The sequence below is a fragment of the Agrobacterium sp. CG674 genome (assembly GCF_053521645.1).
The window spans coordinates 230687-287334 of the sequence record NZ_JBNWDZ010000006.1 but is presented as its reverse complement, the minus strand read 5'-3'; the positions used below and the strand labels follow the sequence as shown (position 1 = coordinate 287334).

The following is a 56648-nucleotide window of genomic DNA, read 5'->3' as shown; positions in this document are numbered from 1 at the left end:
CCAGGATTTCCACTCTCCATCCCGCACAAGCGATTGCCTGACATCGCTGTTGCGACCGCAGAGTGCATCGACTGTGGTTCCGAGCTGATGAGCGACCGCATGGAGTGCGGCAAATGAAAGACCGGTTGATGTGCGTTCGAAGGTGGAGAGTTGAGATGTCGGCAAACCAGTCGCCTGGCCCAGGACTTCCAGTGTTATGCCCTGATCCGTGCGGAGCCTGCGGATCTTGAGGCCAACGGATAGCGGCCCCGCCACCCCTGCGTTTTTTTCATCCCCCGCCTCTTCGTCTACTTCCTTTAGCAAGGTTTCACGAATGGCGGCGGGGTTTAATCCGCGCTCGCTTCTCAACCACCTAATGCGCTGCAACAGATCGATCATGGTCTGGTCGAAAAGTCGTTGACCCGATGCGGTCCTGATTGGCTCGATGAGGCCCTGAGCTTCCCATAACCGAAGGGTCGAGGCGGAGACGCCTGCCATGCGTGCCGCATCGGCGATCTTGAATGTGCTGTCGTCCATTGCTGAGTGTTTCACATTGGCCATTTATGCCTTCTTAATACCGCGAAATCATATTGCAACACTACAGAAAATATGTAGAGATTGTGCTCTGTGGATGGCCGGTCGTCGGCAACTCTTTTACCTACTGGAGGACTATTTCATGTCGAATGCGGCCATTGCCTCTCGCCGTTCTGGCGCAATCTCACGCGGCGTCGGCGTCACCACGCAAGTTTATGTTGAGAAGGCTCTCAACGCTGAAATCTGGGATGTCGAAGGTCGACGTTTTATCGATTTTGCGGCGGGCATTGCCGTCGTCAACACCGGTCACCGACACCCGAAGGTGATCGCAGCGGTGAAGGACCAGTTGGACCACTTTACCCACACTTGCCATCAGGTCGTACCTTACGAGAACTATGTGCGACTGGCAGAACGCCTGAATGATCTGGTACCCGGTGATTTCAATAAGAAGACGATCTTCGTGACGACGGGCGCGGAAGCGGTCGAAAATGCTGTTAAAATTGCGCGTGCGGCAACCAAGCGTTCAGCCGTCATTGCCTTTACCGGTGGCTTCCACGGCCGCACATTTATGGGAATGGCGCTGACCGGAAAGGTCGTGCCCTACAAAAACGGCTTTGGGCCCATGATGCCGGACGTTTTTCACGTTCCATTCCCAGTCGAATTGCACGGCCAGACGGCAGAAGCCAGTTTTTCTGTTCTCGACAAGATGTTCAAGGCCGATATTGATCCAGGCTCCGTTGCAGCGTTTATTGTCGAGCCGGTTCAGGGCGAGGGCGGCTTTTATGAAGTGCCGCGCGCCTTCATGCAGAAACTGCGCGAAATTGCCGACAAGCATGGCATTTTGCTGATTGCCGATGAAGTGCAGACCGGCTTTGCCCGCACTGGTAAACTGTTTGCCATGGAGCATTACGGCGTAGCGGCCGACCTGACCACCATGGCAAAGGGGCTTGGCGGTGGCTTCCCGATTGCGGCCGTAACCGGCCGCGCAGAGATTATGGATGCGCCGGGACCAGGTGGTCTTGGTGGTACCTATGGGGGAAGCCCCATCGGCATTGCGGCTGGTAATGCCGTGCTCGACGTCATTGAAGAGGAAAACCTCAATGACCGTGCGGTCTCCCTCGGTAACCGCCTGAAGCAGAAATTGCAGTCGCTTCGCGATGCAGTGCCGCAGATCGCCGACATTCGCGGACCTGGCTTCATGAATGCTGTGGAATTCAATCTGCCCGGCACACATACTCCAGATGCAAACTTCACAAACAAGGTGCGCGAGCGGGCTCTGGAAAAAGGCCTGATACTGCTCACCTGCGGCGTCTATGGAAATGTGATCCGCTTCCTTGCTCCTATTACAATCGAAGATGACGTTTTCAACGAGGCGCTTGGAATTCTCGAAACAACATTGCGCGAATGCGCTGCGGAGGTTTGATCTATGGCTATATCGGACACACTCCTGTCAAAACTGAAAGACAAGTCGCTTGCGACCGACAAAGCTCTGATTGACGGAGAATGGATCCCCGCAGGGGACGCGGGTAAAACCTTCGATGTCACCAATCCATCCAATGGCGAAGTCATCGCGACGCTCCCTGATATGGGGCGTGAGGAGACCGCACGGGCTATCGACGCTGCTTACAAGGCGCAAAAGCTTTGGGCAGCAAAGACCGGCAAAGAGCGCGCCGCAGTGCTTCGCAAGCTCTACGATCTGCTGGTAGCCAACGCCGACGACCTTGCAACGATCCTGACCATGGAAATGGGCAAGCCATTGCCCGAGGCCAAAGGCGAGGTGTTGTACGGGGCATCATATGTCGAATGGTTCGGTGAAGAAGCCAAGCGCGTTTATGGGGATACCATTCCCGGCCATCAGCCGGACAAGCGCATCATCGTTATCAAACAGCCGGTCGGGGTTGTCGCATCTATTACGCCCTGGAATTTTCCCAATGCTATGTTGGCCCGCAAATTTGCGCCAGCCATCGCTGCCGGATGCGCAATGATCTCCAAACCGGCGGCGGAAACACCGCTTTCGGCATTGGCCCTTGCATTACTTGCCGAGCGCGCAGGCCTGCCCGCCGGCGTGTTCAACGTCATTCTTTCCAAGGATTCTTCGTCTATCGGCAAGGAATTCACGGAGAACGACAAGGTGCGCAAATTGACCTTCACGGGCTCCACCAATGTCGGCAAGATCCTGATGCGGCAGGGTGCAGACCAGATCATGAAGCTGGGCCTGGAGCTGGGCGGCAATGCACCGTTTATCGTGTTCGATGATGCTGATCTGGATGCGGCCGTTGATGGCGCGATGGTCTCCAAGTATCGCAATAATGGCCAGACCTGCGTTTGCGCCAACCGGCTCTACGTTCAATCGGGCGTTTACGACGCCTTTGCCAAAAAGCTGACCGATAAAGTTGCCGCCATGAAAGTGGGCGATGGCTTCGAAGCTGGTGTGAATGCTGGCCCGCTGATCACGGGCAAGGCTCTGGAAAAAGTGGAAGAGCACATCGCAGACGCTGTTTCCAAAGGAGCGAAAATCGCGCTCGGTGGCAAACCGGATGAGCGCGGAGGCCTGTTTTTCCAGCCCACAGTTTTGACAGACGTTACCACGGATATGAAAGTCGCCCGGGAAGAAACCTTCGGCCCTGTGGCCCCTCTCTTCAAGTTTGACACGGAAGAAGAGGTCATCGAAATGGCCAACGATACCGAATTCGGTCTCGCCTCGTATTTCTACTCGAAGGACATGTCGAAAATCTTCCGGGTGGCCGAGGCGCTTGAATACGGCATGGTCGGCATCAATACCGGCCTTATTTCCACGGAGGTCGCACCCTTTGGTGGCATTAAACAATCCGGTCAGGGCCGTGAGGGCTCCAAATACGGCATCGAGGATTATCTCGAGATCAAGTATCTCTGCCTGAGCATCTGATGAAACCGCTTCCCGTGTCGCCGCTGTTGTCATGGCGTCACGGGACGTATGGTTCCAGGCCTTCATCCCGAGAAAATCACCCCGTATTGTCGTTCAGCTTGATATAGGCAGACTTTTTGCGAGCTGGTTTTGCGGCGATCCAACATACGCGTTTTCGTCAATAGCTTCCTCGAAGGCGTGCCAATCAAGTTCATCAGCGTCCATCTCGTCGAAGCTTCGGTTGTGCAGGATCGTCGAGGCCTAGCCACGACCCTGCACAAGGCGCATATCGAAGATGATGCTGACTGTTCACCCTCTCGATAGAAGCGCTTACATTTCCATCTATTTCAGGGCGATTGGCTATCCGTGATTGATCATGATGTGACGTACGGTCGTATAATCTTCGCATACACCGAAAGGTCCTTGCCATAGCCCGACTGTTTCATGCCCCTGTGCCACGTCCGAGATGGAGATGATATCGGCCGAGGCGAGCCGGTGGCCGGGCAACCCCACTCCCGGCGTTATCCGAAGGGTTAAGCTGCCACGGCGGCGAAGGCCCGCCTCATACTCCTCATAGTTCGCAACATTGGACTTCATCTTGCCGATGTGGTGACGTCGGGCGAGGTTGTATTTGTGCGGCATGCTCGATCAATCAAGCTATTTTCGATCCTCTCCGCATCGATCCAAATCGTTGAAATGTGGTCTGTGCACCAATTCCCGCGGAGATCGCACGTGCAAGGACAGGTGCGAAAATCAAGGCGTTTCTGACATCTCGTTGAGCATCCCAAGCCCTGGCCTGTCTGGCTCCTTCCTATGCGAATAGTCACAAGGGCGGGGTCCTGGGTGGTGGGGTCCGGCGCTGTCCGGTCGCCTCGAAGGCTGATGCGAACGTCAGAAGAGCCGTATCGTCATAGGCACGGCCGGCGAATGTCAGGCCGACCGGCATGTGGATGTCGACCATGGTGCCCATTGGCACGGTGACGGTCGGAATACCAAGATGGCGAATGGCCAGATTGCCGTTGGCAACCCAGACGCCGTTGCGCCAGCCAAGATCGGCACTGACTGGATTGACGTCCATGTCAGAGGGGCCAACATCGGCGACAGCCGGGAAGATGACGGCGTCGAGGCAAAGCCCCTCCATCCACTGCTCCAGATCGATCCGGCGCGTTTCTTCAAGCCCAAGCACACCTTCTGTCATGTGCGGAATCTCTGTGATGCCACCATAGGGGTTGGCCCTCACCTTGGCCGGGTAATCGGGCAGATAGTCTATGAAGCCTGTATACCTGTCTGGCAGAGCGCCCTCTGGATGCGGAAAGATGCGCTCGCCGTCGACATCCACCAGCGTAGAAAGCGCGGGATCGCCGTTGGCGGCCAGGAAATCGTCCCACGCCCAGGCTGAAAGATCGAGGATTTCCCGGTGAAGAAACGCGGGGCTGACGAGGCCGCGAGTGATAATCGACGGCGCACCGGGGCGATCGGCCTCGTAATTGGTGACAACCGGGAAATCGACCTCGACGACGGTTGCGCCAGCCGCTTCCAGATCACGGCGAGCCTGCTGCCAGAGGGCGATGATCGAAGCGCGGGTCTTCAGCGGTTTGCCCGTCGCGCCACCGATGCCGCCTTCGGGGTTGGAGCCCGCAAGGGGATCCTCATTGATATACATGAGGGGCACACCAAAGCGCTTGCCTTCGAGTGCTCGTTGGGCGGCGAACAGGTCCGCGGGTGCGAGCGCGCAATAGGCGGAGGGCCTCAATTCGGACGCAGCTGGAAGGGTGACCCACGGCTGGGCGCGCCAGAAATCGCCGCGTGTCTCCGGGTCGTCGGCCACGATAACATCAAGCAGTTCCAGCATGTCGGCCATGCTACGGGTATGCGGCACCACGACATCCATGGTCGGCACGAGTGGCCAGTTGCCGCGGACCGAGATGATGCCGCGCGACGACGTATAGGCGCAAAGCGCATTGTTCGACGCAGGCGCCCTTCCACTCGACCACGTTTCCTCGCCCAGACCGAAGGCGGCGAAAGACGCGGCGGTCGCCGTGCCCGAGCCGTTGGACGAGCCGGACCCGAAGGCGCTGGTCAGCCAATCAGCGTTGTAAGGGCTTTCGGCACGCCCATAGACACCCCGCTGCATGCCGCCATTCGCCATCGGCGGCATGTTGGTGAGGCCGAGGCAGATCGCGCCAGCACCACGCAGCCGCTCAATCGTGAAAGCATCCCGTTGCGCCACGAGATGCTCGAAAGCGCGGCTACCTGCAGCAGCTGTTAGCCCTCGCACAAGATAGCTGTCCTTCGCAGTGTAGGGGATCCCATCGAGCGGCGAGCGGAGCACGCCGCGCTTGCGCCTGTCATCGGATGTGTCTGCCTCAGCAAGTGCCTGCGGGTTCATGACAACCATGGCGTTGAGCGATGTCGCAGTGCCAGGCGCGTCATAGGCGGCAATTCGATCCAGATACGCCCGGACAAGCTCACGGCTAGTGACCTCACCCGACTCGAGGGCCAGCCGGAGCCCAGCAATCGACTTTTCGACAACATCGAAGCCGCTCATGATGTCAGGCCTTCAGCGACGGCTGCTGCTGGGTAATACAATGGATGCCCCCGCCGCGGGCGAAGAGGGCGCGAGAATCGACGGTCACCACGCGGCGGCCGGGATAGGCCTCTTCCAGGACGGCACGCGCGGCGGCGTCCGCCTTGTCGTCGCCGAAGCCGCAGGCCACGACGCCGTTGTTGACGACGAGATGGTTGACGTAGCTGTAGTCGACAAAGCCATCCTCATCTCGGATCTCATGCGGCGCGTCGAGGTCAAGGATCGTCCACGTTCGACCTGCGGCATCCGTCGTGTCGGCGAGATAGGCGCGCAATTCGCGCATCACCTGGTGATCGGGGTGCTCGGGGTTGGTCTGGCGATGAACGAGCAGCACGCCCGGCGCCGCGATGGTGGCGACGATGTCGACATGGCCCGATGTGCCGAAAGGTTCATAGTCGCGCGTCAGGCCCCGCGGCAACCAGATTGCCTTGGTGGCACCAATTGTGCGGGCAAGCTCGGCCTCGACGCGGGCCTTGTCGGAATAGGGATTGCGGCGAGGGTCGAGCTGAACCGTGTCGGTGACGAGCACGGTACCCTCGCCATCAACATGAATGCCGCCGCCCTCGTTGACCAGCAGGCTGGACACGAGTTCCGCCCCGCAATGGGCCGCGATCAGGCGCGCGATCTCTGCCGACTGCTTCCACTGTGCCCAGCCGTGATCGCCCCACCCGTTGAAGATCCAGTCGACCGCGCCAAGTACGGTCGGCCGTTCGTCATCAAGCACGAAGGTCGGACCGAAATCACGCATCCAGAACTCATCGAGTGGCATTTCTATCTGTTCAATGTGCGTTCCGAGCATCCGGCGGGCGCGGTCTCGCTCGGACGGATCAACGACCATCGTGACGGGCTCGAATTCGGCAACACTGTGGGCGACTGCGGTCCACGCCTCGTAGCCGGTCTGTTTCCAGTTGTCGCCCTCACCGAGGGTGGTACCTGCGCGGGGAAATGCCATCCAGGTCCGGTCATGGCGTGCGGTTTCAGAAGGCATGCGCCAGGTCATCAGTGTCAATCTCCTACATAGCAGCTGATATGAGCCGTACGGACGTCAATGTGGCGCTGCGAATACCCGGACTGGATCAACACCAGCCCGGTATTTTGTGGCCTATTTTGTCAGGTCCGTCCAGATTCGAGTATAGATCTGCTGGACGTCCGCTGGGCAGCTCACCAGAAAGTGGGCGGCGGTCTTGGATCCTGCCGGAATGTTCATCTCAGGCGCGTTGGGCAGGTCCTTTTCCATGAACTTCTCAGATCCTGAAATCGCATTTCCATAGCGCGTATAATTGGAAATAAGGGCGGCGTTTTCGGGCTCCATGATGAAGTTCAGAAACAGCTTGGCATTGTCGACATTTTTGGCATCCGCCAGGATGGCGACATTGTCTTGCCACAGCGAAAAGCCTTCCTTTGGATAGCCATAGGCGAAGCCCGGATTCTCAGCGCGAATGCGCATGGCAGCGCCACTCCAGAACACCGTGGCGTTGAGGTCCTCTTTGATAAACTTTTCAAAGCTCGGATAGTCGATAGAGGCCCAGTGCGGTTTCGCGGCCATCAATTTGTCGCGCGCCGCCTTGAGGATCGCCTTGTCGGTGGTGCAGGGCTGGCCGCCGACATAGCCAATCGCCATGTCGATGACCTCATTCATCGCCGGTACGATGTTGACCTTGCCCTTGAGCTCTTCCGGCGGGTCGAAAATGACGGCAGAGGTATTGATGTCGCCCTTGTAGACCTTGGTATTGACCATAACGCCGGTGGTGCCCCACACCCACGGTACAGTATAGTGCCGTCCGGAGTCCCAGGAGACATCCACCCATTCGGGGTTGACGTTTTTGAAGTTCGACATCTGCGACGGCTCGCTCTTCAACAGCAAGCCCTTTTCAATATAGGTCGGCACCACATAGGCCGCAGGCACGACGATATCGAAGCCGTGGCCGCCAGCCTCGATCTTGGCCATTGCGGTCTCGTTGGAATCATATTCGGTCACCGTGACCTTCACGTCATAGGCCGCTTCAAATTTCTTGATCAGATCCGGCGGGGTGTAAAGGCCGGCGTTGAAGATGTTGAGCTGGCCTTCCGCGAGCGCCGGAAGGGCTGCGGTCATCAGTAAGGAGGTAGTGATTGCTAAGCGGGATGAGCGTTTCATTGCGTTCTCCTCTGAGAGTTTAGTTTTTCTTTCTTGTTGCCACCCATGACCCCGCGACGATCAGCACGCTGATCAGAAGTAGAAGCGAAGAAATGGCGTAGATTTCTGATGTCAGGTTGCGGCGAAGCTCACCCATCAGGTAAGTTGGCAGCGTTTCCTGACCGGGCGACTTGAGGAAGTCGCTCATGATGAGATCGTCGAGCGACACCACGAAGGCCAGCATGAAGCCGGCCATCATGCCCGGAGCCAACAGCGGCAATGTCACCCGCCGGAAAGCGTAGAAGCGGCTGGCATAGAGATCGGATGCTGCCGTCTCGAGGGTGAGATCCATACCCTCCAGTCGTGCCCGGATCGGCAGATAGGCGAAGGGAATGCAGAAGGTGGTGTGAGCCGCTATCAGAAAGCCGAGCCCGGTATAGCCCGTTGCCTGCTTGATCTGACCGATGATGATCAGAAGTGCGATCGCCAGCACGATTTCCGGCACCATCAGTGGCTGGTTGAGAATGACATGAATGGTGCTTTCCCCACGAAAACCGGCTGTGCGGGTGGTTGCGATGGCCGCCATCGTCGCCATCAGTGTTGCCAATACGGACGCAGACGTCGCCAAAACCAACGAGTTCACAGCGGCATCAATGAAGGCCTGATTGCTGAGAGCGGCGCTGTACCACCGCAAAGAGAACCCCTCCCAGTTGCCGATCACCCGGCCCGAGTTGAAGGAATAGGCGACCAGAATGGCCATGGGGATGTAGAGGATGACAAAGCAGGTCACCGCAAGCATTGCAGCACCTGGCAGCCGTTTGACGTTGAAACCGCGCTCAGCCATGGTTGCGCTCCTGCCGGCCAGACGTGAGGCGCGTATACCAGACAAGAGCCAGAAGCACCAAAATGGTGAGCGTCATGGCAAGAGCAGCACCCAGGGGCCAGTTGCGGCCCTGACCGAACTGCATCTCGATGAGATTGCCCAGCATCATGGACTTGCCGCCACCCATGATGCGCGGCGTGACATAGGCGCCGAGTGCCGGCACGAAGACGAGGATTGAACCCGCGATGATCCCCGGGCGTACGAGGGGCAAAATCACGCGCCGCAGGCAGTAGAAGCGGGAGGCATAGAGATCGTAGCTTGCTTCGGCCAGCCGGAAATCGAACTTCTCGATGGCGGCGTATACCGGCAGCACCATCAGCGGCAGGAAAACATAGGCCATACCAAGAAGCACTGCGAAATTGGTGAACATCATCTGCAGTGGCGCGTCGATCACGCCAAGCGCCAGCAGGATCCGGTTCACGACCCCCTCGGAGCGGATCATTTCCTGAACCGCGATCGTGCGCACCAGGAGATTTGTCCAGAAGGGGATGGTGATCAGGAACAGCCAGAAGCCGCGCTGATAAGCTGGCCGCGACGCAATGAACCAGGCCGTTGGCAGGCCGAAGATCAGCGTAATCAGCATGGTCGCAAATGAGAGGGCCACCGAGCGGAAAAGAATGGTCAGATGTGCGCCGGAAACCGTCAGAGTGTCATCGAAGATGTCGCGCTCAAAAAGGACCGAAAACCAGGCGTCTGTGGAAAAGATCCACCTGACATTGCCGAAGTCACCGGGCGTGAGGAATGAGTACCATAAGACGACGCCAAGCGGCAGGATCGAGAACAGCATGATGGTCACAATCGCCGGCATTGCCAGGGCCCAGCGACGGGAGGTGTCCGACAAGATCATGCACGCGCCTCCTCATCAACGATGATCCTGAGCGCTTCGGCCTGCAGCGCAACCGTAATGGTCTCCCCTTCACTAAAACGGCGTCCGCCGTGCAGAGAGTTCTGCACACGGGCCACCAGGGGCGTCCCATCGGACAGGAGCAGATGTACATGGCTGTCTGTGCCGAAGAACACAGACTGCATGACCGTGGCTGTCAGGTTCAGCGCGTTGGGCAGGCGGGCCGCCAGCGCCACGTGCTCCGGGCGGATCATGAGCGTGAGCGGACCATCAGACGCACCGGCCAAAGGAACGGTTTCGGATCCAACTTGCACGACACCGTCGATCGCACGGGCGGTCAGGAAATTTGATTCCCCGATAAAACCAGCGACGAAGCGATTGGACGGGTTGTCGTAAAGTTCCCGGGGGCTGGCGATCTGCTGGACATGGCCGCCACTCATCACAGCAATTCGGTCTGACATCGTCAGCGCCTCTTCCTGATCATGTGTGACAAAAATGAAGGTAAGGCCTGTCTCACGTTGCAGTCGCTTGAGTTCGATCTGCATTTCCTTGCGAAGCTTCATGTCCAGTGCGGACAAAGGTTCGTCGAGCAACAGAATGCGCGGTTTGGCGACCAGGGCGCGCGCCAGGGCGACACGTTGCTGTTGACCGCCGGAGAGTTCAGCGCTCTTGCGGTCCTTCAGATGCGTGAGTTGCACCAGCTTCAGCATCGCGTCTACAGCCGGCGCGATTTCTGACTGCGGCCTGCCAAGAGCCTCAAGGGCAAAGGCCACATTCTGACCCACCGTCATGTGTGGGAAGAGGGCGTAGTTCTGGAAGACCGTGTTCACCGGTCTGCGGTTTGGCGGCATCCCAGCGATGTCTTTGCCGTCCAGAATAAGAGCCCCACCACTGGGGCTGCTGAAACCTGCGATCATTCTCAACAGGGTTGTCTTGCCGCAGCCTGATGGGCCGAGAAGCGTAAAAAACTCCCCATCTGCAATGGAAAAACTGACTTCGTGTAAGGCGGTCACGGTTCCCTGGCCATACCGCTTGGATAGTTCCTTGATCTCGAGCATATGCCTCTTGTTCCCCAAAGGTCTTGCTATATGCGTATTGACAAAATATCTTTAGTCAATAAAATTTTTTATAGACACAAAATTGGTGCGAAATGCTTATATCCGACGACGTGCTTGAGGCGATGCAGGGCGAGCCCGGGCTGAGAAGCCGCAAGAAAGCGAAGAGGCGCGACGAGATCATCGCAGTGGCGAGGACGCTGTTCGCCCGGAATGGCATCGACGCGACAACCATGGCAGACATCGCTGCCGCCGCAGGCATATCTTCGCCAACAGTGTTCAACTACTTCGGCTCCAAGGACGGTATTCTCATTGCCCTGATCGGCGAAGGTACAAGTAAGGCGAGAGAGAACGATCGGCCCCTCCACTGGAAGGTGGGAGCGGATCTCGGGACGTTGATGGTCGGGCTTTTCCTGCGTGTTTCGCGCGGCACCCTGGAAATTGCCGACAAGAGGGTATGGCGCTATGCGGAAGCAGCGGCCATTCGCCACCCCGACACGGAACTCGCGTCACAATACAAGGGCGTATCGAGAGCCCTGATTAGTGTGGTGGCAGATTTTTTCGATATGCTCGAGATCCGCACGCGGTCTGGTGAGCAACCCAGTGCGTCGTTTCTAGCCCAGTTGTTTCACGACGTCTGGTTCCAGGCTTTCATCGATCTGATCACAAGCGAGCAGCAGACGCTGGTCGAGCATGAAAAGATCATCCGGATGCGCATTCTGCCGCTGGTCGAGCTCCTGTTTGACGATGCCAGCATCACCAACCCGCGTCGCAAGGGACTATCTTCATGACCGCCACTTTGATCTTCCGCAATGCCCGTGTCCTAACCATGGACGCGTCCAATCCGCATGCGCACGCGGTTGCCATAGAGGGCAATCGTATTCTGGCAGTCGGCGCTGAAGACAGCGTTCTCCTGCATGCCGGTCCCGACACCCGCATCATTGATGCGCATGGGAGCACCCTTATGCCCGGCTTCGTCGAAAGCCATCTGCATGTCTTCTCGGGCGCCTATGGTCAGACTTTGCTTCAATTGGGCGAAATCAAGGGATTTGAAGCGATGAAGGCGGCGGTAGCCGCCTTTTCGAGCTCCCGCCCAGACGAAGGCCTTCTATTCGCCCAAGGGGCGGATTACGAAATCCTGGGCAAGGGAACCCGTCTTGATCGCCACGCGCTCGATGCCATGTGCCCGGACCGTCCGCTGGCGGTGATGGCCTATGATTTCCACACATTGTTTGCCAACACAGCCGCACTGCAGAAAGCCGGCCTCTTGCATGGGCGCGACCTGCCGGCCGGCAATGAAGTCGTGATGGGTGACGATTGTCTGGCAACGGGCGAACTTCGAGAAAAGTTCGCGCTTCTTCCCGTGCTTGAACTTCGCACTTCCGGCGGACGCGAGATGCTGGGTATGTCAGGTATCGAGCCGCCTGTCCCGCCCACTGCAATCGAGTGGCGCGAGGATATGGACGTGCTGAAGGATGGCATGCGTTTTGTCGCCTCCAAGGGCATCACCTCGATCCACAACATGGATGGCAACAGGCACCTGTTGGAATTGCTCCGGGATGTCGAAAAGGAAGGTGGGCTTCTTGCGCGCACATCCGTACCATTCCACCTGACCCGGGGAATGCCCTTGTCGGAGCTCGAAAGAGCGTCCGCCATGACGCGGGATTTCACCGGTGAGACGCTTGCCTGTGGCCGGGTGAAAATCTTTGTCGATGGCGTGATCGAAAGCGGCACGGCGGCCATGCTAGGGGACTATGCTGACCGCCCCGGTCACGCAGGCGACCCGATCTTCGATGCTCCGAGCTTTGCGGAGGCCGCTATCGAGGCCGATCGGCGTGGCCTGCAGATCACCGTCCATGCGATTGGGGATGCGGCCGTGCGGATCGCTCTTGACGGTTATCAGGCGGCGCGCGCCGCCAACGGCCAGCGCGACAGCCGTCATCGCATTGAGCACATCGAGATGATCGATCCTGCCGATGTCCCCCGCTTTGCCGAACTCGGGGTGATCGCCTCATTCCAACCACTGCATGCGCCGGTGGGCGAAACCCCAACAACACGCTGCATCGGTATGGACCGCGCACCTCATGCCTATGCCTGGCGGACTTTGGCCGAAGCGAATGCGACCATCGCTTTCTCCTCCGATTGGCCGATCGTGCCGGTCGATCCGCTGCTTGGCATCCAGACCGCAATGACGCGCAAACCGCATCTCGAAGGGCTTCCCGACCAGCGTCTGCCACTTCTGCAAGTGCTCGAAGCCTTTACTTGCAACGGCGCCTATGCGGGCCACAGGGAGAATGACACCGGCATGCTTAAGCCCGGCATGCTGGCCGACCTCGTTATGCTCTCCGGCGACATCGAGGCGACTGCACCTGAAGAGATCGCATCGCTCGGTATCACCATGACGATTTGCGACGGACGGATCACCCATGAAGCAGCCTGACGGCCTTTCCATCGACATGATGACCCTGGGCGCGGGCCTCACCCTGGGCTCTCCCGCTCTCGTAAAGGCCTGCGTGATCAGGGCCGACCTTGGCCCGGCACTCGAATTTCGCACAACCGAGGGCACCGTGCGTGCGCTGTTCCCGATCATAGGCGGTGAGGCACGCGGAGCAGGCTGGGCCGGCCGCATCCTGCCCGGTGGCGCTGATTTCGCGCTGGCCCTTCCGGATGGTTCCTACGCCATTGAGGCGCGCTATTGCCTCGAGCTCGAGGATGGCACCCCTGTCATGGTGACCAATGCTGGCCGAATGGTTCCCAAGCCGGACGGCAGCTTTCAGGGACGGACACGCGCCACGCTGGAAGTGCCCGAAGGCCCCTACAGAGCCTTGGGCGACGCGGTGTACTTCGGAACCGCCCTGGCAGAGCCAGGCGACAACGATCACGTTTACATCGAGCTTTGGAAAGCGCCGATCTGATTGTGTCAGATGACACGGTTAGCGGCGTTGATCCATGCGGCCACATCGGTGACCGGAATGGCATGGCGCCGATTGAATGTTCCAGTTTTGCGCCACTCGACACCTCGCCCCTGGGCAGATGCGGCTTGATGTTTGCGCATCATGCTATGGGGATCGCGGGCCAGATAGCCGACTTCGTCACGCAGCGGATGGTGACACGGACGCTTCGGCAGCTGGAGCGTCATGGACTGGTTTGTCTTGTCCCGCTTTGGACTTGGATCGTTGGCCGATCAATGCGCCCCACGCCCCCGCCTATACGGTTTCGTCGTAACGCAGATGAATGAGTGTCATCCATGACGAGTTTGCACTGGAATATCCGTGTAGAAGAAGTATCGGGACGCAAAGATGTGCTTAAGTTGACTGACCATACCGTACGGCCTTGCCAAAACGGGAAAGTGAATATTCAGCGCGCCTTTAGAAACTTGATTATTTCCGCGTGTGTCGTTGTGCGTGATATCTCCGCGTCATCGGCAAGGATCGCTTTGCTCCTAACCGCATCGGGCAGGCTCTGGCCGCGGGTTGCGACAAGCCCTCGAATGAAATCTGCGGTGAATTCCGGATGGGCCTGATAGGTGAGGGCTGCAGCTCCATAACGCAGCACGGCATAGGGGCAAGCCGATGAGCCAGACACGATTTCGGCCTCACCGGGAAGCGTCAGGATCTGCTCCTTGTGCCATGCAAGGAGGGTTCGATCGTACACGCCCTCAGGTGTTCGATATTCGGCAGCGCCGGCAACCCAGCCACCAGGGTTTTCTCCCACCGCTCCGCCAAGCGCCTTGGCGATGGCCTGATGGCCGAAGCAGATGCCGACCATAGGTCGGCCCGAAGCCTTGATTTGGCAGATTAAAGCGATCAGCTTGCCAATCCAAGGATCGGGGTCATTGACCGAATAGCGCGACCCGGTGATCAGCCAGCCATCGGCGCTTTCAACGCTGTCGGGAAATATATCGTCGACCACCGGATAGGTGACGTATTCGAACGCCTCCTCTCCCAACAGCCGCCGAAAGAAGATGTCGTAATCGGCGAAATCCTGGCGAAGCTCGTCAGGCGAATGGCCTGTTTGGATTATACCCAAGCGCATTGTTTAAACCCCCAACCTGTCACGCAGCCCATACCACCACGCCCCCAGCGCCGTGAGCGGGACGCGGAAAGCGCGACCACCGGGGAATGGCAGGCTCGGCAGTGACGCCCATATGTCGAAGCGATCTGCGTGGCCGACCACCGCCTCGCCGAGAATCTTGCCGAGAAGATGTGTGGTGGTCACGCCATGCCCGCTGTCGCCATGCGAGAAATATACCGTATCAGACAGCTTGCCCACATGTGGGATGCGGGTCAGCGTCAGCGCAAAATTACCGCTCCAGGCGAAATCTATCGGGGTATTGGTCAACTCTGGAAACGTCTTGATCATGTTGGGGCGGATGATGCCCGTGAGATTGTTGGGGTCCTGGCCGCCATAGCCGATGCCGCCGCCATAGAGAAGGCGGTTGTCGCTGGTGCGTCTATAGTAATCGAGAACATAATTGGCGTCCTCGACGCAGTAATCCGCTGGCAGCATCCGGTCGAGCAGCGCCGGATCGAGTTTTTCAGTGACCATCACCTGACTGGATACCGGCATCATGCGCTCGGTAATCTTCGGCAGCAGGTTGCCGAGATAGGCGTTGCCGCAAACCAGCAGATAGCGGGATTTAACGCTGCCGCCAGCGGTGCTGACGATCGGCCGTTTGCCACTGATATCGATGCTTACGGCACGGGAATTCTCATAAATGCGCGCGCCGAAAGCCTCAGCAGCCCGGGCCTCGCCGAGCACGAGATTGAGCGGATGAATGTGGCCCCCGCGCTTGTCGATCATGCCGCCGGCATAGCGAGCGCTGCTGACATAGCGACCGACATCGTCCTTGCCGACCATTTCCATGCCGTCGATACCGTAGCTTTCGCAGCTCTTTTTGATGACTTCAAATTCGCGCAGCTGCTTGGTCGTGAAGGCCGCGAAGAATCCCCCGTCACGCAGGTCACAGTCGATACCATGCCTGGCCACGCGCGACCTGATGATATCGCCGCCTTCGCGCGACATGAGTGCCAGCTTGCGGGCGGTTTCGGGTCCAAAACGGCGTTCGATCGTATCGAAATCACGGCTGTAGCCATTGACGATCTGGCCCCCATTGCGCCCCGATGCGCCGAAGCCGATGCGTTCGGCTTCCAGAACCACGACGCTCATGCCCTTTTCGGCGAGTTCGAGTGCTGCCGAGATGCCGGTGAAGCCGGCGCCGATGATGCAGACGTCTGCCTCGACAGCGCCTATGAGAGGGGGGCGTATCTTCTTGTCATTGGCGGTAGCGGCATACCATGACGCGATGTGGCCGGGATTTTCCTGAGTTGCTGAAGCGCTCATTTCACGTTGTCCTGATGTAAGCGTCATATTCGACGTCGGTTACCCTGAGAGAGAATTCCTGCAGTTCCTGCCGTTTGGTGGCGGAGTAGAGCTTGCGGAATTCAGGGCCAAGTGCGGCGTAGGCAAAGGCTGAACGCGAGAATGCCTCCACTGCCGAGTGCCAGTTGCGCTGAAGCGGCTCGATATCAGGGGCATGAGCGTCACCGGTCACGGGGCCGCCGGGGTCTCTGCGTTCGATCATGCCCATATAGGCGGCCTGCAAGATCATCGCGAGCACGAGGTAGGGATTGGTATCGGCCCCGGCCACACGGTGTTCGATGCGGGTCGCTGACCGACCGGCTGTGATGACGCGCACGGCTGCCGAACGATTGTCGAGGCCCCACGAGGCATAGGTGGGCGCATGTTCGGTGGGCGTGAGCCGGCGGAATGAATTGGCGTGCGGCGCAAAGATCGCCGTGCTGTCGTGCATATGGCTGAGCAGCCCACCGACGGAGTGCATCAGTGCTTCTGACGGACCGTTCTCGTCGGCATAAATATTGTTTCCCGCGTCATCAATCATCGAAAAGTGCACATGCATGCCGCTACCGGCCTGTGTGCCATAGGGCTTGGCCATGAAGGTGGCGTCGAAACCGTTCTTGCGGGCAACCCCCTTGACGATGCGCTTGAGCAAAACTGCATTGTCGGCGGCACGCAGCGCATCGGGCAGGTGGTTTAAATTGATCTCATACTGCCCGGGACCGTTTTCCCGGAGCGTGGTGTCGGCTGGCACGAATTGTTCGCGGCAGACGGCAGCGATCTGGCTGAACACATCCTCGAAATCCTGCAATTCCGAAATCGACAGAACCTGCGTCTGGCCAGTGTGCCAGCGACCTTCGCGGGCGTTGGGCGGCCTCACCGGGTCGAGTGCCGAACGCACGGGATCGATGAGGTAGAATTCGAGTTCGGTCGCAACCACCGGCCTCAGCTTCATGCGCTCGAAGCGGGCGAGCACCGTCGCCAGCACCTGGCGGGGATCAGCATAAAACGGATCGCCAGCCGCATTCTGCATGCTCAGCATGACTTGGGCGGTCGGTCGTTTAAGCCAGCCGACACGGGCGAGTGTTCCGGGAATGGCGCGGCAGATCCCGTCGGGATCGCCGGTGCCTTCGGCCAGACCAGCTGCATTAACGTCTCTGCCCCAGATGTCGAGCGCATAGACCGAGCGCGGCATCGCCATGCCTTTGACCAGAATTTCGACTGCGCGTTCGCGCGGAATCCATTTGCCACGCGGCACACCGTTTACATCGATGACGAATGCTTCAAGCACCTCGATGTCGGGGTTGGCATTCAGAAAATCGCGCGCTTCCTGTTCATCTATCATATTCCACCGTCAATTCGGGCCACGACCGGCGGCACATAGATGCACCAGCCAGAAGACCACAGAATTCCTGTTTGTTGTCAGTTTTAGGCTGCGTTGAACGCAGCACCGGCATGTTCAGGGACGGACGATAGGTCCTTCATCGACTTTCATGAATACATGCATCTGAACCCCCGAGGTCAGGCCTTGTGGCCTTCTTGTATAATATGATCAAATTTATACGTGATATGATCATATGTCAAATAGGCCTGCAAAGCGGTTATTGTTATGCTATGGCGGGATTTGTCAGCGTCGCGGGACGTCTGAGGGCATGGGCAGAGGCATCAGGTACCGTTGACAGACAGCTTGAAGATTTCCGTTAGTAGCGAACCTAAGCTGAAGGGCGAACCGACCAAGAAATGGGTCTATCGTTCGCTCAGCCGCGCGATCATGAGCGGCCGCTTTCCACCGGGTCACCCGGTTACGATTTCGGGTCTTTCCGAGATCCTCGGCGTGAGCACAATGCCGGTACGCGGAGCGCTCGAACAACTGATTGCGGACGGTGCGCTGGAGTATCTCGACAACAGGCGTGTGCGGGTGCCTGATATAGGACCGGAGCGGTTCGACGAACTGATTGCTGCCCGCGTGGCGCTGGAGACAGTCGCGGCTGAAAGGGCCATGCACTTCATCGATTTTCTGCGTATCGACCGTCTGGTCGCCCTGGATAACATGATCGACGAGGCTTACGAGGCCGGCGACATCGAACTCGGCATAGAGCGCAACTTCGCTTTTCATCGCTGCATGTACGATGTGACGTCCTCCTTCGTTCTGATGCCGCTGATTGAATCCGTCTGGCTCCGGATGGGGCCGTTCATGCGCGAGGCAGTTGCCCATCTCGACCAAAGCTACCAGGTGGACAGGCATGTCGAAGCAATCGAGGCGATTAGGCGCCGGGATGCCGTTGCCCTGAAAGATGCAATAACGGCTGATATTCAGGATGGAGCCGGTCATGTCGGCCGCCAACGCCTGCGCGAGGTCGCGATCTCCGAAGCCGGACAGCGGCGCTAAAGCGCCTGCCAGGTGCCAGACCAGCCGCTCATTCGGTCGCGACCGCCCCAGCACTGCGCTGCGACAACATCGCCAGCGCGGTCAGTTGGATCAGGTGATAGAGCATCAGCGCCAGGATGATGAGCGCCACTTCAGCACGGTCAAACAGGATGCCTGCCATCGGTAGTCCTGTCGCGAGGCTCTTGGTGGAGCCGCAGTAGAGCAGCGCCAGACGGTCTTCACGTGCCAAGGCATTTGTGACGGTTTATGAAGCCCGAAAGCCAGGGCCGTGCGAGCCGTCCCAGCGCGAACGGAAGGAGGATCTGCAGTGCGATCTTCCAAATTGCTGCCAGCGGATCGCCCGCGCCGTTTCGCGGTCTCTATAAGCAGAAGAGTGATGACACCGGCATGTGACGCTGGACTGTGAATGGTTGGCTGGGGCCGCGCTGCTGTCTGCCCACGGGCTATAGTGCAGAAGGATAAGGCTCGTCAGCCGCGCCCCCGCTGAGAGGTGAATGAATTGCGGTTGGTCGCTCCTACGGTGTGTCCTTTCCAAGGGTCTGCTTTAACAGGTGGATCGCATCCAGAATGTCCGCCTTGATCGCCACACTTAAGGCTTCGGTATCTCCGCGGCGGATGGCTTCGAGTGTCATCTGGTGCTTGTCGACAATGCTTTTCGTTTCGGTCATTTCGTAGACGCTGCGCATGAACGGACCAAACTGCATCCAGATGCTCTCCAGCAAGGCAACGAGGATCTCAGACCCACCAGCGCGATACAATTCGAAGTGAAAGAGATAGTCTTCACGCATATAGGCGTCTGCGTCCTTGGCTCCGTAACTTTCGTTCATGCGCAGGTCGCAAGCTTCCATCAGAGTGATGGTTTCTGGCGTGACGTAGGGTAGAGCCCGGCTAGCGCAGAGGGGCTCAAGTTGTAGCCGGGCTTGCATGAGTTCCTCGAAACGCTGGCGCGTAAGCTCGGGTATGCAGACCCGACCATTGCGGCGGACTTCCAGCGCCCGCTCGCCACTGAGCCGCGTGATCGCTTCGCGCACCGGCATCAGGCCAACGCCCATGCTTTTGCTCAGGCCCCTGAGACTGACGCTCGTTCCCGGAGAAAAGCGGCCGGAAATCAGCTGCTCGCGCAAGGCCTGATACACCTGTTGCTGCTGGGTCGATAGTTCTCGCATTGCTTCATATGCCTTAATACGGTCGTCGCCGACGGCCTCGCCGCGGTCCCGTCAAGATTTGCAGCCACGCGTGCGTGCTGAACGGTGCGTCAGTAGATTTCCCGAAGTTCTAGCATAACGCGGTGATTGACAACCAGTGTTCCCAAACCGATCACCGGAAAGTCTTCCAGTGATCAGTTGACGGATTCTGGTCCCTGAGGTCAATCCGTGATGCCGCTGAGGGCCTTCACCTCCATGAAGTCCTCAATGCCAAAGTGGCCACCTTCTCTGCCAATGCCGGATTGCTTGTAGCCGCCAAACGGTGCACCGATTGCGTGGCTTGCCCCGTTTATCCGAACCATGCCCGCGCGCAATGCCCTGGACACGCGACGAATGCGCTCTTTGTCGCCAGACTGGATATAGGCGGCCAGCCCGTAGGCTGTGTCATTGGCGATCGCAATGGCTTCTTCCTCTGTGTCGAATGGAATGATCGACAAGACTGGTCCGAAGATTTCCTGCTGTGCAATAGCCATCTTGTTGTCAACGTCGGCAAAGACTGTTGGGCGCACATAATAGCCACGATCGAGACCGGACGGCCGGCCCACGCCACCCGCAACGAGACGGGCGCCCTCTTCGATCCCGCGTGCGATCATGCCCTGCACCTTGCCGAAGTGCCGCTCCGAGCTGACGGGACCGATATGGTCTCCATCAACTGACGGGTCGCCAACCTTCGTTGTCTCTGCAACTTCGGCTGCAATCGCCACGGCTTGCTCATAAACCGAGCGCTCGACGAGCATGCGCGAAGGCGCGTTGCAACTTTGACCAGTGTTTTCAAAAATGGCTTCAAGACCCTTGCGAACCGCCTGATTGATATCCGCATCTGCGAAAATCAGATTGGGCGATTTGCCGCCAAGCTCAAGCGCGACGCGCTTGACCGTGCCTGCCGCAGCTTTGGTCACGGCAATGCCTGCATCCGTCGATCCGGTGAATGACATCATGTCGATGTCGGGATGAGAAGACATCGCAGCTCCGGCCGTTGGTCCATCACCATTCACCAGATTGAAGACACCGGCCGGTAGTCCCGAAGCGTCTATGATGTCAGCGAAGATCATCGACGAGATGGGAGCCAGTTCCGAAGGCTTGAGAACAACGGTGCAGCCTGCGCTGACGGCAGCAACCACCTTCAGCACGACCTGATTCATCGGCCAGTTCCAGGGCGTGATCAAGCCGCAGACACCGATGGGTTCGTAGGCAATGATCGCCGTTGCGCCCCGCATCTCATGGTGACGCTCGAACTCGAACTCTTCCAATGCCTCGATGAAATTACGGATGTGGAAGGAACCGGATGCAGCCTGTTCATCAATCGCGAGCCGGATCGGCGCACCCATTTCGGCAGACATTGCCTTGGCGAGATCAACGGATCGACCCTCGTACTCGGCCAGCAAACGGTTGAGCCATGACAGCCGCGTCTCGCGGTCCGTTGCACTCCAAGCCCTGAACGCGCGTCGTGCCGCCAGCACAGCCCTGTCGACATCTTCAGCAGATCCGAGTGAAATGGTGGCGAAAGCCTGTTCCGTGGCAGGATTGATCACCGCGCAATCATTGGCTGCGACCGGTGCGACCCATCCGCCATTTATATAGAAATCGGTCTTGCGAAGCATGTTCTCTCTCATCAATTGGTTGCCTGTTCAGGCGAGTTGCACCTTGCGTTCCTGCAGGACATTGCCACCATCGACAACGAGCATGGCGCCGTTGACGTAGCTTGCTTCGGCAGAGGCCAGAAAGGCGACGGCCGCAGCGACTTCATCCGGTCTCCCGGCGCGTCCCAGAGGGGTGTGCCGAGCAGCGATCCGCTCATCCTCGGTAGAGGCGCCTGTCTCGATCCAACCCGGGGCGACCGAATTCACCGTTATGCCACAAGAGCCAACTTCGAGCGCAAGCGCATGGGTGAGCCCCACCATACCTGCCTTTGCCGCGGAGTAGGCGGCCTCGCCGGGGTTGGAAACCAACGGGCCACTCACAGAGGCGATATTCACGATACGCCCGCGCCTGTTTTCAATCATCGACGCGAGAAAGGCTCGCGTGACCAGGAAGGCCGTCTTGAGAGTGACGTCGATCCCAACGTCCCAATCGGCTTCGCTCAGGGCCAGGAATTCCCGTTGCACGGCAGGCACTGCCGTGGATCCCATACCTGCATTGTTGATCAGGACATCGACAGCCCCCACTCGCTCTCGTAAACGCACCACTTCCTGAGCATTGGTGAGATCTGCGACATGGGACGTTACGTCGTATCCCTGTGCCTGCAGTTCTTGAGCGCGCAAATGGATCCGCTCGCTGGCGCCGGTGATGAACACGGCGAGACCGTTTTGTGCAAGCTTGCGGGCAATGGCAAAGCCTATGCCATCAGGCCCGCCAGCCCCGGTCACCAGAGCTGAACGAAGTTGGCCTTCGTGGGCCTTCATATGACATCGCCATAATAGGCAAACTCTTCGTCTGTCACCTCACTGGAAAAGAAGCGGTGTTCCACTTGCTTCAGCGCAATGAAGACCGAGGCCATACGTGCACCGAGTGCTTCCTTTAGAAACTCGGATTGAGCGGCTTGTTCAATCGCTGCGCCCCAGTCGCGTGGCAAGGTCGTTGTGATATCATCGCTGTAGGTGGACGCCTCTGCATCTGGCTCGATCTGGTTTTCGATCCCTTGATACATTCCGGCAAGCACAGTTGCACCAACCAGATAAGGGTTGGCGTCGACACCGGCGGAGCGGTGTTCAAGGTGGCGATTGGCCGGGTTGCCTGCCGGCACCCTGATGGCAACGCTGCGGTTGTTGCGCCCCCAGGTCGGCGAGGTCGGTGCATAGCTGTTGCGTGCAAAACGGCGCCAGGAATTCAGATTGGGCGCAAACATCAGCATCGAGTCGGCCATGGTCTGCTGAAGACCGCCGATCGCGTGACGCAACATCGGCGCGAGATCATCCGCGACGTCAGCGAACAGGTTGCGACCCGACGGGTCCGCAAGGCTGGCGTGAAGATGCATGCCAGAGCCGACATGTTGGGCGAAGGGCTTGGCCATGAAGTTCGCGCGCATCCCATGCCGGAGCGCAAGGCCCCGAACGAGTCGCTTGAGCATCACCAGATCGTCCGCCGCGCGCAGGCCCTGGGCCTGGTGACGCAGCGTGAGTTCGTACTGGCCGGGCGCATATTCGGAGATCATCGTTTCAACCGGCAGGTTCTGGACGGCCGCGGCGCGGTACAGAGCATCGATAAACGGCTCGAACTGATCCAGCACGGCAACGCTGTAGACTTGGTTGCCCTTTGACGGCGCGCCGGAGAGGGGCAGGCGTGCTGCCTTCGGTTTTCCAAGAACATCCTTGTCGGCATCGAGCAGGTAGAATTCCAGCTCGAAGGCCAGGACGGGGAAGAGGTTTTTCGCTTCAAATCGCTCGATCTGGCGCAGAAGAGCCTGCCGGGGATCGGCACCCATGGGAGATCCATCCAGCTCGTAAAGCATGACGCGAACTTCGCCGCGTTCGGGCGACGTCCACGGCAGTGTTACCAGTGATCCGGCAATCGGCCATGCGATTCTGTCGGCGTCTCCGTCGTCCCAGGTCAAACCCGTCTCATCGACATCGGCGCCAGTGACGTCCAGTCCCAGAATGGAGCCGGGCAGATGCCGCCCGGAACGAAACAGTGTCAGAAGTTCATGGCGGCGAATGATCTTGCCGCGTGCGACACCGTTCGGATCGATCAGCACAAGGTCAAAGGCTGCGATCTCTGGATGTTTTTCCAGGAACGACTCGGCTTCCTCGATGGGTGCCGCATTGCGTGGACGCGTTCCGGTCATTTCATGCAGCCTTTGTCATACGATCAAGGATTTTCTCAAAGCTGGCGACAAGGCCAACGACATTCTCTTCGCTGGTGGTCGGCGCCACAAGAACCATATTGTGGAATGGGGTGACGAGATATCCCAGATTGAGGAATGCCGTATGCAACGCCTTCTGGATCGTCGGGTTGGCTGCATCGTGTGCTTCACTGGCGTTGCGCAGCGGATTGGGAGCAAACACGATCTCGAGCCGGGCACCGACGCGACCCACATGCCAAGGCAGATCATAGTGCTCTATGGCTGCGGAGAAGCCTCTTTCGACAATATCGGCAAGACGGTTCATTTTGTCGTGCGCTTCGACTGTCATTACCTCTTCAAGGCACGCCCTGAGGCAGGCGAGCTGCAGAGCGCTGCCCGCGAGCGTCGTGCCTATGCCTGAGTGGCCCGTGCCCGTGTTCGCCGCGCGCACAGCGGCAAACCTGCTCGCCACATCATCCGTCATGCCCCACAGAGCGACAGGAATACCACCGCCGACAGGCTTTCCGACGACGAAAATATCCGGCTCAAGACCGTGTACTTTCGTATATCCGCCAAATCCGGTGGAAATTGTATGCGTTTCATCGATGTGGAGCAGCGTCCCGGTGGCCCGCGTCAGATCTCGCAGGGCCTTATGAAACCCTGGAAGCGGAAGAATCATGCCGCAATTGGTCATGACGGGCTCCGCCACAACGACAGCGATGTCACAATCCTTCAGCGCAGCTTCCAGAGCTGGAATATCATTGAAGGGGATAGAGACCGTGAACTCGGCGAGATCCGCCGCCTGTCCAAGCAGGCCGTTGCGAGCGACTGTCTTCCCGTCTACGAGGTCCACCAGCGTTTCATCGACCGCGCCATGGTAGCAACCATCGAACACGAGGATTTTCTTGCGGCCCGTCACGGCACGAGCGACCCGAAAGGCGAAGCGGTTGGCGTCACTGGCGGTCGCCGTCACCTGCCACATGGGCATGCCGAATGTTTTGCGCAAAAGCTGGCCAACGGCATCCAGATCCTTGGACGGCAGCATGGTCGTCAGGCCCAATGTGGCGGCGCCGGCCATGGCATTCAAAATCGGTTGCGGTCCATGCCCAAACATTGCGCCGCTGTCTCCCAGACAGAAATCAATTGCGTGATTTCCATCGACGTCCCAAACCTCGCTCCCGGAAGCCTTGGCGACCACAACCGGGAACGGCATCGGCCAGTCGCGCATCCAGTATTGCGGCACCTGGTTGAAAAAACCAGATGATGGCGCGGTGAAAATCTCCTTGCTGCGCGGTCGCTGGCTCGCGAAGAGCGCTGTTTCGTCGGTAAGAATCCGTTCTGCAGCTGCGAGAAGCGCTTCGGATTTCATTTGGCCAATGGGTTGGGTGAATGCCACGGGGTGAGCCCTTAAAAAACTATCAATGTGATCACGTTTACGGAGGGCGGATTTTGAGTCAACAACAATATGCACTGATTAGCAGTTTTCTAGCGATTTATTGATGTATCTCGTCGTTTTTGGTGTCAGAAAACTTCTTCGAAGAAAATTTGTGATCACGATTGTGTTTGCGAGATTGCCTCGAAGCTCGATTTGGGAGACGCGGTACACGTTCTGTCGGCTGCACTGCACCGATTTCGCCGGCGCGATTTTCGTATTCGGCGGCAAGTTTACCTGACCAATACGGATGATACGTGTCCAAATATTCCATGAAATCTCTCCTTTTGGAGAGGATCGTGGGGCCTCGCGCAAACTACAAAAAGGAAATATTTAAAAGCATGATAATATATATAAATCAATAACTTAGACTATTTTGAATTTTTTTGGAAAAATCTATTCGATCAGAACGACAATGTCACGGGCTGCAGGGACATAGGTAGGAGCGATTTTCACAAATCATGTCGATCCGGGCATTTTTTCTCTTGCACCTCTAGTGGCTGTAGGTCGTAGCACTGGTGTCGTGAACAAGGGAAACACGATATGAGTGCCTCATTGCAAACCAGATTTCGGGTAGAGGGAATGGATTGCGCATCCTGCGCAGCTAAGATCGACACGGCGGTACGCCGCATGTCGGGTGTCGAGGATGTTTCCGTCTCCGTCACATCAGGCACCATGACCGTCAGCCATGATACGACGAGCGATCTGGCCGCCATTGGCAGACAGGTGACGGGCCTTGGCTATGACGCTACGCAAATTCCATCTGGTGCCGCCGCAAAACCTGAAGTTGCGCATGAACACGGCCCAGGCTGTTCCCATGATCATCACGAACACCAGAAGCCGGAACAGGCATCGGTCGAAGGCTTGCACGGGCACGCTCACGGGCCTTCCACCGGGCCCTGGTGGAACAGCAAAAAGGGTCGCGCGACGATTTTGGCTGGCGCGACGCTTGCTGTGGCCTATGGTGTCGGGCATCTGTTTCCGGCTATTCAGATCTATGCCTTTACGCTGGCGATGCTGGTTGGTCTGATGCCGATTGCGCGCCGGGCCTTCATGGCTGCCCGCGCAGGAACGCCGTTTTCCATTGAAATGCTGATGACGATTGCAGCCATCGGTGCGCTTGCCATCAATGCCACGGAAGAGGCAGCAGCGGTTGTCTTTCTGTTTCTGGTGGGTGAGCTGCTGGAAGGCGTGGCAGCGGGCAAGGCGCGAGACAGCATCAAGTCTCTGGCCGCACTCGTTCCCAAGACAGCTCTGCTGGAAGAAATGGGACAGACGCGTGAGGTGAAGGCCGAGACCCTTGCCATCGGCTCCGTCATTCTCGTTCGCCCGGGTGATCGCATCTCGGCAGATGGCGTCATTCTTTCGGGTGAAAGTGCCGTGGACGAAGCGCCGGTGACAGGCGAAAGCGTGCCGGTCAACAAGGGGCCTGATGACCTCGTCTTTGCTGGCACGGTCAACGGTAACGCTGCTCTGCGCGTTCGGGTAACCGCGACGGCTGAAGACAACACCATTGCCCGTGTCGTGAAACTCGTGGAGGAAGCGCAGGAGAAGAAAGCGCCGACCGAGCGTTTCATTGACCGCTTCTCCACCTATTACACGCCAGCGGTCGTTGCCATCGCAGCCCTCGTAGCCATCCTCCCGCCCTTGTTTCTTGGCGGTGACTGGAATGAATGGATATACAAAGGGCTTGCCATTCTTCTGATCGGTTGCCCCTGTGCGCTGGTCATCTCGACACCCGCTGCCATCGCCGCTTCCCTGTCTGCGGGCGCAAGGCGCGGCCTTCTCATGAAAGGCGGCGCGGTGCTGGAAGGGCTTGGCAAGCTGACCGCCGTTGCGCTGGACAAGACCGGAACCCTGACGGAAGGAAAGCCTGTCGTCACCGATATCGTGCCGTTTGAGTTTGCTCAGGCCGACATTCTGCCTCTGGCAGCCGCACTCGAAACAGGCTCCAGCCACCCGCTTGCGCTGTCCATTCTCGCCAAGGCCAGGGAAGATGGCATCACTATTCCATCCGCTACGGATGCCAAGGCGCTGGGCGGCAAGGGCGTGACGGCTGTTGTTGAGGGGCAGGAGATATTTCTGGGTTCGCCAAAAGCTGCCAATGATCTGATTGCCATCCCGCAACAGCATCTGAAGACGATCACGGCATTAAATGACGAAGGCAAAACAGTCTCCGTTCTGATTGCAGGCGGACAGCTGGCCGGTGCCATTGCCATGCGTGATGAGCCTCGCACGGACGCCGTGCAGGGTCTGGCGATGCTGAAGGAGAGCGGCGTCAAGATCATCATGCTAACAGGCGATAACAAGCGCACGGCGGATGCCATCGGCCAGACACTCGGCATCGAGGTGTGCGCCGAGCTGATGCCGGAGGACAAGCAGCGGATCGTGGGCGAGTTGAAGTCTGAGGGTTATGTGGTCGGCAAGGTTGGCGATGGCATCAATGATGCACCGGCACTTGCGGCGGCTGATATCGGCATTGCCATGGGTGGCGGCACGGATGTGGCGCTGGAAACGGCGGATGCTGCCATTCTGCATGGCCGCGTCAGCGATGTCGCGCACATGATCGCGCTTTCCAAACGCACCATGCGCAATATCAGGCAGAACATCGCCATATCGCTTGGTCTGAAAGCGGTGTTTCTGGTCACGACAATCCTTGGCATCACCGGGCTTTGGCCCGCCATTCTGGCAGATACCGGCGCCACTGTTCTGGTCACCATCAACGCGCTTCGGTTGCTGCGCAATCCGGCAGCGTAAAGTGTGAGAGCCCGCAATGATATTTGCGGGCTCTCAGATGTTCGTTATTTCGTCCAGATGGAAACGGCCTGCGGTTCCAACACGCTCTCTCCCAGCACAATCTTCACACCGGCGGGAACCGTCCACGCCTCGGTGCCATAGTTGAAGGCAAAGGTGAGGTTGCCGCGGCGACGGATGCGGATGGTATCCGGCAGGGGCATTGTGTCGAGACCGGCCTTTGTCGCAGCCAGTGCAAGCACGCTGGAAAGCAGTTCCTCATCGGCCCAGCAGGCGAGATAGAGCATATTGCCGCTTTGTGTCAGCGCCGGATCGCCATTTTCGAAACGGGCCAGTGCCTCTGCGGAGGTCTGCACCGTTTCACGCCAACGGATGGCCGCGCCTGATACAGCACCTGAAACGGCGTCGGAAAGGCCGGGCCGCAGGGTTGAAACCTGAATGACGCGGTTGCCGGTGCGTTGGCCGAGCGGGCCGGGTGGCAGGTTTTTCGGGATCACGAAATTGCGGTCACGAGAGCCGGTTCTTGCACCGATTACGATGTGTCCGGTGGCCTTGGCAAGGGCGGCCTCGGTGGCAACATCAACCTCTGTCATGCAGGGAACGACGACAAGCGCATAGCCTTCGAGGCTATCGCCGGGGCGCACGAAATCGATGTCGAGACCCAGACGACGAAGGCTTTCATACCAGCGGAAGCAAAGCTCCTCATAGCGGAAGTCCTTGGCCTGCGGCTGGATCATCGTTGTCCAGTAGCTCTGATAGTCGAACACCAGCGCCACATGAGCCTTTTCGCTGGCCGGCAGGTCGGCCAAAGCCTTCAGCTCTTCGCCAACCCGCTGTGCCTCCAGTCCGCCAGGCGATAGCTCGTCCAGACCCGACATGTTGAGGCCCGCATGCATCTGCTCCTGCGCAAAGGGAGCCTGGCGCCAGCGGAAATAGCTGACGACTTCTGCGCCATGGGCAAGCGCCTCCCATGTCCACAGCCGCACCATTCCCGGCTTCGGCACGGGGTTCCACGGCGCCCAGTTCACCGGTCCGGGCTGCTGTTCCATCACCCAGAAACGGCCCTTGCCAACGCCGCGATAAAGATCGTGGTGGTAGGGGGCAATATCGGGGTGCGATGTCTGCGCCCAGCGATTGCGCTCCTCTTCCGTGAAGGGAAACTTCTCGACAAAGCCGATCGGGTAGCTGTCCCAGGATGCGAGATCGAGATTGTCGCCCACCTTGAAGTGGTCGAAATCCGAAACGAAACCCATGAAATTATGCGTGATCCAACGGTCCGGCGAGTGCTTGCGAAGGATATCGCATTGCATCTTGTCGTAAGCGGCAACCTGATCAGACTGGAAGCGCCAGAAATCCAGCCGGGTGGCCGGGTTGGGTTCCGTCACCGTCAGGTTCGGCAGCCGCACATCGTCAAAACTCTTCAGTTCCATCGACCAGAAAACCGAGCCCCAGGCTTCGTTCAGCTGCTGTGGCGATTGATAGCGCAGCCGCAGCCATTGCTTGAACTGCTTGAGGTCTTCGGCCCCCCATGATGCGGTCGTGTCATGGCAGCCATATTCATTGTCCGTCTGCCAGCCGACGAGCCCGGGATGCGCGCCATAACGCTGCGCAATAATCTCGACAATGCGTGCGCTTTCCCGCCACCATGTCTGTGAGGAGAAGGTGTAATGACGGCGCGAGCCAAAGCCGCGCACCTTGCCGTCTTCATCATAGGGCAGAATATCGGGGTGCTCATCCACCAGCCATTTCGGCGGCGTGGCGGTCGGTGTTCCCAGCACAACCTTGAGGCCAGCGGCATGGAGCACGTCCATGGCCCTATCAAGCCAGCCGAAATCGAATTCCCCACGCGCAGGCTCAAGCCGCGACCAGGCAAATTCACCAATGCGCACGAAGGAAATGCCAAGCTCGCGCATGCGGCGTGCGTCTTCAGCCCAACGGCTTTCGTCCCAGTGCTCTGGATAATAACATACGCCCAGCATTATCGCGTCAAATCCCCATTGATGATGGCATGGCCTTTTTCGTCAAAGACGTGGCACGCCTTGGCATTGATACCGAGTTTCAGTGTGTCGCCCGGCTTCGCACTGGCCAGACCGTCGGCCTTGACCGAGATTTCCGAGCCATCCGCGAGTTCCACGAAGAACAGCGTTTCCGAACCGAGATATTCCGCAAGCCGCACCGTTCCTTCCAGCACCACGTCACCTTCGCCCGTCGCGCTGATATGCTCGGGGCGGATGCCGAAGCTTGCATTGCTGAGGGTAGCCGTGTTGGGGGCATCCAGCGCAAGCGTTGCGCCGCCCGGCAGGGTCAGAACGATCTTGCCGTTCTGGTTTGCTGCTGGCACTTTCAGCACATTCATCTTCGGCGAGCCGATGAAGCCAGCCACGAAGAGATTTGCCGGACGGTGGTAAAGCTCAAGCGGCGTTCCGACCTGCTCGATCTTGCCCGCAGACAGAACCACGATCTTGTCGGCCATGGTCATGGCTTCCACCTGATCATGGGTCACATAGATCATCGTTGCCTTCAGATCCTTATGCAGCTTGGAAAGCTCGCCGCGCATCTGCACGCGCAGGGCTGCATCGAGGTTGGACAGCGGCTCATCGAAAAGGAAGACTTCCGGGTTGCGAACAATCGCACGGCCAATAGCCACACGCTGGCGCTGGCCGCCGGAAAGCTGGCCCGGCTTGCGCTTCAAAAGCGGTTCAAGCTGCAGCATTTTTGCGGCGTGCGCCGTGCGCTCGGCAATCATATCCTGCGCATGGCCGGTCATTTTCAGACCAAAGCCGATGTTTTCGGCAACCGTCATGTGCGGGTAAAGCGCATAGGACTGGAAAACCATGGCGACACCCCGTTCCGAGGGGCCAATCCTGGTCATGTCCTTGCCGCCGATGGAAAGCGCACCGGAGGATATTTCCTCAAGACCGGCAATCATTCGCAACAGGGTGGATTTTCCGCAGCCGGAGGGACCGACGAAGACGCAGAATTCGCCATCCTTCACGTCGAGATCGACGCCTTTGATGACGCTGAGAGCGCCAAACTCTTTCTTGACGTTGCGCAGGCTTACGTCAGCCATTGATCTTGCCTCCCTTGACAGGTTCCAGTTCGAGGAGCAGCGCGCTTTCCGGTTTCAGCATCGGCAATGGCAGGCCTGCTAGGCCTACGCTGGAAAGCTCGAAGCTGATATCGCCGGAGAGCAGCTTTGTCTGGCCCTCTGAGATGCGAATGAATTCCGGTTTTACCGGAAGTGAATTTGTGATTTTCCAGGTGCCGCCCAGCTTGGTCACGCTGGCTGGCAGTTTGAGCGCTGCCGGTTGCTCGCCCACCATCTGCGGTCCCTGCGCAATGATGATGACGATCTTGTCGGCACTGGCCGCACCCCAGACGTAACGTCCGTCCACAGGCTCTGCCTGAAAATTTGCCTCTGGTGCATGCAGCAGGGCTCGAAGCCTCTTGTAGGTTTCGATGTAAAGCTTCAGCTCACTGCGCTCTGAATCCGTCAGCTCCAGAGGGTTGAGCTCGACGCCGAGATGATAGGCCATGGCCACCAGCGCCCGGAAGGCCAGCGTGTGGCGCCGCCCCGTCTGGTGGTTGGGGGAGGCGGAGATGTGGCTTCCGAGAATTTCCGGCGGCACGAACAGTGACGCGCCGCGCTGGATTTCCAACCGTTCCAGAGCGTCGGTGCAATCGGATGTCCAGACCCGGTGCGTGCGGACCAGAACGCCAAAGTCGATGCGGCCGCCGCCGGACGCGCAGCTTTCGATTTCGACATTCGGATGCGCCTTGCGCACGCGGTCCATCAGCGCATAGACGGCGCGGGTCTGGGCAGAGGTCTTCACCCTGCCGTCACGCCCGCCCGCATGGGTCAGGTCGCGGTTCATATCCCATTTCACATAGGAAACGGCATGGTTTGCAAGGACAGCGTCGATCTTGGCAAACAGGTAGTCGGAAACCTCCTGCCGTGTCAGATCAAGCACAAGCTGGGTGCGCGATTGCAGCAGCGGGCGTCCATCAATCTGCAAGGCCCAGTCCGGGTGTTTCTTGTAAAGCTCCGATACCGGGTTGATCATTTCAGGCTCGAACCAGATGCCGAACTGCATGCCAAGACCGGTTACGTGGTCCACCAGCGGCTTCAGGCCATTTGGATATTTGCGGGCGTCGATATCCCAGTCGCCCAGGCTTGTGGTGTCGTCGTCACGCTTGCCGAACCAGCCATCATCCAGCACGAAGCGCTCGATGCCGATCTCTGCCGCAGCCGTTGCCTGCGCCTTCAGAGAGTCCATCTTGTGGTCGAAGTAGTTGCCTTCCCAGGTGTTGAGCGTCACCGGACGTGGAGACATTTTTCCACCCGGCCAGTCAAGAAGTTCGCTACGGACAAAGGCATGAAGTGCCTCAGTATCCGGCCCGGCATAGGCAACAGGGCTTTGGTAGGTTTCGCCAGATTTTAGAATGACTTCACCCGGCTCGAACAATTCACCCATATGGATCAGCCGCCGGCCGTCATCCGTGCGGTCAATGACGACATGGTGGTTGCCGCTCCATCCCAGCGTCACGCCGAAACGCTGCTCAACTGTCTCAACAAAGATCATCGGGAACCGGTCATGCGATGTGCGCCCGCGCCGGCTTTCCTGAGACCAGATGCCGTTGCCGAGAACTTCCTTGCGGGTTTGAAACTCACGTCCCCACATGCCGGTAAAGCTGGTCAGTTCCGTTTCACCCGCCGGTGCCGCAAAAGTGGCCGCCATGCAGCGGTCCAGCTGGTAATCGGTGTCTGCGCGGTTGGTCAGCGCGGTGGACATGGAGATCAGGCCGGATACATGCTCGGTCAGGGTGATTGCAATATCGATTTTCGCCACGGCGTCATGGCCGCGCAGCGTTGTCGCATTTCCTGCGGTTTGCACCTTCCACGCGCCGAACTGCAGCGTGAAATCACGCCCCTGCCGGTGGCCCGATATGGCAGGCCAGCCGAAAAAGCCCATTCCACCGGTTGGCAGCAGCACCGAGGAGGGCACCGCCACGTCCATGCCGTTCACCCGGCTGGAACGCTCAATGTCAAACAGTGGATCGGCAGAGGTTGCCGCTGTTGCAAAAGAAAGAATTTCCGGCATGCCGAGTTCGGGCAGGCGAAGGTTGAGCGTGAAGCTTCCTTTGCCGATTGTGATGATATGGCTCATCCCTTGGTCGCTCCCAGTGTCAATCCGGCAATGAAGTGCTTTTGCATGATGAAGAACATGGCAACGGGTGGCAGAGCCGCAACCAGCGAGCCTGCGGAAACCAGATGCCAGGCGGCAACCCATTGGCCGTTCAGCGAATAGAGACCGGCGGTCACGGGCATGGCGTGCTGTCCCTGCACCAGAACCGTGGCCCAGAAATAATCATTCCAGACGAAGGTGAAGACCAGCACCGACAGCGCCGCAATCGCCGGGCGCATCAGCGGCAGCACGATGTGGCGGAAAATCCTCCATTCCGAAACGCCTTCGACACGGGCGGATTCAATCAGCGCAAAGGGCAGGCCCTTGATGAAGTTGCGCATAAACAGCGTGCAGAACCCGGTCTGGAAGGCGACGTGGAACAGCACAAGGCCCATCGTCGTGTCGTAAAGACCGGCCCGCAGCGTCATGTCACGCACCGGCACCATCAGGATCTGGAACGGAATGAAGTTGCCAGCCACGAACATGAAGAACAGAAGCAGGTTAGCCTTGAACTTATAGACCGCCAGCGCAAAACCCGTGAGGCAGGAGAGCGCAACAGCGCCGATCACGGTGGGGATCGTGACCTTGAACGAGTTCAGAATATAGAGCCCGATGGGCGAATCCCGGAACACAGCGGTATAGTTTTCAACGCCGGCAAAGCCTGAAGGCATGCCGAAATAATTGCCAGCGGCAAAATCGCCTGCCGGTCTGACGGAGGTGATCGCCACGCCGATCAATGGCAACAGCCAGAGAATGAGCGCAATCGGCAGTATGATCTTGTAGCCCCAGCGAATGAAAGGTGAGGCTGTCTGAATGGGTGCGGGGAACATCAGGAATTCCTTTCCTGGCTCAGCATGCGCACGATGAAGAGCGTGATGAAGATCATCATGATGAGGAAGAGAACGACGGCGATGGCTGCGCCATAACCCATACGGAAACCATATTCCGAAAGCGCCTGCTCATACATGAAATAGGACAGCACCGAGCTGGAGCCGTAGGGTCCGCCAGCGGTCATGACGGAGACGAGGTCGAAGGAGCGCAGCGAGCCGATGACGGTAACGACCATGGCGATGAAGGTTGCGGGCGCCAGTTGCGGCAGAATGATGTTCCACAACAGCTTGAAACCCTTGGCGCCATCCATGCGCGCAGCTTCCACCTGCTCGGGATTGATGTTGTTGAGACCCGTCAGATAAAGGATCATGCAATAGGCCGTCTGCGGCCAGAGGCCAGCAATGATGATGCCGTAGGTCACATAATTCTCGTCGGCGAGAATGGCGATCTGCTGGCCTGTCAACCACTCCAGAAGCTTTGAAAACAGTCCGAAATCCGGTGCGTAGAACCAGGTAAACATCAACCCGACGACGACCTGACTGATGACGAACGGGAAAAAGAACAGCGATTTGTAAAGCCGGATGCCGCGCACATTCTGGTTCAGGAACAACGCTACAGCCAAGCCTGCTGGAATGGACAGGAGATACAGCACCAGCCAGATGATGTTGTTTTTCAGCGAGACATAGAATGTATCGTCCTGAAGCAGCTCGGCATAGTTGCCAAAGCCGATCCAGCTCATCTCACCCATGCCGTCCCAGTCGTGAAAACTGATCCAGATGGATTCGAAAATTGGCACCAGAACGTAGAGGACAAACATCAACAGGCCGGGGGCGAGAAAGAGCCAGGGGGCTAGTTTTTGTTGATTGCGCTTCCAGAAACTGGGCGATGGTGAAACGGCGTTGCTCACGGCGGCACCTTTGGAAAATATATATATAAGAGAGCGGCCGGGTGCCTGGGCAGTGCCTCTTACGGCACCCGGAGCTGGGAGGAAGATGTATTATTTATAGACGCGGGCGCGGACTTTTTCGAGACGTGCCAGGATGGCGTCGATCTTGTCAGGCTTGACCATGAATTCCTGGAAGCCTTCCATGCCGACCTTTGCCATTTCCGCCTGTGCGTCGCGGTCGTAGAACTGCGCGATGGCGGTTGCCTTGGACAGCATTTCAAAGCCAGCCAGAAGGAACGGGTCCGTCGGCTTTTCTGCCTTGTTGTTGACAGGCAGCTGCCCCAGCGTCGCGTTCATTTTCGACTGCGCTTCCGGGGACGCGACATAGGCGAGGAATTTCTTCGCATCGTCCTTGTTCTTCGCACCCTTTGGAATGTGGAACGTGTCGGTCGGCGCTTCCTCGGCAACGGGAAGACCAGCAGTGATTTCCGGGAAGGGCAGGAAGCCGATCTGCTCTTCTTTCAGTCCACCATTCTTGAATGTGGCAACAGCGAAATTGCCCATCAGATACATGGCAGCCTTGCCCTGCACCAGCTGCGGCACAGCATCCTGCCAGTCGATTGCGGCATGGTTTTCAATGAAATAGCCCGGCTTGACCAGCTCGGCCCACTTCTCGAACACGGCCTTCACGCGCGGGTCCGTATAGGGAACCTTGCCCGATGTGAGTTCCATATGGAAATCATAGCCGTTGATGCGCAGGTCGAGATAATCGAACCATCCAGCCGTTGGCCATAGTGCCTTGGTGCCAATGGTGAACGGCGTGATGCCAGCGTCTTTCAGCGTCTTCGATGCAGCGAGAAGCTCATCCCAAGTCTTGGGCGGCGTGATGCTCTGTTGCTGGAAAATGTCTTTGCGGTAGTAGATGCCCCACTGGTAGTAGGTGTAGGGAACGCCCCATTTCTTGCCGTCAATCGTCATGGAAGGGGAGGCAGACTTCAGCTGCTCTTCAAGACCATTGGCCGTCCACACATCGGTGACGTCTTCGAAAAGACCAGCCTTGACGAAGGGTTCCATGCGGTTGCCCGCATACCAGGCAACGACGTCAGGAGCATCGGCGGTCAGAAAGTTGCGAATGGCAGACTTGAAGCCCTCGTGGTCGAAGTTGTTCCACTTCACCGTAACGTCTGGGTTTGCCTTCTGGAAGTCTGCGATCAACTCCTCCATGGCCTTCTTCGGAACGGGGTCCGAGTGGTCGGAGTTGATGGTGATCTCGCCAGCGAAGGCGGACGAGAACAGCGCTACCGATAGAGCAAGTCCGCTGAGGCTTTTCAAAAGGGTCATGTGTTTCCTCCCTATGACCGTGACACATTGCCGTGGAGACTGCGAACCAAAAGCACGCCCTCCCAGGCCAAATCCAAGTTCGGCTTGATCATTGAACCCAAACCAGCAATAAGCTACCGAAATTCTGCATAGTTTCTCCAGGATCCTAAGATTATGACCTCTGTCCCGTCAGCAATTCAGGATGAATCCGTACCGGTACATGCAGAGCATGACCCGAGACATCCGCTGGTTGTCTTCGGAGACCACCGCTTTTGCGCAGGCGAAGCATCGCTGGTGCAGGTCATGGCCGGGCCGCATATGCACAGTCAAGTGGAGTTGAACTTCGTTCTGGAAGGGCAGATGACCTACTGGTTCGACGGGCGCGAGCTGACCGTCGATAAGGGACGGCTTTGCCTGTTCTGGGGCATGATCCCGCATCAGGTCATTAGCCGTGCAGAGGGCACTTCGTTCGTCTGCCTCTATGTGCCGATGTCGTTTTTTCTAGGCCTTGCCAGCCTCACCAGGTTTAGAGACGCGGTGTTTCGCGGGGCGATGATCGAGGCACTGGAACTGCGCTCCTATGATCATGAAATTTTCGAGCGGTGGCGGGATGAGTTGCGCTCCGGCGATGAGGGCCTCATCGAGATCGTCCGCAACGAGTTGAGCGCCCGCGTTTTGCGCATCGAGCGTGACGGCTGGCGCGATTTGCGCGAAGAAGGCTCGGCCATTGCAAGCCTCGGTGCCAATGATAGCGAGCGTATGGAACATGTGGAGCGCATGCTGCGCTTCATCGCGGAAAATGCGCTCAACGATATCTCGGCGGAAGATGTGGGCCGCGATGCAGGCCTGCACCCCAATTACGCGATGTCCGTGTTCAAGCGTGCCGTTGGCATGACCATCAACCGGGCAATCATCCGCCATCGCCTCGATACGGCGCAATCCCTTTTGATCGCAACCGACATGCCCATCACCGATGTCGCCTTCGAATCGGGCTTTGGTTCTGTCTCGCGCTTTTATCAGGCCTTTTCGGAAAGGGTTGCGATGCGCCCGAAGCAATATCGGGCCAGCATGCGCAGCAAGGTTTGAGAGCAGCCTTCCATCGGATCAGCGATTGCGCAGAACAGTGCATGGCGTTCCAGCCGCCCGGATTTGCGCACAGAGCTGGTTTGCCTCCGCTCGGGTTTCGCGGCCAATTCTCGCCGCATAGCGGGGCCGATTGCCGAAATTCCCGCCGCGCTGGCGCACAATCAGCGCCCGTTCTTCATTGAGAGGTGAAGGCAGGCGGGTGATGGCGCGGGTAAAAAGCCGGTCCACAATGGCTGGACGGTAATGCGCCGACAGTTGCACGCCCCAGGGCGCCCAGTCGGCTGATCCTGCAAAGACCGGTTCCTGCATCCGTCTGGTTTCGGCAAGTGTAACGCACGCAGTTTGAAAGGGCTGGCCATCGGCAAGCTCTGGCGCCGCAACGTCCGGTGCCGCATCCCGCCAGGTTTCAATTGGGTGGCCGGTGATGGCAAACACGTAATCGCGTGTCTCTATCGGCAGACGCCCTTGCGACAGAAACCGCGCAAGCCCGTTTTCACCGGCATTATAGGCGGCTGCGGCAAAGCCGAAATTACCGAACCGTGTCTTCAGCTCGCTCAGATAGGTGGCCGACGTTTCCAGCGCATCGATCACATCGAAGCTGTTGTTCAATCCCCGGCTCCTTGCGGTGGATGGCATGAACTGGGCTATGCCTTCCGCTCCCTTGTGGCTCAGGGCCTCGGGCCGAAACAGGCTTTCGCGCCAGATCAGGCGGGCAAAAAACGCAGGGGATACGTCATTCTTGCGCGCAAAATGCTCCATTGTGCGGCAGAGATCGGCATTGAAGGTTTTTCGGCCGATGCAGATCGGATTGGCCCCATGTTTTCGCTCATAGAGGCAGACATCATCATTACCCTCAGCCGCAAGTGCTGTTTGTGGCGGCAGGAGAGACATGCCAGTTGCCCTGGCAAAAGCCCACAGCAAAGCGGATGCCAGACGGTTTATGCTAGAGCGGATGTGTGTTTCCCTTCAACCGATGCCTACCAGGGAATTTCGCTGCCGTCATAGGCCATGAAAGATCCCGTCCGGTCTGCGGTCAGTGCATTCAGCGCCGTCATAATGTTCAGCGCCGCTTCGTCGGCACTCACAGTCGGATGGCTGCCGGAATATTTTTCGGACAGGCTTGTCCGCACAGTTCCGGGGTGGATGGCGGCCATGACCAGTTCAGGGTGCGTCCGCGCATATTCGATGGACGCGGTGCGGACAATCTGGTTGAGCGCCGCCTTCGAGGCTCTGTAGGAAATCCACCCACCCAGCCTGTTGTCGCCAATGGAGCCGACGCGGGCTGAAAGGAATGCCACCACGGATCGTTCCTTGCGATCCAGCAACGGCAGGAAATGCTTGGCAATGAGGGCAGGTCCCACGGCGTTGACGGTGAACTGGCGCAGCATCGCATCGGGATCGAGCTGCCGCAAAGATTTTTCCGGCGGATTGCCATCAACACCAAGCGCGCCTGTCGCGCAGATCACAAGATGGATAGGCTTGCCCCGCAGCTTTTCAGCGGCGGCCTGAATGGAATTTTCATCGCCAAAATCGAGTTGGTCGTCCCGTCTGGAAAACGTGAACAGTTCACCCAGATTGGGTTCCTGCCGCAACCGCTCGCAAAGGGCCGAGCCGATGCCGCCGCTTGCGCCGATGACGACGGCACCAAAGCCTGCGGGAAGGGAGGGAAAGCACGCATTGTCTTCATTCATCATGCAAGCTCACAAGTGTTGGAAACAATCTCTGCTCAATACCATATCCTCAACGAAAGATATTGAGATTATCTTATGTCTTGGCCCCTTGCATGGGGAACTTCAGGCCGACATTTCGGTTTCTACCTGACGTCATCAGACGTTTCGCCAAGGGGTATTTTGCGCATATGACACCTAGAATTGCCATCATCGGCTCGGGCCCGACAGGCATTTACACGTTAAAGGGTCTGATTGGAAAATCAGCCCCGCTTTCGATCACCATTTTTGAAAGCGAATCCGATCCCGGCAAGGGAACGCCGTACCATCCCGCACTCAACGACCGCGCCATGCTGTCCAACATCGCCAGCATCGAGCTGCCGCCGGTGTGCGAGACCCTGATGGCTTGGCTTGTGCGCCAGAGCGATGAGGAATTGCAGCGTCTGGGTATCGAGCGTTCGCTCATTGCCGAGCGCGAATATTATCCGCGCGTCGTGCTGGGGGAATTCTTCTACGCCCAGTTCATGCAGCTTCTGAAAATCGGCGCGGCCAATGGCCATACGATCGAGGTCAAGGCGTCGCATCGCGTTGCCGATATTGAGCTGAGGCAATCGGATATCCGGCTTTCGGTCACGGCACCAGAAAGCGAACCCCTCGAATTTGCCTTCGATCACGTTGTCATGGCAACCGGGCATGATTTCCCCGAAACAACCGAGATCAAGCCGGGCTATTTCGTTTCGCCATGGCCTGCGCCCATGCTGAAATCCATCAAGCCTATCAGGGTTGGCATTCTCGGCACGTCGCTGAGCGGCATCGATGCGTTGATTACGGTTGCGACAGCCCATGGCAGTTTCCTGCTCGATGAGCATGGCATCCTGCAATATCACGGGCTGCCCGATACCGAAGGGCTGCACGTCACCATGATGTCGCGCAAGGGCGTTCTGCCGGAGGCGGATTTCTATTGTGAAATTCCCTATCGTCCGCTTCAGTTCTGCACGGAAGCCGCTGTCCAGAACGCAATTGAAACGCGGCAGAGCGATCTGCTGGACGCGATCTTCGAGTTGTTCAAGACAGAGCTTGCCTTCTGCGATCCCGATTACGCTTCGCGCATCGGTCTTTCGCAACTGACTGTGGAAACCATCTCAAAAGCCTATTTCCATGATCGCGAAACCACGCCACCCTTCGTCTGGGCAGCTCGCAATCTGGCTGAAGCCGAAGCCAACAAGCAGAACCAGTATACGGTGGAGTGGCGCTACGCGATCCTGCGCATGCATGAAGTCATTGCGGCGGCCATTCCGCATCTGAACGACATAGATCTGAAACGCTTCCACAGCCATTTCAAAACGGTCTTTGTGGATGATTATGCCACGGTGCCGCACGCCTCCATCCACAGGCTGCTGGCGCTGCACCGCGCCGGTAAGCTGGAGATTATGGCTCTGGGCAATGAGAGCGAAATCGACAATAAGGACGTTGAACGCGGTGCCACCGTCCAAGCCAAGGGCGAAACCCATCAGTTTGACGCCTTTATCGATGCGACTGGCCAACACACGCTGTCGGCCCGGGATATTCCATTCCCGACGCTGAAGGAGCAGGGCGTCGTGCGCCGCGCAACGACAAGCGTGGCAACGACATTGCTAGGCTTTGACGAGAAGGTTGTGCGCACGGGCGGCGTCGATCTGGATGAGAAGTTCAGGCCTGTCTTCCACGATAATCTGAGCAATCAGCTTTACTGCGGGTCCATTGCTTTTCTCCTCCACAAGCTGCCCTTCGTGCAGGGCATCACCAGCGCAAGGGATATCGGCTACACCGTGTCGAAAGCCATCCTCGAAGCCACGGCTACGCCGGAGCGATCAGCGGCCTGATCGGCCCTCATTACACATCCTGCAGATGGACGCTGTCACCCAAAGTGATGGCGCCCGTCGTTTCCACCGAGGCGTAGATGCCGAAGTTGCGTTTGTTCTGCCGCAGAATGGTGCGCAGAATATCGGCATTCTCGCGAATATCGGGCTGGGCTATCAACGTCATGCCACACCTCTTGGTCTCCTCGGATGCCTCGATGGTGACGCTGGAGCCAAGCTCCAGGCGCTGGCCGATCCATGACTTTTCCCGAAACTCCGCTTGTCCTTCAGTGCGCAAAACCACGTTCGGGCGAAAGCGTCGGCTGTCCACCGTCTCGTTGCAAAGCAGGTTTGAAAGCTGATCCAGAGAGCTTGTGGTAATCAGGTGCAGCGGGCTCGGTTCATATCGGTTGACGCCAATGCCACGGACGGAGGGGTCACGGACGCCTGTATTCTCATAGGCCAACACTGTGGTCTCGAAACCGAAATGCTGTGCCAGTTTCGCGTCGATGCTGTCATCGCACACATTAAGCCAGCACCCGTCGGGAAAGCCGATCTCCGCTGAATTGTCGGTCAAACGGGAGTGCAGAAACAACGCCGGTCGCCAGCGCTCCTGCTTTTCGGGCATTGCGACTTCGCCCGATTTTCCATCAGCAATGCACCACTGCCGGTCGCCAACATTGCCCGTCTCGTCAATCTCGACAGAAGTCAGTTTTTCGCCACCAAGCGAACTGACGGGATAGCGCCAGATTTCCTCGATCGTTCCCAGAAATGTCAATGCTGCCCCGATCTCTTCATGCGCTTTTGCCAACGGAAAACTGCGTTGGAGGGCGGTGGTTCCATTGTTGTCAGATGGAATTGGCGAGCGCCACGGCATCCGCAACCTCGTCCCACTTTTCCTGTGTAAGCGTGGAGGTGGCAATGCGGATATGATCTCCCGGCAGCAGCGTGAATTTCTTGCCCGGGTTGATGGCGATCTTGCGCGCAGCCAGCGTTACAGTCGCAAAGGGTTCCGACGCGACCGGAAGCCACAGGCAAAGGCCGCTGCCGGATTGCGTTTCGACGCCGCGCGCCCGCAGCGCATCGGCCAGCCCATCGCGGCGCATCTGGTAGGTGGCGCGTGCCCTTGCCACGGTTTCCCAGCTTTGCGGATTGCGCAGCAGCCACGCGGTTGCAGCCTGTAGAACGCGGCTGGTCCAGCCGGCGCTGAAGGCCCGGTATGATTGAATCTGCTCGACGATTTTTGCCGAACTGGATAGCACGGCCAGCCGCAGGTCCGGTCCCAGCGTTTTCGAATAGGAAAGGATGTGGATGGTGCGGTCCGGAAAATGAGTTCCCAGTGACAGCGGTGCGGCGGCGGAAATATCACCCATGCCATCGTCTTCGATGATCAGCGTCTTGCTGCCGCTCAGAATGTCTGCAAGCTCGCCCATCCGGTCGGAACTCACCGTCTGCCCGGTCACGGAATGAAGGCGAGGCTGGAAGACGAAAGCGGTGGGCTGGGCTTTCAGCGCGTCCTTGAGGGAGCCAGGCGTCGGCCCCTGTTCATCACACAGAACGGGTATGATCTTGACCCCGAAATCCTCCAGAATATCGAGAAGCCGCATGGCCGTGGGGCTCTCGATGGCAACAGCCGAACCCGGAGAGACAAGGGCGCGGATCGCGGTATAGACCGCATTATAGCCGCCATTCGTCACAAGATAGGCTTCCGGCTGGTAGGGCCAACGTTCCTCGACAGCGGCCTGCAACTCAGGAATGATCCTGCTTCGCTCATAATCATTGAGCTTGTCCACTCTGGACGCATGGGCAAGCGCTTCTGCCAAGGGTGGCAGCAGCGCCGTGTCCGGCACGGCCATGGTCAGATCAAGGGCATCGGGGCCGTAGTTTCCGGCGCTGGCAAAGCGTTCCGGCTTTGCATTGAAGCTGTCTCCGCTCACCCATGTGCCGTTGCGCCCGCGCCCGGTGATGACCTTGTGTCGGCGCAGATCCGCCCAGGCTTCAGACAGTGTCGCCGGGCTGATGCCAAGCTCAAAGGCCAGATCGCGGATCGAGGGCATCCGTGTTCCCACCGGCAACACACCAGCGCGAATGAGGGCGCTGGTTTCTAGCGCAATTCCGCGAATGGTCCGATCGGCTATTTTTTCCGCAAGCCAGCGGGCAGAATATAAATTGGTCAATTTAAGCGCCTTTAAATGTTCAATAACGTAATAACATTTGATGTTTGCAAATTGAACATTAAACTTTTGCCTATCAGGATTTTTTGTGAGCATTCCGCATGACTGTTAAGCTTCGCCTCGCACTTCGCGATTGGGATTATATGACACCTCTGGTTCTGGGCGATATTTCCTCGCCCCGCCTTGACATCAAGGTGGACCGCGTCGGCACGCTGATCTCCAATGTGGGCACCGATCCTGCCTATGATGCGGCGGAGATGTCGTTTTCCCGCTATGCGCAGATGCGCCATGATGATGACGAGAGCGTTGTCGGCATGCCCAATTTCATCATGCGCGGCTTTCGTCATCGCTGCATCATCACGGCAAAAGACAGTGACGTGCGTCAGCTCTCCGACCTCAAGGGTAAGAAGATCGGTGTGACGGGCTGGCGAGATTCCGGCAATACCTGGACCCGTGCCGCGCTTCGCCGCGAAGGCGTCGGTGTTGAGGATGCGATGTGGTATGCCGGGCGCCTGACGAAGGACCACCCCATAACAGACCGCCTGGATGGCTTCGGTCGCCCCGGTCGCATCGAGGCAACACCCGGCGAACGTACCATGGTCGATATGCTTCTGGATGGTGGACTGGACGCTGTCTTCACGCCCTTCATGCCGAAAGGCTTTTTCGATAAAGGATCGCAGCTGCGTCAGGTGCTGGATGATTATCGCTCTGCCGAAGTCGAATATTTCAACGATGTCGGTTATGTCCCGGGCATGCACCTGATTGGCTTCAAGGCTGACATCGTGCGCGAACATCCGTGGATCATGGATGAGCTGAGCGAGCTACTCGACGCATCCCAGCGCATGTGGCTGGAAAAGCGCGAGAAATATGCCGATACCACACCATGGATGATCGATGAGTTGCGCCGATGCGCAGCCGACCTATCACCCGCATGGAATGTCAGTGGCTTGGCTGCAAACGAAAAAATGATCACCGATTTCGCTCTTGAACTTTACGAGCAGAAAATCCTTCCACGCTTGCTGTCGCCCGCAGAGCTGTTTCCGGCGAAAGCGGTGGCCCGATAAAGCCGACCTGGACTTTCAGAGACTAACAAAAAAAAGGGGAATGCCATGTACTCGAAATTTACGACATCCGTTGCCGTTCTTGGCCTGTTGCTGGCCACGCCAGTTCTGGCACAGGACGCAGCCATTCCGCAGCAAACCGTCAACAAGGAGCTGAATGCCCGCCTGCCTGAGAAGGTCCGTACCGAGGGCAAGATGATCTCCGTCAATAACGGCTCATTTCCTCCCTATGAAATCGTGACCGGCACGGAAATGACCGGCGCCAGTGCTGACCTGACCGACGCCCTGGGCCAACTGCTGGGTGTCAAGATCGAGCACGCGACAGTCGGCGGTCTTCCAGCCCTCCTGTCCGGCGTCAATTCCGGTCGCTACCAGTTTGCTTTCGGCCCAGTAGGAGATTTCAAGACCCGCCAGGAATCCAATGATTTCGTGGATTGGGTTCAGGAATTCGTCGTCTTCGCTGTCCAGAAGGGCAATCCGAAGGGCATCGTTTCGCTGGATACGTCTTGCGGCAATCGCATCGCCGTCATGGCAGGCGGCTCGGCTGAAAAGGTCATCAAGGCGCAGGTCGAGAAATGCGTGGCCGATGGCAAGAAGCCCGTCGAGGTCCAGTCCTATACCGATCAGCCAAGCTCCATTCTGGCAGTTCGTTCCAAGCGCGCCGACGCCTTCTTCTCCTCGCAGGCACCGCTCACCTATTTCGTATCCCAGGCCAATGGCCAGTTGGAATTGACCGGCGTTGGCGAGAAGAACGGCTTTGATGATCTGTTTCAGGGTGCCGTCGTGCCAAAGGGCTCGCCTTTGGGAGAGATCCTGCGCGATGGCGTCAAGGCTCTCATCGACAACGGCACCTATGGCATCATCATGAAAAAATGGGGCCTTGAGAACAACGAGATCAAGACCCCCGGCATCAACCTCGTCGGAGTTGAAAAGAAATGAGTGCGGCTCAGGCTGACACCGCATCGCCTTTGGGCGGTGCGGACCCGCGCGATGTGGCAAATGCCCATCGCCCCTTTCAAACCGGGCGGGTCACGCTCTGGCTCATCACCGTCCTCATCGCGGCCAACTTCGCCTGGATTGTCGCCAATAACGAGAATTTCGGCTGGCCGATCGTCGCGCAATATTTCTTTGATGAAACCGTTATGCAGGGTCTGTCCGTCAGCCTCGGGCTGACGGTCGTCGCCATGCTGATCGGCGTTGTGCTTGGCCTGTTGCTCGGCGTTGCCCGCATGTCGCAGGATATGTTGGCCAGTTCGCTGTCAGGCCTGTTCGTCTGGTTCTTCCGGGGAACCCCCCTGCTTGTCCAGCTCATCTTCTGGTACAATCTTTCCACGCTGTTTCCGGAAATCTCCATCGCCATTCCCTTCGGCCCCACACTTGTTAGCTGGGAAACGAATTCGGTCATCACGCCCATGACCGCCGCCATCGTCGGGCTCGCGCTCAATGAAGCCGCTTACATGGCCGAGATCATTCGCGGCGGTCTTTTGTCGGTTGACCGGGGACAATCCGAAACGGCGGAAGCCTTCGGCATGACCAAGGCTCGCGCTTTGTGGCGCATCATCATTCCGCAGGCCATGCGCTCCATCGTGCCACCCACCGGCAACCAGTTGATCAGCATGATCAAGGCCACGTCGCTGGTCAGCGTCATCGCCATGGCCGATCTGCTGTATTCGGTGCAGTCCATCTATAACCGGACCTTTGAAATCGTGCCGATGCTGATGGTCGCGGTCATCTGGTATCTGCTCATCACCTCGGTTCTCAATATCGGCCAGGGTTATATCGAGCGTTACTATGGCAGGGGCGACCGTCGCACCGCCACCGCTCAAGCGCCCGCTGTGCATGAGGAGGCAACGCCGTGATCACTCCCGTTCAAGACAAGCAGCCGCTGGTTCGTGCACGCAATGTTCACAAGGCTTTCGATCAGCTTGAAGTGCTGAAAGGCATCGATCTGGATGTGTTTCCCGGTGAGGTCGTGGTCGTACTGGGTCCTTCCGGCTCAGGAAAATCCACCTTCCTGCGCTGCATCAACCATCTGGAAGCCATCAATCGCGGCTTCATCGAGGTGGATGGAGAGCAGATCGGCTACCGGCTGAAGAAGGACAAGCTGGTCAAACTGTCGGGCAATGCCATTGCCGCGCAACGGCGCAATATCGGCATGGTCTTCCAGCAGTTCAATCTCTACCCGCATATGACGGCCTTGCAGAACATCATCGAGGCACCTATCGGCGTCCACGGCGAAAGCAAGGCGCAGGCCACGGCCTATGCCCGGGAGCTTCTGCAAAAGGTCGGCCTGTCGGATAAGGCGGATAATTATCCCCGCCAGCTTTCCGGCGGCCAGCAACAGCGCGTTGCCATTGCACGCGCCCTTGCCATAAAGCCCAAGCTGATGCTGTTCGATGAGCCGACATCGGCGCTTGACCCCGAACTGGTGGGTGAAGTGCTCTCCACCATGCGCGATCTTGCCCGTCAGGGTCTGACGATGATCGTCGTCACCCACGAAATCGGTTTTGCCAAGGAAGCGGCAGACCGCGTCGTCTTCATGGATGGCGGTCATATCGTGGAAATGGGTACGCCGGATGAGGTCATCGGCAATCCGCAACATCCGCGCACGCAGTCCTTCCTGGCGCGTTTTCTTTAATGACCGACTTGAGCGGTGCCCCGGCTCGTCTCCGGGGCACCGCATTCATACCGATGCTTGCGAACTGGAGTTCCCATGACCATGCTTGATAATGCGTTTGCCCGTGTGTCCGATTTTGCAGATATGGAGGCCGATCTCATCGAGACGCGCCACCACCTTCACGCCAACCCGGAACTGTCCTTCGAAGAAGCTGAAACCGCGCGCTATTTGGCCGAAAAGCTTGAGAGCTGGGGCTATGAGGTCACGCGCAATGTCGGCGGTCACGGCGTTGTCGCGCGGTTGACAGTGGGTGAGAGCAAGAAGGGCATCGCCATTCGTGCCGATATGGATGCGCTGCCGATTCTCGAGGAAACCGGTGCGCCTTATGCCAGCACGGTGCCGGGCAAGATGCACGCCTGTGGGCATGATGGCCATACGACCGTGCTTTTGGGCGCAGCCCAATATCTAGCGAAGACCCGCCGCTTCAACGGATCCGTCAATCTGATCTTCCAGCCAGCCGAAGAGGCAGGCAAGCCGAGCGGCGCGCAGAAAATGATTGCCGATGGTCTGTTCGAGCGCTTTCCCTTCGATGCGATTTTCGGTCTGCACAATCATCCCGGCGCACCGGAAGGCGCTATTCTCGTTCGTTCCGGGCCTTTGATGGCGTCTTCGGATATGGTCCACATCACCATCAAGGGCAAGGGTGGCCACGCCTCGCGTCCCCACCTCACCATTGATCCCATCGTGGTTGCCTGCAATCTGGTCGTTGCCCTGCAGACCGTTGTGTCCCGCAACATTGATCCCACCCAGACAGCTGTCGTCACCGTCGGTACCATCCATGCGGGCGAAGCCGTCAATGTGATCCCGGAATATGCAAAGCTTGCGCTGAGTGTCCGCTGCTTTGAGCCACGCATTCGTGCGCTTCTGGAAGAGCGCATCACCAAGCTCACCCATTCCGTGGTCGAAGGCTTCGGCGCAACGGTCGATTTCCAATACGAGCACGGCTATCCCGTGGTGGTGAACTCGGAAGCGGAGACAGACTTTGCCCGCACGGTGGCTGAAGAACTGATCGGCGTTGACAATGTCTCGACCTGCCATCTCATTCCCGGCAGCGAAGACTTTTCCTATTTTCTGGAGCACAAGCCCGGCAGTTTCCTGCGGCTTGGAAATGGCGTGAATTCGGCCATCTTGCATAGCGCCAAATATGACTTTGCCGATGCAAGCCTCACCGTTGGCGCCGCCATGTGGGCAAGACTTACCGAACGTTATCTGGCATAAGGTCTCCGAACCATCAGGAGAGCTTGCGTTGATCGTCTGTTTCGATATTGGCGGGACCGCCATCAAGGGTGCTGCGGCCTATGCGGTGGATGATGTCCGACCGCTTCCGCGACGCAACACGCCCATCCATGATTTCGATGCCTTTGTCGGCGTGCTGAAGTCGGTGATAGCGGAAATCGGCGGCGCACCCGAATGCGTCGCCCTGTCGATCACCGGCATCATCGATCCTGATACCGATCTCTCCTTCATCGCCAACATACCCTGTGCCCATCAAAGGCCGCTGAAGGCAGATCTGGAGGCAGCACTTGGCCTGCCGGTCCTCATCGCCAATGATGCCGATTGTTTTGCACTTGCCGAATATGGCGTTGGCGCCGGGCAGGGACACCGTGTGGTGTTCAGCACCATTCTCGGCACCGGTGTCGGTGGCGCGTTGGTGGTGGATGGAAAACTCATCAACAGCTCCGGTGGCTTTGCCGGAGAGTGGGGCCATGGGCCAGTGGCGGCAACGCGCGCGGGCAATCCGCCTTTGGACCTGCCGCGCTTTTCCTGCGGCTGCGGGCTGGAAGGCTGTCTTGATGCCATCTGCAGCGCTCGCGGCATGGAAAAGCTGCACCGGCATCTGACGGACAAAAACTTCGCCGCCGAAGAGATCATCGAAAGCTGGCAATCGGGCGATGCTGACGCGGCCCGCACCATGGATATCTATATCGACATGCTTTCAGGCCCGCTGGCCATGATTATCAATGTCACCGGTGCCACCATCGTGCCTGTCGGCGGTGGGCTTTCCAACGCACCGGCCTTGCTGGATGCGCTGGATCAGGCAGTCCGCGCTCGAATTCTGCGCCGCTTTGCACGCCCGCTTGTGGTGCAGGCCCAATGTCAGATCGAGCCGGGCCTCATCGGCGCGGCTGTTCTCGGCTTTGATTTCGTGAGCGCGAGAGAAACGCTTTAGAACCGCATGCCTGGCACCGCAAGCGGATTATCTGTCACCGCTTGCCTGTCCGGCCTGTCGATTGTCACAGCGCCGGTAAACGCCCCGAAAAGATCCTTCACGAAGGCTTCCGGCAAACCATCGGTTATCAGCACCATGCGCGTGCGCCGGTCTGCCGGGTCTGGCCATTCCGCCAGCCGCTGCGGCGAGTGGAAAATGGACTGCACGCCGTGCAGCACCAGCGGCCTGTCGGGATTGTCTGAAAGCTGCACGATGGCCTTCATCCGCAATAGCTTTTCGCCATGGGCCGAACGCAGGAGATCGATGAACATCTCAATCGCCATGGGATCGATAGGTTTGTCATGCACGATCGAGAAGGAGCGGATCGATTCATTGTGCCGGTTGACGTCATGGTGGTGATGGCCGTGGTCGCCATGATGGTGGCCATGGTCATGGGTATGGTCGTGATGATGATGATCGTGATGGGCCTCTTCGCCCAGCCAGCGGGCAACATCACCCATCTTGTTCGTTGCGTCGTAGAGACCGTTTTCCAGGAGCGACACGGCCTGCCAGCCGTCGACGTCGCCATCTTCGATGGTCGCACGCGGATTGAGGCTGAGAAGTCTAGTCGTCAGGGCAGAAATTTGCGCCTCGGTGCTGAGCTTGCGTTTCGTCAAAACAAGACGGTCCGCCACCGCCACCTGCTTGACGGCTTCCGCATGGTTCTCAAGCGTGGAGAGGCCGTTCACGGCGTCCACCACCGTCACCATTCCGTTGAGCGAAAAATTCTGGGAAATAACCGGGTTGCCGATGATGGATTGCATGACCGGTGCCGGATCGGCAAGGCCTGTCGTCTCGATAACGACCCGGTTGACCGCCTTGAGCTTGCCGGTCTGGATACCGTCCATCAGTTCCGCCAGCGTATCCACCAGCTCACCGCGCACCGTGCAGCACAGGCATCCCTCGGCCAGTTCGATAATGCCATCGCCAGAGCGCGCCACCAGCAGATGGTCGATGCTCACATCACCAAATTCATTGATGATGATGGCTGCATCCTGCATGGCAGGGTCTTTCAGCAGCTGATTGAGCAGCGTTGATTTTCCCGCACCGAGAAAGCCAGTGATGATGGAAACCGGAATGCGAGGCTGTGCCATTGAAGACCTGTAGCGTTAGAACATTACATGCTGAATGACGCCTTATAGCAATGAATGCGCAAGACGGAAGCATGGATTTGCGAAATCAGCGCCGAAAACATGGGAGGAGGGCTTCGTCCATCTGCGACGAAGCCCTCCATAGGCGAGGATCAGAATGTCGGGCGTGGCGTGGGAATAGGCACATTGGCCGCAGTCCCGCTGGACACGTCAGCATTGCCGCCGGTGTTGGCCGCAACGGTCTCGCTACCTGGCAGAAGGCCCGCATAGGAATAGACGGGCGGACGTGTCAATTCCTGCACGAAAGGCGATTTGATGATCATGCGGCCCGCATCATCGCGGCCTTCGCTGCGCACCTTGGCGGCTTTCGGGTTGCAGATATCGGCGCTGATGTCATTGACGAACTGCGTTTCGCCATAAGGCGCGAGCGACGCAATGGAAACACCCTGATTGCTTGGCGCTGTCAGTCCCATCTGCAAAAGGTCTGCGGATTGTTCTGTGCGGCCTGCAAGACTGTCAGCACCCAAAACCACGCTGATGACCTGACGGCCATTGCGCGAGGCGGATGAGACCTGGTTGAAGCCGGACGCACAGATGAAGCCGGTCTTCATGCCATCAGCGCCCTGAAAGCGGCCAACGAGCATGTTGTAATTGGCGTAGTTCTTCTTGCCGGTGCTGACGCCTTCCAGCGAGAAATAGGTCGCATATTCGGGAAATTCACGCTTCAGGATCAGCGCGAGAACGGCCAGATCGCGTGCCGTCGTGTACTGCCCCTTGCCGGGCAAACCATTGGCATTGATGAAATGGGTGGACGACATGCCAAGCCGCGCTGCTTGCGCATTCATCTGCGCCACGAAATTCTCGTTCGTGCCACCCACCGTCTCTGCAATGGCCACCGCCACGTCATTGGCGGATTTGATCAGAAGCAGTTTCAGCGCGCTGTCCAGCGTCAATTTGGAACCGGGCTTGAAATACATCTTGCTGGCGGGCTGGTCTGCCGCCTTCTTGCTCATCACGACTTCCGTTTCAGGGCTAAGCCTTCCGGTTTTCATGGCGCTGAAGGCCAGATAGGCGGTCATCAGTTTGGTCAGCGAAGCGGGATACCACTTTCGAAACGCATCCTGATGGGAAATGACCTTGCCTGTCCTTACATCAATCACCATCTTCGGGTTGGCTTGAGCAACGGAGGTCAGGGCCAGAATGCTGGCAGAAATCGCGGCGAAGGTTTTCACGAACCGCCCTGCGGTGCGGCTTGGTCTCAATGTCTGTTGCAAGGCGTGTCCTCGATTCCCGTCTTCGTTACGGGATTTGCAATATTCAACATATATGGCCTAGCAATGGCAAAGTACATTGATTGCGTCAATTATACGGCGCAATATCCACCGCTTGGAGGAGCGTCAGTCATCATGCCGGAATGGAACATCGGGAATTAATGAATGCCAGTTTTAAACAGTGCCGCGCAATTGCAGGCGGAAGCGACCGAGTGGCGGCGTCATCTTCATGAAAACCCTGAGCTGCTTTACGATGTGAACGATACGGCAGCCTTCGTTGCCGATAAGCTGAAATCCTTCGGCGTTGACGAGATCGTGACAGGCATCGGTCGCACCGGCGTCGTGGGTGTTATCCACGGTCGCCACGGCAAGGGCCGCATGGTCGGCTTCCGCTCGGATATGGATGCGCTTCCCATCGTTGAGGAAACAGCCAAGCCATGGGCATCGAAAGTGCCGGGCAAGATGCACGCCTGCGGGCATGATGGCCACATGGCCATGCTGCTGGGTGCGGCGAAGCATCTCGCGGAGACACGCAATTTCGCGGGCTCCGTCGCCGTGATTTTTCAGCCGGCCGAAGAGGGTGGCGCAGGCGCGCTCGCCATGGTGGAAGACGGTTTAATGACCCGCTTCGACATGGATGAGGTCTATGGAATGCACAATATGCCGGGCATACCCTTGGGCTCCTTCGCCATTCGCAAGGGCGGCATCATGGCAGCGCCGGACAAGTTCTCGATTCTGGTCAAAGGCCGGGGTGGTCACGCGGCGCAACCGCATCGCACCATTGACCCGATTGCCATCGGCGCGCAGATCGTCACCAACCTGCAGATGATCGCCTCGCGAAACACCGATCCCATTCGCTCGGTCGTGGTTTCCGTGACACGCTTTCAGGCGGGTTCCAGCCACAATATCATCCCCAACGAGGCGCTGATTGCAGGCACGGTCAGAACGCTGGATGAGACTGTGAGAGACGAAGCCGAGGCGCGGATCAAACAGATGGCAGAAGGCATCGCCCACGCCAATGGCGCTGAGGTGGAGGCAATCTATGACCGTTTCTGTCCCGTCACCGTCAATCACGCCGATGAGACAGACCACGCAATCCGCGTTGCCAGAGATGTTGCCGGTGAGAAAAACGTGGATCCCGATGTGGACCCATCCATGGCCGGAGAAGATTTCTCCTACATGCTGAAAGAACGCCCGGGCGCTTTCATATTTCTCGGAAACGGCGACAGCGCAGGGCTGCACAATCCCGGCTATGACTTCAACGATGAAGCGATCGCTTATGGCATTTCATACTGGGTCAAGCTCGCCGAACAGCGGCTGGCTGCCTAGGGTGCAAAAGCAGAACGACCGCGCTTTTGGGGCGCGGTCGGTGAAGCAGGATCACATTTAGCGAATGATGACGCCATATTGCGTTCCGCCGCCAGCTGGCGGGTAACGACGGTGGTCGCCGCGCCAGTTGCCACGGTCTCCGCGATAGTCACGGTCTCGCCGGTAGTCGCGGTCATGGTGTCTGTTGTATCTGTTATACCGATCACGGTCGTATGTCCGCGTCACGGTGCTCGAAGCGTAATACCCGCCACCGCCCCTGTAACCACGGTCGTCCACACAGCCGCTCAAAACGCCGACCGATAGCAGGCACAAAGCCGCCGTAACAATTTTCATGTGATCTCTCCTTATGATGCCCAGTAACGTTTGCGGGGATCAGCGGTTCCATGCCTCAGCATCACGATGAGCTATGCGATGTGAACGTCGGATGAAAAAGCGCACAGCATCCGCTCCGGGCTGTTATCGCTCGCAGATTTTCGACAGGCTCAGCGAATCTGGGATTGGAGAATGAACTTTAGAAAATTCAAGAAAACAGATTGAGAGTTGAAGGTTGGATAGGTCCAGATATCAGGACCGGTATTCAATTCACTCTCTCGGAGAAAATTGGAGCGGGCGAAGGGATTTGAACCCTCGACCCCAACCTTGGCAAGGTTGTGCTCTACCCCTGAGCTACACCCGCTCATAATCCGCTGGTTCGGGGTAGTTCGCTGAACCGCGGGTCGCTGCGTTGCGGCGACGAGCGCTATATCGCTCAACCGCTTTTCAAATGCAACAGCCAGTGTGATCAGAAGCCAAAAAAAATGATGGTCTTTCAAGTGTTATTTTGAGTGGCGCTTCGTTTTCGGAGCGCAGGGCCAATCGCATTGACGTTGATTGGACAATGAATCTGCAAGCAATGTCGTCTAAAAGACGCTTGGCTCGTATGATTTTGTAAGAGCGGTCTATGGTGAAAAATAGCCGTATCAGGCAATAAATTCAATCTATTGGGAAGACTGGAGCGGGCGAAGGGATTTGAACCCTCGACCCCAACCTTGGCAAGGTTGTGCTCTACCCCTGAGCTACACCCGCTCATAGTCCGTGGTTCGGGGTAGATCGCTGAACCGCGGGTCGCTGCATTGCTGCGACGAGGGCTATATCGCTCAACCGCTTTTCAAATGCAACAGGGAAATGACAAAAGGTGCGGAATTTTTGAAAAAAAGCATACAAGCTACGGAAATCATTCGCTTTTTTTGATGGGAAAATTGGCGGGGTGATTGCAAATGCTTGTCTGAAGGCCTAATGACGATGTCATGGAGTAGCGAATCCGAGGGAGCGGGAAGGCTGATATGACAGAGCAAACACCCAAGACAGCACAGGATCTTTTCGCAATGCTGGATGGGCTCGGCATTGAACACAAGACCACGCAGCATGAGCCGGTCTTCACCGTCGCGGAGTCGGAATCGTTGCGAGACCGTATTCCCGGTGGCCACACCAAGAACCTTTTCGTCAAAGACAAGAAGGACCAGTATTTCGTTCTCACCGTCGAGGAAAACGCGGTGGTGGATTTGAAGACAGTCCACAAGGTCATCGATGCATCGAGCAAGGTGTCGTTCGGCAGGCCGGAAAAGATGCTGGAATATCTGGGCGTGGTTCCCGGCTCCGTCACGGTTTTCGGCGCGATCAACGATACGGCAAACAACGTCACCTTCGTTCTGGACGAGGAGCTGATGCGCCACGACCTCATTAACGGCCATCCGCTTTCCAATGATGCGACGACCACAATCGGTCGTGATGACCTCATTCGGTTCCTGGAGGCGACTGGTCATGTGCCGCTCGTCTTGAAAGTCACCGAATAAAGTACGATCTTTGGGCCAAAGATGCCAAGATGATGTGAAATGAACGGAGACCTTTTATGAGCGACAATCCTTACGGAACATCAATGGGTGGACAGATGACCGGCTCCGTTCAGTTTGGCGGCGCGCCTGAAAGTGCTGCTGCCTCGTATGTTTCGGATACGACCACTGCCAATTTCGGCAAGGATGTCGTTGAGGCCTCCCGCAAGCAGCCGGTGCTGGTGGATTTCTGGGCGCCGTGGTGTGGACCTTGCAAGCAGCTGACGCCGGTGATCGAGAAAGTCGTCAACGAGGCTGGTGGCCGCGTCAAGCTGGTCAAGCTCAACATTGATGACCACCCCTCCATTCCCGGCCAGTTGGGCATCCAGTCCATCCCCGCCATCGTCGCTTTTCAGGATGGCCGCCCTGTGGATGGCTTCATGGGTGCCGTGCCGGAAAGCCAGATCCGCGAATTCATCGACAAGATTGCAGGTCCTGCAGCCAATGATCCGCAGGCGGAAATCGATGCCGCGCTGGCCGAAGCCAAGCAGCTTTTTGCCGATGGTGATCATCAGGGTGCCGCCCAGCTTTTCGGCTTCGTCATGCAGGTGGACCCGGATAATGCGGCGGCGATTGCCGGTATCGCGGAATGCATGATTGCCGTGGGCGAGCATCAGCGCGCCAGCGATCTTCTGGCCTCGGTTCCCGAAGAACTGATGGCAGATGCCGCCATTCAGGCCGCCTCCAAAAAACTGGCGCAGTTTGAGGAAGCCCGTCTGTTGGGTGATCCTGCAGCTCTCGAGCGTGATCTTGCCGCCAATCCTGATAATCACGATGCACGCATGAAGCTTGCCAGGATTTTCAACGCGCAGGGGCGTCGTGATGAGGCCGCCGATCAGTTGTTGACGGTCATGCGCCGTGACCGAACCTTTGAGGATGACGGCGCGCGCAAGCAGCTGGTCGAGTTTCTGGAAGTCTGGGGCTTTAAGGACCCGGCGTCTGTCTCGGCCCGCCGCAAGATGTCATCGATCCTGTTTTCCTGAGATGTGCATGGCTGCCGCCGCCCGCGCAGTTCGCTTTGGACTTGCGGGTCGCGGCATCCACCCGATGCACCATCAATCTCTGTTCACGTGAGGAGCCACCCAATGCATGTCGGAAATGCGCGATATCTCAAGAGCACCGATCTGCCGGAACTGGTGCCTGTATTTCCTTTGCAGGGCGTTTTGCTGCTGCCGGAAGGGCAATTGCCGCTGAATATCTTCGAGCCGCGCTACCTTGCCATGTTGGACGAGGCGCTGGCTGGCGACAGGCTGATCGGCATGGTGCAACCCTCCTTGGCTGTGCTGGATAGCGGCACCGGCACGGGGGCGCTGAGCCAGATCGGGTGCCTCGGGCGCATCACATCCTTCTCCGAAACGGGCGATGGCCGCTACATGGTGTCGCTCAGCGGCGTATGCCGGTTCCGTCTTTTGGAAGAAGCGCCATCCACCAAGCCCTACCGGATTTTCCGTCATGCGCCCTTCATCTCGGATCTGACCGGCGAAGATGATGAGGATGCGGTTGATCGCGAAAGCCTGTTGCGGGTGTTCCGCTCCTTTCTCGACGCAAATCAGCTTGAGGCCGACTGGGACAGTGTGGAGCGTGCAGGAAACCGCGTGCTCGTCAATTCGCTGTCCATGATGTCGCCTTTCGGCCCTGCAGAAAAGCAGGCGCTGCTTGAGGCGCCAGATCTGAAGGCGCGCGCAGACACCTTGGTTGCCATCACGGAAATCGCTTTGGCTCAGGGCAGCAGTGAGCCCGGCACGCTGTTGCAATAGGCCGCGATCATGGATGAAAAAGTAAGCCGCGTGGATCCCAAGCTTCTGGATCTGCTTGTCTGCCCGCTGACCAAAGGTAGGTTGTCCTATGATCGTGAAAAAAGCGAACTTGTGTCGGAAAGCGCAAGGCTGGCCTATCCCATCCGGGATGGCGTGCCGATCATGCTGATGTCGGAAGCCCGCACGATTGAGGTTTAGGGCTTGAGGACTGAGGGCCGGCGTTTCCGCCAGCCCTCTTTTTTCTTACAGAAACTCAGCGCGGTGCGGCGTGAATGTATCAATTAGCCGACCCTTGGCCAGCGCCTTAACGCCATGGACCAGATCCGGCTTCACGATGAATGTTCCGCCCTGCCCAAGCTCCTTCGTCACGCCATCAATCGTTACCTCGAAGCGACCCTCGGCAACATAGCTAGCCTGAATATGCGGATGCGAGTGCAGCGAGCCGATAGCGCCTTCCTCGAAAACGACTTCGACCATCATCATTTCAGGCAGATAGGCCATGATGCGCCGGGAAACGCCCGGCTCCGTCGGCGTCCATGTGCCGTCACCGGCCTGTACAAATGCGTTGCTCTCGCTCATGTCGCAGTCCCTTATTTGAG

Annotated in this window: 53 protein-coding genes, 2 tRNA genes and 1 pseudogene (2 of these 56 running past the window's edge); 20 read left to right on the top strand and 36 right to left on the bottom strand. The window is 58.0% G+C overall.

The annotated features are described in order from the left end of the window. A protein-coding gene (locus ACQZ51_RS17705; RefSeq protein ID WP_448779195.1) for a cupin domain-containing protein crosses the window boundary here: on the bottom strand, positions 1-540 show its 5' portion. Its footprint begins 297 nt before the window's first position; the window shows 540 of its 837 coding nt (coding positions 1-540); its start codon is at positions 538-540; the stop codon falls past the left edge of the window. Positions 541-655: 115 nt separating this feature from the next. Between ACQZ51_RS17705 and ACQZ51_RS17700 the strand changes: the two genes are divergently transcribed. Then, the gene (locus ACQZ51_RS17700) at positions 656-1936 is read left to right on the top strand and encodes a 4-aminobutyrate--2-oxoglutarate transaminase (RefSeq protein ID WP_448779193.1); all 1281 of its coding nucleotides are present in this window, start codon (positions 656-658) and stop codon (positions 1934-1936) included. 3 nt (positions 1937-1939) lie between these two features. Continuing rightward, positions 1940-3418, top strand: coding sequence for an NAD-dependent succinate-semialdehyde dehydrogenase (locus tag ACQZ51_RS17695; RefSeq protein ID WP_448779191.1), 1479 nt, complete (start codon positions 1940-1942; stop codon positions 3416-3418). Positions 3419-3913: 495 nt separating this feature from the next. Here ACQZ51_RS17695 and ACQZ51_RS17690 read toward each other — a convergent pair. The 7 genes and pseudogenes from ACQZ51_RS17690 to ACQZ51_RS17660 form a co-directional block, all read right to left on the bottom strand. Then, positions 3914-4039 (bottom strand): annotated as a pseudogene (locus tag ACQZ51_RS17690) (IS5/IS1182 family transposase); the annotation flags it as partial. Positions 4040-4220: 181 nt separating this feature from the next. Beyond that, complete coding sequence (locus tag ACQZ51_RS17685) at positions 4221-5945, bottom strand: amidase (RefSeq protein WP_448779189.1); 1725 nt, start codon at positions 5943-5945, stop codon at positions 4221-4223. A 4-nt stretch (positions 5946-5949) separates the two neighbouring features. Continuing rightward, complete coding sequence (locus ACQZ51_RS17680) at positions 5950-6984, bottom strand: agmatine deiminase family protein (protein ID WP_448779187.1); 1035 nt, start codon at positions 6982-6984, stop codon at positions 5950-5952. Positions 6985-7086: 102 nt separating this feature from the next. After that, positions 7087-8121 carry an extracellular solute-binding protein gene (locus ACQZ51_RS17675; RefSeq protein WP_448779185.1) on the bottom strand — a complete coding sequence of 345 codons (1035 nt, stop codon included), beginning with the start codon at positions 8119-8121 and terminating at the stop codon, positions 7087-7089. 19 nt (positions 8122-8140) lie between these two features. After that, entirely contained in the window at positions 8141-8944 is an 804-nt protein-coding gene (locus tag ACQZ51_RS17670; protein ID WP_448779183.1) for an ABC transporter permease, read from the bottom strand. Continuing rightward, positions 8937-9830 carry an ABC transporter permease gene (locus ACQZ51_RS17665; protein ID WP_448779181.1) on the bottom strand — a complete coding sequence of 298 codons (894 nt, stop codon included), beginning with the start codon at positions 9828-9830 and terminating at the stop codon, positions 8937-8939. Before ACQZ51_RS17665 ends, ACQZ51_RS17670 begins: the two co-directional genes overlap by 8 nt. Continuing rightward, complete coding sequence (locus ACQZ51_RS17660; RefSeq protein ID WP_448779179.1) at positions 9827-10885, bottom strand: ABC transporter ATP-binding protein; 1059 nt, start codon at positions 10883-10885, stop codon at positions 9827-9829. Before ACQZ51_RS17660 ends, ACQZ51_RS17665 begins: the two co-directional genes overlap by 4 nt. A gap of 92 nt (positions 10886-10977) precedes the next feature. Here ACQZ51_RS17660 and ACQZ51_RS17655 point away from each other — a divergent pair, with 92 nt between their 5' ends. The 3 genes from ACQZ51_RS17655 to ACQZ51_RS17645 are packed head-to-tail and all read left to right on the top strand — an operon-like array spanning position 10978 to position 13797. Further along, positions 10978-11673 (top strand): TetR/AcrR family transcriptional regulator, encoded by a 696-nt coding sequence (locus ACQZ51_RS17655; RefSeq protein ID WP_448779177.1) that lies wholly within the window; start codon positions 10978-10980, stop codon positions 11671-11673. After that, positions 11670-13322: an amidohydrolase gene (locus ACQZ51_RS17650; RefSeq protein ID WP_448779175.1), complete on the top strand. Its 1653-nt coding sequence runs from the start codon at positions 11670-11672 to the stop codon at positions 13320-13322. The genes ACQZ51_RS17655 and ACQZ51_RS17650 overlap by 4 nt, the downstream gene beginning before the upstream one ends. After that, complete coding sequence (locus ACQZ51_RS17645; protein WP_448779173.1) at positions 13309-13797, top strand: DUF3237 family protein; 489 nt, start codon at positions 13309-13311, stop codon at positions 13795-13797. Before ACQZ51_RS17650 ends, ACQZ51_RS17645 begins: the two co-directional genes overlap by 14 nt. A 5-nt stretch (positions 13798-13802) precedes the next feature. On the opposite strand, the gene ACQZ51_RS17640 is transcribed toward ACQZ51_RS17645, so the two are convergent. From ACQZ51_RS17640 to ACQZ51_RS17625, 4 genes are all read right to left on the bottom strand, one after another. Continuing rightward, positions 13803-14021: a hypothetical protein gene (locus ACQZ51_RS17640; RefSeq protein ID WP_448779171.1), complete on the bottom strand. Its 219-nt coding sequence runs from the start codon at positions 14019-14021 to the stop codon at positions 13803-13805. A 218-nt stretch (positions 14022-14239) separates the two neighbouring features. Then, on the bottom strand, positions 14240-14917 hold the full coding sequence (locus ACQZ51_RS17635; RefSeq protein WP_448779169.1) for a type 1 glutamine amidotransferase: 678 nt from the start codon (positions 14915-14917) through the stop codon (positions 14240-14242). Positions 14918-14920: 3 nt separating this feature from the next. Further along, entirely contained in the window at positions 14921-16225 is a 1305-nt protein-coding gene (locus tag ACQZ51_RS17630) for an NAD(P)/FAD-dependent oxidoreductase (RefSeq protein ID WP_448779167.1), read from the bottom strand. Position 16226: 1 nt separating this feature from the next. Next, positions 16227-17585: a glutamine synthetase family protein gene (locus ACQZ51_RS17625; protein WP_448779165.1), complete on the bottom strand. Its 1359-nt coding sequence runs from the start codon at positions 17583-17585 to the stop codon at positions 16227-16229. Between the two features lie 342 nt (positions 17586-17927). On the opposite strand from ACQZ51_RS17625, the gene ACQZ51_RS17620 reads away from it, so the two are divergent. Continuing rightward, entirely contained in the window at positions 17928-18629 is a 702-nt protein-coding gene (locus tag ACQZ51_RS17620) for a GntR family transcriptional regulator (RefSeq protein WP_448779163.1), read from the top strand. Between the two features lie 28 nt (positions 18630-18657). On the opposite strand, the gene ACQZ51_RS17615 is transcribed toward ACQZ51_RS17620, so the two are convergent. The 7 genes from ACQZ51_RS17615 to ACQZ51_RS17585 form a co-directional block, all read right to left on the bottom strand. After that, on the bottom strand, positions 18658-18858 hold the full coding sequence (locus tag ACQZ51_RS17615; RefSeq protein ID WP_448779162.1) for a bile acid:sodium symporter: 201 nt from the start codon (positions 18856-18858) through the stop codon (positions 18658-18660). A gap of 286 nt (positions 18859-19144) precedes the next feature. Continuing rightward, positions 19145-19795, bottom strand: coding sequence for a GntR family transcriptional regulator (locus ACQZ51_RS17610; protein WP_448779160.1), 651 nt, complete (start codon positions 19793-19795; stop codon positions 19145-19147). A gap of 200 nt (positions 19796-19995) precedes the next feature. Beyond that, positions 19996-21450, bottom strand: a complete 1455-nt coding sequence (locus ACQZ51_RS17605) for an aldehyde dehydrogenase family protein (protein WP_448779158.1) — start codon at positions 21448-21450, stop codon at positions 19996-19998. 12 nt (positions 21451-21462) lie between these two features. Beyond that, complete coding sequence (locus ACQZ51_RS17600) at positions 21463-22236, bottom strand: SDR family NAD(P)-dependent oxidoreductase (protein ID WP_448779156.1); 774 nt, start codon at positions 22234-22236, stop codon at positions 21463-21465. Further along, entirely contained in the window at positions 22233-23615 is a 1383-nt protein-coding gene (locus ACQZ51_RS17595; RefSeq protein WP_448779154.1) for a glutamine synthetase family protein, read from the bottom strand. The genes ACQZ51_RS17600 and ACQZ51_RS17595 overlap by 4 nt, the downstream gene beginning before the upstream one ends. Before the next feature lies 1 nt (position 23616). After that, on the bottom strand, positions 23617-25008 hold the full coding sequence (locus tag ACQZ51_RS17590; protein WP_448779152.1) for a transaminase: 1392 nt from the start codon (positions 25006-25008) through the stop codon (positions 23617-23619). Positions 25009-25105: 97 nt separating this feature from the next. After that, positions 25106-25318 carry a hypothetical protein gene (locus tag ACQZ51_RS17585; protein ID WP_448779151.1) on the bottom strand — a complete coding sequence of 71 codons (213 nt, stop codon included), beginning with the start codon at positions 25316-25318 and terminating at the stop codon, positions 25106-25108. 269 nt (positions 25319-25587) lie between these two features. On the opposite strand from ACQZ51_RS17585, the gene ACQZ51_RS17580 reads away from it, so the two are divergent. Continuing rightward, positions 25588-27801 (top strand): heavy metal translocating P-type ATPase, encoded by a 2214-nt coding sequence (locus ACQZ51_RS17580; RefSeq protein WP_448779149.1) that lies wholly within the window; start codon positions 25588-25590, stop codon positions 27799-27801. A 44-nt stretch (positions 27802-27845) separates the two neighbouring features. On the opposite strand, the gene ACQZ51_RS17575 is transcribed toward ACQZ51_RS17580, so the two are convergent. The 6 genes from ACQZ51_RS17575 to ACQZ51_RS17550 form a co-directional block, all read right to left on the bottom strand. Continuing rightward, positions 27846-29777: a beta-galactosidase gene (locus ACQZ51_RS17575; protein WP_448779147.1), complete on the bottom strand. Its 1932-nt coding sequence runs from the start codon at positions 29775-29777 to the stop codon at positions 27846-27848. Continuing rightward, positions 29777-30868, bottom strand: coding sequence for an ABC transporter ATP-binding protein (locus ACQZ51_RS17570; RefSeq protein ID WP_448779145.1), 1092 nt, complete (start codon positions 30866-30868; stop codon positions 29777-29779). Before ACQZ51_RS17570 ends, ACQZ51_RS17575 begins: the two co-directional genes overlap by 1 nt. Continuing rightward, positions 30861-32966: an alpha-galactosidase gene (locus ACQZ51_RS17565; RefSeq protein WP_448779144.1), complete on the bottom strand. Its 2106-nt coding sequence runs from the start codon at positions 32964-32966 to the stop codon at positions 30861-30863. Before ACQZ51_RS17565 ends, ACQZ51_RS17570 begins: the two co-directional genes overlap by 8 nt. After that, positions 32963-33814 carry a carbohydrate ABC transporter permease gene (locus ACQZ51_RS17560; RefSeq protein WP_311273022.1) on the bottom strand — a complete coding sequence of 284 codons (852 nt, stop codon included), beginning with the start codon at positions 33812-33814 and terminating at the stop codon, positions 32963-32965. The genes ACQZ51_RS17565 and ACQZ51_RS17560 overlap by 4 nt, the downstream gene beginning before the upstream one ends. After that, positions 33814-34722 (bottom strand): carbohydrate ABC transporter permease, encoded by a 909-nt coding sequence (locus ACQZ51_RS17555; protein WP_448779142.1) that lies wholly within the window; start codon positions 34720-34722, stop codon positions 33814-33816. The genes ACQZ51_RS17560 and ACQZ51_RS17555 overlap by 1 nt, the downstream gene beginning before the upstream one ends. 90 nt (positions 34723-34812) lie before the next feature. Then, positions 34813-36042, bottom strand: coding sequence for an ABC transporter substrate-binding protein (locus ACQZ51_RS17550; protein ID WP_448779140.1), 1230 nt, complete (start codon positions 36040-36042; stop codon positions 34813-34815). 153 nt (positions 36043-36195) lie between these two features. Between ACQZ51_RS17550 and ACQZ51_RS17545 the strand changes: the two genes are divergently transcribed. Beyond that, positions 36196-37107, top strand: a complete 912-nt coding sequence (locus ACQZ51_RS17545; protein ID WP_448779138.1) for a helix-turn-helix domain-containing protein — start codon at positions 36196-36198, stop codon at positions 37105-37107. 18 nt (positions 37108-37125) lie between these two features. Here the strand turns inward: ACQZ51_RS17545 and ACQZ51_RS17540 are convergent, their stop codons facing one another. After that, a complete protein-coding gene (locus ACQZ51_RS17540) occupies positions 37126-37998 on the bottom strand; it encodes a lytic transglycosylase domain-containing protein (protein ID WP_448779137.1) in 873 nt (290 codons plus the stop codon). 86 nt (positions 37999-38084) lie between these two features. Next, positions 38085-38801 (bottom strand): SDR family NAD(P)-dependent oxidoreductase, encoded by a 717-nt coding sequence (locus ACQZ51_RS17535; protein ID WP_448779135.1) that lies wholly within the window; start codon positions 38799-38801, stop codon positions 38085-38087. A 164-nt stretch (positions 38802-38965) separates the two neighbouring features. On the opposite strand from ACQZ51_RS17535, the gene ACQZ51_RS17530 reads away from it, so the two are divergent. Continuing rightward, positions 38966-40636, top strand: coding sequence for an FAD/NAD(P)-binding protein (locus ACQZ51_RS17530; RefSeq protein WP_448779134.1), 1671 nt, complete (start codon positions 38966-38968; stop codon positions 40634-40636). A gap of 10 nt (positions 40637-40646) precedes the next feature. Here the strand turns inward: ACQZ51_RS17530 and ACQZ51_RS17525 are convergent, their stop codons facing one another. Both ACQZ51_RS17525 and ACQZ51_RS17520 read right to left on the bottom strand, forming a co-directional pair. Continuing rightward, a complete protein-coding gene (locus ACQZ51_RS17525) occupies positions 40647-41423 on the bottom strand; it encodes an MOSC domain-containing protein (RefSeq protein ID WP_448779132.1) in 777 nt (258 codons plus the stop codon). 37 nt (positions 41424-41460) lie between these two features. Then, positions 41461-42789, bottom strand: coding sequence for an aminotransferase-like domain-containing protein (locus tag ACQZ51_RS17520; RefSeq protein WP_448779130.1), 1329 nt, complete (start codon positions 42787-42789; stop codon positions 41461-41463). 98 nt (positions 42790-42887) lie between these two features. Here ACQZ51_RS17520 and ACQZ51_RS17515 point away from each other — a divergent pair, with 98 nt between their 5' ends. From ACQZ51_RS17515 to ACQZ51_RS17490, 6 genes are all read left to right on the top strand, one after another. Continuing rightward, positions 42888-43850, top strand: a complete 963-nt coding sequence (locus ACQZ51_RS17515) for an ABC transporter substrate-binding protein (protein WP_448779129.1) — start codon at positions 42888-42890, stop codon at positions 43848-43850. Between the two features lie 45 nt (positions 43851-43895). Next, positions 43896-44786: an ABC transporter substrate-binding protein gene (locus ACQZ51_RS17510; protein ID WP_448779128.1), complete on the top strand. Its 891-nt coding sequence runs from the start codon at positions 43896-43898 to the stop codon at positions 44784-44786. Further along, complete coding sequence (locus ACQZ51_RS17505) at positions 44783-45706, top strand: amino acid ABC transporter permease (protein WP_448779126.1); 924 nt, start codon at positions 44783-44785, stop codon at positions 45704-45706. The genes ACQZ51_RS17510 and ACQZ51_RS17505 overlap by 4 nt, the downstream gene beginning before the upstream one ends. Next, complete coding sequence (locus tag ACQZ51_RS17500; RefSeq protein WP_448779231.1) at positions 45706-46485, top strand: amino acid ABC transporter ATP-binding protein; 780 nt, start codon at positions 45706-45708, stop codon at positions 46483-46485. Before ACQZ51_RS17505 ends, ACQZ51_RS17500 begins: the two co-directional genes overlap by 1 nt. Positions 46486-46560: 75 nt before the next feature. After that, on the top strand, positions 46561-47742 hold the full coding sequence (locus tag ACQZ51_RS17495) for a M20 aminoacylase family protein (protein ID WP_448779124.1): 1182 nt from the start codon (positions 46561-46563) through the stop codon (positions 47740-47742). Positions 47743-47770: 28 nt separating this feature from the next. Beyond that, on the top strand, positions 47771-48694 hold the full coding sequence (locus ACQZ51_RS17490) for an ROK family protein (RefSeq protein WP_448779123.1): 924 nt from the start codon (positions 47771-47773) through the stop codon (positions 48692-48694). Here ACQZ51_RS17490 and ACQZ51_RS17485 read toward each other — a convergent pair. Together ACQZ51_RS17485 and ACQZ51_RS17480 are read right to left on the bottom strand one after the other, a co-directional pair. Further along, complete coding sequence (locus tag ACQZ51_RS17485) at positions 48691-49827, bottom strand: CobW family GTP-binding protein (RefSeq protein ID WP_448779121.1); 1137 nt, start codon at positions 49825-49827, stop codon at positions 48691-48693. The genes ACQZ51_RS17490 and ACQZ51_RS17485 overlap by 4 nt on opposite strands. A gap of 149 nt (positions 49828-49976) precedes the next feature. Beyond that, positions 49977-51056: a D-alanyl-D-alanine carboxypeptidase family protein gene (locus ACQZ51_RS17480; RefSeq protein ID WP_448779229.1), complete on the bottom strand. Its 1080-nt coding sequence runs from the start codon at positions 51054-51056 to the stop codon at positions 49977-49979. 204 nt (positions 51057-51260) lie between these two features. On the opposite strand from ACQZ51_RS17480, the gene ACQZ51_RS17475 reads away from it, so the two are divergent. Continuing rightward, positions 51261-52424, top strand: a complete 1164-nt coding sequence (locus ACQZ51_RS17475; protein ID WP_448779119.1) for a M20 aminoacylase family protein — start codon at positions 51261-51263, stop codon at positions 52422-52424. Between the two features lie 57 nt (positions 52425-52481). Here the strand turns inward: ACQZ51_RS17475 and ACQZ51_RS17470 are convergent, their stop codons facing one another. The 3 genes from ACQZ51_RS17470 to ACQZ51_RS17460 form a co-directional block, all read right to left on the bottom strand. Beyond that, complete coding sequence (locus ACQZ51_RS17470) at positions 52482-52757, bottom strand: hypothetical protein (RefSeq protein WP_448779117.1); 276 nt, start codon at positions 52755-52757, stop codon at positions 52482-52484. A gap of 268 nt (positions 52758-53025) precedes the next feature. Next, positions 53026-53100: transfer RNA gene (locus ACQZ51_RS17465), tRNA-Gly, on the bottom strand. 314 nt (positions 53101-53414) lie between these two features. After that, positions 53415-53489 (bottom strand) — tRNA-Gly (locus tag ACQZ51_RS17460). A gap of 257 nt (positions 53490-53746) precedes the next feature. Here ACQZ51_RS17460 and ACQZ51_RS17455 point away from each other — a divergent pair. The 4 genes from ACQZ51_RS17455 (at position 53747) to ACQZ51_RS17440 (ending at position 56247) form a co-directional block, all read left to right on the top strand. Next, positions 53747-54256, top strand: a complete 510-nt coding sequence (locus ACQZ51_RS17455) for a prolyl-tRNA synthetase associated domain-containing protein (protein WP_448779115.1) — start codon at positions 53747-53749, stop codon at positions 54254-54256. Positions 54257-54312: 56 nt separating this feature from the next. Then, entirely contained in the window at positions 54313-55275 is a 963-nt protein-coding gene (gene trxA, locus ACQZ51_RS17450) for a thioredoxin (RefSeq protein ID WP_448779113.1), read from the top strand. A gap of 102 nt (positions 55276-55377) precedes the next feature. After that, the gene (locus ACQZ51_RS17445; RefSeq protein ID WP_448779111.1) at positions 55378-56049 is read left to right on the top strand and encodes an LON peptidase substrate-binding domain-containing protein; all 672 of its coding nucleotides are present in this window, start codon (positions 55378-55380) and stop codon (positions 56047-56049) included. A 9-nt stretch (positions 56050-56058) separates the two neighbouring features. Continuing rightward, positions 56059-56247 carry a Trm112 family protein gene (locus ACQZ51_RS17440; RefSeq protein ID WP_042616895.1) on the top strand — a complete coding sequence of 63 codons (189 nt, stop codon included), beginning with the start codon at positions 56059-56061 and terminating at the stop codon, positions 56245-56247. Between the two features lie 45 nt (positions 56248-56292). Here ACQZ51_RS17440 and ACQZ51_RS17435 read toward each other — a convergent pair whose 3' ends face one another. Next, a complete protein-coding gene (locus tag ACQZ51_RS17435; protein ID WP_192066195.1) occupies positions 56293-56628 on the bottom strand; it encodes a cupin domain-containing protein in 336 nt (111 codons plus the stop codon). 11 nt (positions 56629-56639) lie between these two features. After that, a protein-coding gene (gene kduI, locus ACQZ51_RS17430; RefSeq protein WP_448779108.1) for a 5-dehydro-4-deoxy-D-glucuronate isomerase crosses the window boundary here: on the bottom strand, positions 56640-56648 show its 3' end. It continues 834 nt past the right edge of the window; only the last 9 of its 843 coding nucleotides appear in the window; the start codon falls outside the window, past its right edge; the stop codon is at positions 56640-56642.

What these genes read in the sequence shown, in the direction of transcription:
- ACQZ51_RS17560 (WP_311273022.1), bottom strand. Translation starts at nt 33,814, where the DNA reads ATGTTCCCCGCACCCATTCAGACAGCCTCACCTTTCATTCGCTGGGGC.
- ACQZ51_RS17700 (WP_448779193.1), top strand. Translation starts at nt 656, where the DNA reads ATGTCGAATGCGGCCATTGCCTCTCGCCGTTCTGGCGCAATCTCACGC.
- ACQZ51_RS17575 (WP_448779147.1), bottom strand. Translation starts at nt 29,777, where the DNA reads ATGCTGGGCGTATGTTATTATCCAGAGCACTGGGACGAAAGCCGTTGG.
- ACQZ51_RS17445 (WP_448779111.1), top strand. Translation starts at nt 55,378, where the DNA reads ATGCATGTCGGAAATGCGCGATATCTCAAGAGCACCGATCTGCCGGAA.
- ACQZ51_RS17535 (WP_448779135.1), bottom strand. Translation starts at nt 38,801, where the DNA reads ATGATGAATGAAGACAATGCGTGCTTTCCCTCCCTTCCCGCAGGCTTT.
- ACQZ51_RS17570 (WP_448779145.1), bottom strand. Translation starts at nt 30,868, where the DNA reads ATGGCTGACGTAAGCCTGCGCAACGTCAAGAAAGAGTTTGGCGCTCTC.
- ACQZ51_RS17660 (WP_448779179.1), bottom strand. Translation starts at nt 10,885, where the DNA reads ATGCTCGAGATCAAGGAACTATCCAAGCGGTATGGCCAGGGAACCGTG.
- ACQZ51_RS17600 (WP_448779156.1), bottom strand. Translation starts at nt 22,236, where the DNA reads ATGAAGGCCCACGAAGGCCAACTTCGTTCAGCTCTGGTGACCGGGGCT.
- ACQZ51_RS17640 (WP_448779171.1), bottom strand. Translation starts at nt 14,021, where the DNA reads ATGACGCTCCAGCTGCCGAAGCGTCCGTGTCACCATCCGCTGCGTGAC.
- ACQZ51_RS17610 (WP_448779160.1), bottom strand. Translation starts at nt 19,795, where the DNA reads ATGCGAGAACTATCGACCCAGCAGCAACAGGTGTATCAGGCCTTGCGC.
- ACQZ51_RS17505 (WP_448779126.1), top strand. Translation starts at nt 44,783, where the DNA reads ATGAGTGCGGCTCAGGCTGACACCGCATCGCCTTTGGGCGGTGCGGAC.
- ACQZ51_RS17470 (WP_448779117.1), bottom strand. Translation starts at nt 52,757, where the DNA reads ATGAAAATTGTTACGGCGGCTTTGTGCCTGCTATCGGTCGGCGTTTTG.
- ACQZ51_RS17545 (WP_448779138.1), top strand. Translation starts at nt 36,196, where the DNA reads ATGACCTCTGTCCCGTCAGCAATTCAGGATGAATCCGTACCGGTACAT.
- ACQZ51_RS17530 (WP_448779134.1), top strand. Translation starts at nt 38,966, where the DNA reads ATGACACCTAGAATTGCCATCATCGGCTCGGGCCCGACAGGCATTTAC.
- ACQZ51_RS17455 (WP_448779115.1), top strand. Translation starts at nt 53,747, where the DNA reads ATGACAGAGCAAACACCCAAGACAGCACAGGATCTTTTCGCAATGCTG.
- ACQZ51_RS17515 (WP_448779129.1), top strand. Translation starts at nt 42,888, where the DNA reads ATGACTGTTAAGCTTCGCCTCGCACTTCGCGATTGGGATTATATGACA.
- ACQZ51_RS17595 (WP_448779154.1), bottom strand. Translation starts at nt 23,615, where the DNA reads ATGACCGGAACGCGTCCACGCAATGCGGCACCCATCGAGGAAGCCGAG.
- ACQZ51_RS17565 (WP_448779144.1), bottom strand. Translation starts at nt 32,966, where the DNA reads ATGAGCCATATCATCACAATCGGCAAAGGAAGCTTCACGCTCAACCTT.
- ACQZ51_RS17625 (WP_448779165.1), bottom strand. Translation starts at nt 17,585, where the DNA reads ATGATAGATGAACAGGAAGCGCGCGATTTTCTGAATGCCAACCCCGAC.
- ACQZ51_RS17495 (WP_448779124.1), top strand. Translation starts at nt 46,561, where the DNA reads ATGACCATGCTTGATAATGCGTTTGCCCGTGTGTCCGATTTTGCAGAT.
- ACQZ51_RS17665 (WP_448779181.1), bottom strand. Translation starts at nt 9,830, where the DNA reads ATGATCTTGTCGGACACCTCCCGTCGCTGGGCCCTGGCAATGCCGGCG.
- ACQZ51_RS17650 (WP_448779175.1), top strand. Translation starts at nt 11,670, where the DNA reads ATGACCGCCACTTTGATCTTCCGCAATGCCCGTGTCCTAACCATGGAC.
- ACQZ51_RS17580 (WP_448779149.1), top strand. Translation starts at nt 25,588, where the DNA reads ATGAGTGCCTCATTGCAAACCAGATTTCGGGTAGAGGGAATGGATTGC.
- ACQZ51_RS17695 (WP_448779191.1), top strand. Translation starts at nt 1,940, where the DNA reads ATGGCTATATCGGACACACTCCTGTCAAAACTGAAAGACAAGTCGCTT.
- ACQZ51_RS17485 (WP_448779121.1), bottom strand. Translation starts at nt 49,827, where the DNA reads ATGGCACAGCCTCGCATTCCGGTTTCCATCATCACTGGCTTTCTCGGT.
- ACQZ51_RS17435 (WP_192066195.1), bottom strand. Translation starts at nt 56,628, where the DNA reads ATGAGCGAGAGCAACGCATTTGTACAGGCCGGTGACGGCACATGGACG.
- ACQZ51_RS17655 (WP_448779177.1), top strand. Translation starts at nt 10,978, where the DNA reads ATGCTTATATCCGACGACGTGCTTGAGGCGATGCAGGGCGAGCCCGGG.
- ACQZ51_RS17540 (WP_448779137.1), bottom strand. Translation starts at nt 37,998, where the DNA reads ATGTCTCTCCTGCCGCCACAAACAGCACTTGCGGCTGAGGGTAATGAT.
- ACQZ51_RS17685 (WP_448779189.1), bottom strand. Translation starts at nt 5,945, where the DNA reads ATGAGCGGCTTCGATGTTGTCGAAAAGTCGATTGCTGGGCTCCGGCTG.
- ACQZ51_RS17475 (WP_448779119.1), top strand. Translation starts at nt 51,261, where the DNA reads ATGCCAGTTTTAAACAGTGCCGCGCAATTGCAGGCGGAAGCGACCGAG.
- ACQZ51_RS17635 (WP_448779169.1), bottom strand. Translation starts at nt 14,917, where the DNA reads ATGCGCTTGGGTATAATCCAAACAGGCCATTCGCCTGACGAGCTTCGC.
- ACQZ51_RS17670 (WP_448779183.1), bottom strand. Translation starts at nt 8,944, where the DNA reads ATGGCTGAGCGCGGTTTCAACGTCAAACGGCTGCCAGGTGCTGCAATG.
- ACQZ51_RS17645 (WP_448779173.1), top strand. Translation starts at nt 13,309, where the DNA reads ATGAAGCAGCCTGACGGCCTTTCCATCGACATGATGACCCTGGGCGCG.
- ACQZ51_RS17630 (WP_448779167.1), bottom strand. Translation starts at nt 16,225, where the DNA reads ATGAGCGCTTCAGCAACTCAGGAAAATCCCGGCCACATCGCGTCATGG.
- ACQZ51_RS17675 (WP_448779185.1), bottom strand. Translation starts at nt 8,121, where the DNA reads ATGAAACGCTCATCCCGCTTAGCAATCACTACCTCCTTACTGATGACC.
- trxA (WP_448779113.1), top strand. Translation starts at nt 54,313, where the DNA reads ATGAGCGACAATCCTTACGGAACATCAATGGGTGGACAGATGACCGGC.
- ACQZ51_RS17585 (WP_448779151.1), bottom strand. Translation starts at nt 25,318, where the DNA reads ATGGAATATTTGGACACGTATCATCCGTATTGGTCAGGTAAACTTGCC.
- ACQZ51_RS17550 (WP_448779140.1), bottom strand. Translation starts at nt 36,042, where the DNA reads ATGACCCTTTTGAAAAGCCTCAGCGGACTTGCTCTATCGGTAGCGCTG.
- ACQZ51_RS17680 (WP_448779187.1), bottom strand. Translation starts at nt 6,984, where the DNA reads ATGACCTGGCGCATGCCTTCTGAAACCGCACGCCATGACCGGACCTGG.
- ACQZ51_RS17440 (WP_042616895.1), top strand. Translation starts at nt 56,059, where the DNA reads ATGGATGAAAAAGTAAGCCGCGTGGATCCCAAGCTTCTGGATCTGCTT.
- ACQZ51_RS17510 (WP_448779128.1), top strand. Translation starts at nt 43,896, where the DNA reads ATGTACTCGAAATTTACGACATCCGTTGCCGTTCTTGGCCTGTTGCTG.